At 50.3% G+C, this 57671-nt stretch carries 53 protein-coding genes and 3 pseudogenes (1 of these 56 running past the window's edge); 32 read left to right on the top strand and 24 right to left on the bottom strand.

Annotated elements, in window-relative coordinates:
• Positions 1-1439, top strand: the 3' portion of a protein-coding gene (locus Q0499_RS19330; protein ID WP_299203069.1) for a TrkH family potassium uptake protein. The gene continues 10 nt to the left of window position 1, outside the view; only the last 1439 of its 1449 coding nucleotides appear in the window; its start codon lies off the left edge, out of view; the stop codon is at positions 1437-1439.
• 88 nt (positions 1440-1527) lie between these two features.
• On the opposite strand, the gene Q0499_RS19325 is transcribed toward Q0499_RS19330, so the two are convergent.
• Positions 1528-2412 carry a lysophospholipid acyltransferase family protein gene (locus tag Q0499_RS19325; RefSeq protein WP_299203066.1) on the bottom strand — a complete coding sequence of 295 codons (885 nt, stop codon included), beginning with the start codon at positions 2410-2412 and terminating at the stop codon, positions 1528-1530.
• 99 nt (positions 2413-2511) lie between these two features.
• Between Q0499_RS19325 and Q0499_RS19320 the strand changes: the two genes are divergently transcribed.
• The 5 genes from Q0499_RS19320 (at position 2512) to Q0499_RS19300 (ending at position 7133) form a co-directional block, all read left to right on the top strand.
• Complete coding sequence (locus tag Q0499_RS19320) at positions 2512-2958, top strand: YtoQ family protein (protein WP_299203063.1); 447 nt, start codon at positions 2512-2514, stop codon at positions 2956-2958.
• A gap of 108 nt (positions 2959-3066) precedes the next feature.
• Positions 3067-4041: a glycine--tRNA ligase subunit alpha gene (gene glyQ / locus Q0499_RS19315; protein ID WP_299203060.1), complete on the top strand. Its 975-nt coding sequence runs from the start codon at positions 3067-3069 to the stop codon at positions 4039-4041.
• Complete coding sequence (gene glyS / locus Q0499_RS19310; protein ID WP_299203057.1) at positions 4041-6131, top strand: glycine--tRNA ligase subunit beta; 2091 nt, start codon at positions 4041-4043, stop codon at positions 6129-6131. The genes glyQ and glyS overlap by 1 nt, the downstream gene beginning before the upstream one ends.
• A 138-nt stretch (positions 6132-6269) precedes the next feature.
• The gene (gmhB, locus tag Q0499_RS19305; protein WP_299203054.1) at positions 6270-6830 is read left to right on the top strand and encodes a D-glycero-beta-D-manno-heptose 1,7-bisphosphate 7-phosphatase; all 561 of its coding nucleotides are present in this window, start codon (positions 6270-6272) and stop codon (positions 6828-6830) included.
• Positions 6831-6884: 54 nt separating this feature from the next.
• Positions 6885-7133 (top strand): hypothetical protein, encoded by a 249-nt coding sequence (locus tag Q0499_RS19300; RefSeq protein WP_299203051.1) that lies wholly within the window; start codon positions 6885-6887, stop codon positions 7131-7133.
• A 65-nt stretch (positions 7134-7198) separates the two neighbouring features.
• Here Q0499_RS19300 and Q0499_RS19295 read toward each other — a convergent pair whose 3' ends face one another.
• Positions 7199-8026 (bottom strand): helix-turn-helix transcriptional regulator, encoded by an 828-nt coding sequence (locus Q0499_RS19295; RefSeq protein WP_363317839.1) that lies wholly within the window; start codon positions 8024-8026, stop codon positions 7199-7201.
• A 205-nt stretch (positions 8027-8231) separates the two neighbouring features.
• Between Q0499_RS19295 and Q0499_RS19290 the strand changes: the two genes are divergently transcribed.
• The 4 genes and pseudogenes from Q0499_RS19290 to Q0499_RS19275 all read left to right on the top strand — a co-directional run bounded on the left by Q0499_RS19290 (position 8232) and on the right by Q0499_RS19275 (position 13415).
• The gene (locus Q0499_RS19290) at positions 8232-9704 is read left to right on the top strand and encodes an alanine/glycine:cation symporter family protein (RefSeq protein ID WP_299203048.1); all 1473 of its coding nucleotides are present in this window, start codon (positions 8232-8234) and stop codon (positions 9702-9704) included.
• 101 nt (positions 9705-9805) lie between these two features.
• Positions 9806-11224, top strand: a pseudogene (locus Q0499_RS19285) (aspartate ammonia-lyase).
• Positions 11221-12252, top strand: a complete 1032-nt coding sequence (ansA, locus tag Q0499_RS19280) for an asparaginase (protein WP_299203045.1) — start codon at positions 11221-11223, stop codon at positions 12250-12252. The pseudogene Q0499_RS19285 and the gene ansA overlap by 4 nt, the downstream one beginning before the upstream one ends.
• A gap of 191 nt (positions 12253-12443) precedes the next feature.
• On the top strand, positions 12444-13415 hold the full coding sequence (locus Q0499_RS19275) for a zinc transporter ZntB (protein ID WP_299203042.1): 972 nt from the start codon (positions 12444-12446) through the stop codon (positions 13413-13415).
• 41 nt (positions 13416-13456) lie between these two features.
• Here the strand turns inward: Q0499_RS19275 and Q0499_RS19270 are convergent, their stop codons facing one another.
• A complete protein-coding gene (locus tag Q0499_RS19270; RefSeq protein WP_299203039.1) occupies positions 13457-14545 on the bottom strand; it encodes a response regulator in 1089 nt (362 codons plus the stop codon).
• A 276-nt stretch (positions 14546-14821) separates the two neighbouring features.
• On the opposite strand from Q0499_RS19270, the gene Q0499_RS23710 reads away from it, so the two are divergent.
• Positions 14822-15001, top strand: coding sequence for a DUF3135 domain-containing protein (locus Q0499_RS23710; protein WP_363317840.1), 180 nt, complete (start codon positions 14822-14824; stop codon positions 14999-15001).
• A gap of 97 nt (positions 15002-15098) precedes the next feature.
• Here the strand turns inward: Q0499_RS23710 and Q0499_RS19265 are convergent, their stop codons facing one another.
• The 14 genes from Q0499_RS19265 to Q0499_RS19200 all read right to left on the bottom strand — a co-directional run bounded on the left by Q0499_RS19265 (position 15099) and on the right by Q0499_RS19200 (position 30504).
• Positions 15099-16250, bottom strand: coding sequence for a DUF3095 family protein (locus tag Q0499_RS19265; RefSeq protein ID WP_299203036.1), 1152 nt, complete (start codon positions 16248-16250; stop codon positions 15099-15101).
• Positions 16251-16380: 130 nt separating this feature from the next.
• Complete coding sequence (ilvA, locus tag Q0499_RS19260) at positions 16381-17679, bottom strand: threonine ammonia-lyase IlvA (RefSeq protein WP_299203033.1); 1299 nt, start codon at positions 17677-17679, stop codon at positions 16381-16383.
• Positions 17680-17938: 259 nt separating this feature from the next.
• The gene (locus Q0499_RS19255; RefSeq protein ID WP_299203030.1) at positions 17939-20203 is read right to left on the bottom strand and encodes a methyl-accepting chemotaxis protein; all 2265 of its coding nucleotides are present in this window, start codon (positions 20201-20203) and stop codon (positions 17939-17941) included.
• Positions 20204-20394: 191 nt separating this feature from the next.
• The gene (locus Q0499_RS19250; protein WP_299203027.1) at positions 20395-21195 is read right to left on the bottom strand and encodes an HAD-IIB family hydrolase; all 801 of its coding nucleotides are present in this window, start codon (positions 21193-21195) and stop codon (positions 20395-20397) included.
• On the bottom strand, positions 21192-21959 hold the full coding sequence (locus Q0499_RS19245) for a DeoR/GlpR family DNA-binding transcription regulator (RefSeq protein ID WP_299203025.1): 768 nt from the start codon (positions 21957-21959) through the stop codon (positions 21192-21194). The genes Q0499_RS19250 and Q0499_RS19245 overlap by 4 nt, the downstream gene beginning before the upstream one ends.
• Complete coding sequence (locus Q0499_RS19240; protein ID WP_299203022.1) at positions 21946-22680, bottom strand: glycerophosphodiester phosphodiesterase family protein; 735 nt, start codon at positions 22678-22680, stop codon at positions 21946-21948. Before Q0499_RS19240 ends, Q0499_RS19245 begins: the two co-directional genes overlap by 14 nt.
• A 9-nt stretch (positions 22681-22689) precedes the next feature.
• On the bottom strand, positions 22690-23757 hold the full coding sequence (locus Q0499_RS19235; RefSeq protein ID WP_299203019.1) for a sn-glycerol-3-phosphate import ATP-binding protein UgpC: 1068 nt from the start codon (positions 23755-23757) through the stop codon (positions 22690-22692).
• An 8-nt stretch (positions 23758-23765) separates the two neighbouring features.
• The gene (ugpE, locus tag Q0499_RS19230) at positions 23766-24614 is read right to left on the bottom strand and encodes a sn-glycerol-3-phosphate ABC transporter permease UgpE (protein WP_299203016.1); all 849 of its coding nucleotides are present in this window, start codon (positions 24612-24614) and stop codon (positions 23766-23768) included.
• Positions 24614-25501 carry a sn-glycerol-3-phosphate ABC transporter permease UgpA gene (gene ugpA, locus Q0499_RS19225; RefSeq protein WP_299203112.1) on the bottom strand — a complete coding sequence of 296 codons (888 nt, stop codon included), beginning with the start codon at positions 25499-25501 and terminating at the stop codon, positions 24614-24616. The genes ugpE and ugpA overlap by 1 nt, the downstream gene beginning before the upstream one ends.
• A gap of 91 nt (positions 25502-25592) precedes the next feature.
• A complete protein-coding gene (gene ugpB / locus Q0499_RS19220; RefSeq protein ID WP_299203013.1) occupies positions 25593-26891 on the bottom strand; it encodes a sn-glycerol-3-phosphate ABC transporter substrate-binding protein UgpB in 1299 nt (432 codons plus the stop codon).
• A 263-nt stretch (positions 26892-27154) separates the two neighbouring features.
• The gene (modC, locus tag Q0499_RS19215; protein WP_299203010.1) at positions 27155-28234 is read right to left on the bottom strand and encodes a molybdenum ABC transporter ATP-binding protein; all 1080 of its coding nucleotides are present in this window, start codon (positions 28232-28234) and stop codon (positions 27155-27157) included.
• Positions 28234-28908, bottom strand: coding sequence for a molybdate ABC transporter permease subunit (modB, locus tag Q0499_RS19210; RefSeq protein ID WP_299203007.1), 675 nt, complete (start codon positions 28906-28908; stop codon positions 28234-28236). Before modB ends, modC begins: the two co-directional genes overlap by 1 nt.
• Before the next feature lie 20 nt (positions 28909-28928).
• On the bottom strand, positions 28929-29684 hold the full coding sequence (gene modA, locus Q0499_RS19205; RefSeq protein WP_299203004.1) for a molybdate ABC transporter substrate-binding protein: 756 nt from the start codon (positions 29682-29684) through the stop codon (positions 28929-28931).
• A gap of 25 nt (positions 29685-29709) precedes the next feature.
• Positions 29710-30504: a TOBE domain-containing protein gene (locus Q0499_RS19200; RefSeq protein WP_299203001.1), complete on the bottom strand. Its 795-nt coding sequence runs from the start codon at positions 30502-30504 to the stop codon at positions 29710-29712.
• 538 nt (positions 30505-31042) lie between these two features.
• Here Q0499_RS19200 and Q0499_RS19195 point away from each other — a divergent pair.
• Both Q0499_RS19195 and Q0499_RS19190 read left to right on the top strand, forming a co-directional pair.
• Positions 31043-31609, top strand: coding sequence for an acetate uptake transporter (locus tag Q0499_RS19195; RefSeq protein ID WP_299202998.1), 567 nt, complete (start codon positions 31043-31045; stop codon positions 31607-31609).
• 12 nt (positions 31610-31621) lie between these two features.
• Entirely contained in the window at positions 31622-32188 is a 567-nt protein-coding gene (locus tag Q0499_RS19190) for a cache domain-containing protein (RefSeq protein ID WP_299202995.1), read from the top strand.
• A gap of 60 nt (positions 32189-32248) precedes the next feature.
• On the opposite strand, the gene Q0499_RS19185 is transcribed toward Q0499_RS19190, so the two are convergent.
• Positions 32249-32446, bottom strand: coding sequence for a hypothetical protein (locus Q0499_RS19185; RefSeq protein WP_299202991.1), 198 nt, complete (start codon positions 32444-32446; stop codon positions 32249-32251).
• A 609-nt stretch (positions 32447-33055) separates the two neighbouring features.
• Here Q0499_RS19185 and Q0499_RS19180 point away from each other — a divergent pair.
• The 6 genes from Q0499_RS19180 (at position 33056) to Q0499_RS19155 (ending at position 38097) form a co-directional block, all read left to right on the top strand.
• Entirely contained in the window at positions 33056-33454 is a 399-nt protein-coding gene (locus Q0499_RS19180; RefSeq protein WP_299202988.1) for an HPF/RaiA family ribosome-associated protein, read from the top strand.
• A complete protein-coding gene (locus Q0499_RS19175; protein ID WP_299202985.1) occupies positions 33454-34128 on the top strand; it encodes a Bax inhibitor-1/YccA family protein in 675 nt (224 codons plus the stop codon). Before Q0499_RS19180 ends, Q0499_RS19175 begins: the two co-directional genes overlap by 1 nt.
• A gap of 510 nt (positions 34129-34638) precedes the next feature.
• Positions 34639-34956, top strand: a complete 318-nt coding sequence (locus tag Q0499_RS19170; RefSeq protein ID WP_299202982.1) for a type II toxin-antitoxin system RelE/ParE family toxin — start codon at positions 34639-34641, stop codon at positions 34954-34956.
• The gene (nadS, locus tag Q0499_RS19165; RefSeq protein WP_299202979.1) at positions 34953-35243 is read left to right on the top strand and encodes a NadS family protein; all 291 of its coding nucleotides are present in this window, start codon (positions 34953-34955) and stop codon (positions 35241-35243) included. The genes Q0499_RS19170 and nadS overlap by 4 nt, the downstream gene beginning before the upstream one ends.
• 354 nt (positions 35244-35597) lie before the next feature.
• Positions 35598-37751, top strand: a complete 2154-nt coding sequence (locus Q0499_RS19160; protein ID WP_299202977.1) for a hypothetical protein — start codon at positions 35598-35600, stop codon at positions 37749-37751.
• A 112-nt stretch (positions 37752-37863) separates the two neighbouring features.
• Complete coding sequence (locus Q0499_RS19155) at positions 37864-38097, top strand: hypothetical protein (RefSeq protein ID WP_299202975.1); 234 nt, start codon at positions 37864-37866, stop codon at positions 38095-38097.
• 393 nt (positions 38098-38490) lie between these two features.
• Here the strand turns inward: Q0499_RS19155 and gyrB are convergent, their stop codons facing one another.
• Genes gyrB through dnaA form a run of 4 tightly spaced genes read right to left on the bottom strand, consistent with a single transcriptional unit; the run spans position 38491 to position 44763 of the window.
• Entirely contained in the window at positions 38491-40917 is a 2427-nt protein-coding gene (gene gyrB, locus Q0499_RS19150) for a DNA topoisomerase (ATP-hydrolyzing) subunit B (RefSeq protein ID WP_299202972.1), read from the bottom strand.
• Between the two features lie 28 nt (positions 40918-40945).
• Positions 40946-42025 (bottom strand): DNA replication/repair protein RecF, encoded by a 1080-nt coding sequence (gene recF / locus Q0499_RS19145; protein ID WP_299202969.1) that lies wholly within the window; start codon positions 42023-42025, stop codon positions 40946-40948.
• Positions 42026-42082: 57 nt separating this feature from the next.
• Positions 42083-43186: a DNA polymerase III subunit beta gene (gene dnaN, locus Q0499_RS19140; protein ID WP_299202966.1), complete on the bottom strand. Its 1104-nt coding sequence runs from the start codon at positions 43184-43186 to the stop codon at positions 42083-42085.
• Between the two features lie 29 nt (positions 43187-43215).
• The gene (gene dnaA / locus Q0499_RS19135) at positions 43216-44763 is read right to left on the bottom strand and encodes a chromosomal replication initiator protein DnaA (protein ID WP_299202963.1); all 1548 of its coding nucleotides are present in this window, start codon (positions 44761-44763) and stop codon (positions 43216-43218) included.
• A gap of 520 nt (positions 44764-45283) precedes the next feature.
• On the opposite strand from dnaA, the gene rpmH reads away from it, so the two are divergent.
• From rpmH to atpF, 13 genes and pseudogenes are all read left to right on the top strand, one after another.
• Positions 45284-45418 (top strand): 50S ribosomal protein L34, encoded by a 135-nt coding sequence (gene rpmH / locus Q0499_RS19130; RefSeq protein ID WP_091354204.1) that lies wholly within the window; start codon positions 45284-45286, stop codon positions 45416-45418.
• Positions 45419-45441: 23 nt separating this feature from the next.
• Complete coding sequence (gene rnpA, locus Q0499_RS19125) at positions 45442-45819, top strand: ribonuclease P protein component (RefSeq protein WP_299202960.1); 378 nt, start codon at positions 45442-45444, stop codon at positions 45817-45819.
• A 27-nt stretch (positions 45820-45846) separates the two neighbouring features.
• On the top strand, positions 45847-47520 hold the full coding sequence (gene yidC / locus Q0499_RS19120) for a membrane protein insertase YidC (protein ID WP_299202957.1): 1674 nt from the start codon (positions 45847-45849) through the stop codon (positions 47518-47520).
• A gap of 316 nt (positions 47521-47836) precedes the next feature.
• Positions 47837-49204: a tRNA uridine-5-carboxymethylaminomethyl(34) synthesis GTPase MnmE gene (gene mnmE, locus Q0499_RS19115; protein ID WP_299202954.1), complete on the top strand. Its 1368-nt coding sequence runs from the start codon at positions 47837-47839 to the stop codon at positions 49202-49204.
• Positions 49205-49240: 36 nt separating this feature from the next.
• On the top strand, positions 49241-49678 hold the full coding sequence (gene trxC, locus Q0499_RS19110) for a thioredoxin TrxC (protein ID WP_299202951.1): 438 nt from the start codon (positions 49241-49243) through the stop codon (positions 49676-49678).
• Between the two features lie 1009 nt (positions 49679-50687).
• Positions 50688-52577 carry a tRNA uridine-5-carboxymethylaminomethyl(34) synthesis enzyme MnmG gene (gene mnmG, locus Q0499_RS19105; protein WP_299202948.1) on the top strand — a complete coding sequence of 630 codons (1890 nt, stop codon included), beginning with the start codon at positions 50688-50690 and terminating at the stop codon, positions 52575-52577.
• A complete protein-coding gene (gene rsmG, locus Q0499_RS19100; RefSeq protein ID WP_299202945.1) occupies positions 52577-53203 on the top strand; it encodes a 16S rRNA (guanine(527)-N(7))-methyltransferase RsmG in 627 nt (208 codons plus the stop codon). The genes mnmG and rsmG overlap by 1 nt, the downstream gene beginning before the upstream one ends.
• A gap of 2 nt (positions 53204-53205) precedes the next feature.
• The gene (locus tag Q0499_RS19095) at positions 53206-54009 is read left to right on the top strand and encodes an AAA family ATPase (RefSeq protein WP_299202942.1); all 804 of its coding nucleotides are present in this window, start codon (positions 53206-53208) and stop codon (positions 54007-54009) included.
• Between the two features lie 3 nt (positions 54010-54012).
• The gene (locus Q0499_RS19090; RefSeq protein ID WP_299202939.1) at positions 54013-54897 is read left to right on the top strand and encodes a ParB/RepB/Spo0J family partition protein; all 885 of its coding nucleotides are present in this window, start codon (positions 54013-54015) and stop codon (positions 54895-54897) included.
• 155 nt (positions 54898-55052) lie between these two features.
• The gene (locus Q0499_RS19085; RefSeq protein ID WP_299202936.1) at positions 55053-55469 is read left to right on the top strand and encodes an ATP synthase subunit I; all 417 of its coding nucleotides are present in this window, start codon (positions 55053-55055) and stop codon (positions 55467-55469) included.
• A 16-nt stretch (positions 55470-55485) separates the two neighbouring features.
• Positions 55486-56322 carry a F0F1 ATP synthase subunit A gene (gene atpB, locus Q0499_RS19080; RefSeq protein WP_299202933.1) on the top strand — a complete coding sequence of 279 codons (837 nt, stop codon included), beginning with the start codon at positions 55486-55488 and terminating at the stop codon, positions 56320-56322.
• Between the two features lie 72 nt (positions 56323-56394).
• The gene (gene atpE / locus Q0499_RS19075) at positions 56395-56631 is read left to right on the top strand and encodes a F0F1 ATP synthase subunit C (RefSeq protein ID WP_215954036.1); all 237 of its coding nucleotides are present in this window, start codon (positions 56395-56397) and stop codon (positions 56629-56631) included.
• A 63-nt stretch (positions 56632-56694) separates the two neighbouring features.
• A pseudogene (gene atpF / locus Q0499_RS19070) lies at positions 56695-56913 on the top strand (F0F1 ATP synthase subunit B); the annotation flags it as partial.
• Here the strand turns inward: atpF and Q0499_RS19065 are convergent.
• A pseudogene (locus Q0499_RS19065) lies at positions 56899-57105 on the bottom strand (gamma-glutamyltransferase); the annotation flags it as partial. The pseudogenes atpF and Q0499_RS19065 overlap by 15 nt on opposite strands.
• Before the next feature lie 34 nt (positions 57106-57139).
• Positions 57140-57671, bottom strand: a 532-nt coding sequence (locus Q0499_RS19060; protein ID WP_299202926.1) for a DUF2800 domain-containing protein, incomplete at its 5' end; no start/stop codon positions are given.

Here is a 57671-nt window from a genome sequence, read left to right as displayed (position 1 = left end):
AGGTAATTCTCCGAATCCTCGGCCTGTTGCTGATGATATTCAGCATCACCATGCTGCCGCCACTGGCAATCTCCTATGGATACCATGACGGTACCCACATGGCATTTACCTCAGGCTTTATCATCACCCTGCTAACAGGCTTTCTCATCTGGGCGCCGGTGTACAGAGTCAGGGAAGATCTGAGAACCCGCGACGGATTTTTGATTACCGTTCTTTTCTGGGCTGTACTGGGGCTGTTCGGTTCGATCCCGTTTATGTTATCAGACGACCCGGGGCTGTCATTTGTTGATGCAGTATTTGAATCACTATCCGGCCTGACAACGACCGGTGCCACAGTAATGACCGGCATTGACGCACTACCCGAATCAATCCTGTTCTACCGGCAACAACTGCAATGGCTCGGTGGCATGGGTATTATCGTGTTGGCGGTCGCCATCCTACCTATGCTAGGCATCGGCGGCATGCAGTTATACCGCGCCGAAACACCCGGACCAGTGAAGGATAGCAAGCTTACACCCCGTATCACCGAGACCGCGAAAGCGCTCTGGTACATCTACCTGTCTCTCACGATTGCCTGTGCACTCGGCTACTGGCTGGCAGGCATGACTCTTTTTGATGCGGTAGGGCACAGCTTCTCGACCGTGGCGATCGGAGGATTCTCAACCCATGATGCCAGTATTGGCTACTTCGACAGCCCGCTCATAGAAGCGATCTGTATCTTCTTTATGGTGATCTCTGCCGTTAATTTCGGCCTGCACTTTTTCGCCTGGCGTCAGCGTACCTTAAACCATTACTTTCAGGACCCGGAGTTTAAGTTCTACCTGACAATCCTCTTCAGCATCTCCTGTCTATCCGCTGTCGTGCTGATTGTGACCGATACCTATGGCCCGGGAGAGTCGATCCGTAAGGCGATATTTGAGGTCGTATCTATCGCAACCACCACCGGATTTGCCACAGCTGATTTCGCCCAGTGGCCGGTTATGTTGCCATTTCTACTATTCGTTGCCGCATTTGCCGGCGGCTGTGCTGGCTCAACCGGCGGCGGCATGAAGGTGATCCGCGTTCTGCTGATCCTTAAACAGGGCCACAGGGAGATCAAACGACTGATCCACCCCAACGCCGTCATCCCGGTCAAACTCGGTAAAGAACCGATCTCTGACCGTATTCTTGAAGCCGTCTGGGGGTTCTTCTCTGTCTATCTGATCGTATTCGTTATTATGCTGATCATCCTATTGGGAACCGGGCTTGACCAGGTCACCGCATGGTCGGCCGTTGGCGCCACACTCAACAACCTTGGCCCAGGCCTTGGCGCCGTTGAAGTCCACTACGGCGATCTTAACAGCACGGCTAAATGGGTGCTAACGTTTGCCATGTTGCTCGGTCGCTTAGAGGTTTTCACTCTACTAGTGCTATTTACACCGGCATTCTGGAAGCGCTAGAACAACAGATAAATGCAGCTACATGAAATAATAAACGGGGCCATTGCAGGCCCCGTTTTCATTATATGAACGGATATTCAAGAAACCATCAATACATTCGACCACCATCGGGACGGTGCTGAAACCGCTTATACTCCCATTGGTATTGTTCCGGCACCTGCCGGACACAGCGCTCCACTTCCGCATTCATCGCCGCTGCAGACACCACCAGATCCTTATCATTTATCTGCCCGGACGCTCTATGGAAAAAAACTTCGAACCCCTCGGCGTTAGGTAAACGTTGCGCATAGGCAGACACAACGACAGCTCCAGTTTGTGCCGCCAACTGTGGCAGCAGCTTCATCGAATACGCCTCCTGATTGAAAAACGGTGCAAACACGCCACTCCCTTTATCCGCCTCCTGGTCCGGAAGTATACCCAACACCTCACCCGCCTTTAATGCCTTCAATGCCATGCGCACCCCCTTAACACTGGCAGGGGCTAGTTTCGAGCCTTCACGCTCACGCTTTTTCTTAATCAGCCGATCCATCAACTCAATTTTAGGAGGGCGGTACATAGACGTTAACGGATATGCCTGGCTGATATAAAGCCCCAGCATCTCCCAGTTACCCAGGTGCGGAGCGATCACAATCACCCCCTTGCCTTCGGCCAGGGCTTCCTTCATAACCGACTCGTTATGCACCCCCTTTATTTTTTTCAGGGCACGACGCGCATCCCATATCCATGCCATCCCCATCTCACCGGCAAGCTTTCCCGTTTCTTCGAGGCTGGTTTTTACCAGATCATCTCTCGCCGCATCACTCATTTCCGGAAAACAGAAATCAATATTCATCCGGGTGATTTCATAGCTCTTACCCCGTTTTTTACAGGCGCGGCGACCAATTGCGGCTCCAAGCTTTTGCGCCAGAGAGAGTGGGAGAACAGCAAGCAGGTACAACACTGCAACAGATAGCCAGCCTTTAAGATGTTTCACGTGGAACCTTTTTATATTACGGAATGATAACAACGCTAAAAAACTGAGGAGATTATATAATGCAGGCTCTATTAATGACTAACACAAGGCACAATAGAAATGAAATATACCGTATATCTGTCAGGCGAAATTCATACTGAGTGGCGAGATAAAATCAAAAACGCCATCGAAACAAATAGCCTTCCAATAGATATCCTAACCCCCAATACAGACCATGACAGCAGCGACGAGTGCGGAGTCAATATATTAGGGGCAGAGGAGAACCCTTTCTGGAAAGACCACAAGGCAGCGAAAATAAACAGCATTAGACACATGACAGCCCTAAGCAGAGCAGATATCGTTGTTGTTCGCTTTGGTGATAAATACAAACAATGGAACGCTGCATTTGATGCAGGCATTGCAACCGCCCTCGGTAAATCGCTGATTGTTGAGCACTCAAAAGAACTCACTCACCCACTGAAAGAAGTAGATGCTGCAGCCATGGCCACTGCAGAAAACACCGAACAGGTGATCGAAATTTTAGAATACCTGTGCAAAGACTATTAAACACCGGTAAAAGGAACTGAAAAAACCAGCCTTATCGGCCATCCAGACGCTCTACCTACCAGGATTTCGTGTATAATTTCGCTCTATTTTTGTACAAACAGATTCTAAATGGTGATCTCAGTGACAGATAAAGCGAGACCGGATGCAAGCACCTTTCAAGGGCTGATCCTGGCACTGCAAGAGTATTGGTCAGAGCAGGGCTGTGTAATAGTGCAACCACTGGATATGGAAGTCGGCGCAGGCACCTTCCACCCAGCAACTTTTCTGCGCGCTATCGGTCCCGAAAGCTGGAGCTCAGCATACGTGCAACCAAGCCGCCGCCCAACTGATGGCCGCTATGGTGAAAACCCAAACCGACTGCAACACTACTACCAGTTCCAGGTAGTCATGAAACCTTCGCCTGAGAACTTTCAGGAGCTCTACCTGGGTTCGCTGCAACGCATGGGACTGGACCTCAACGTTCACGATGTTCGTTTCGTAGAGGACAACTGGGAATCGCCAACGCTGGGCGCATGGGGATTGGGCTGGGAAGTCTGGCTTAACGGCATGGAAGTAACACAGTTCACTTACTTCCAGCAGGCTGGCGGCATTGAATGCTACCCAGTCACCGGAGAGATCACTTACGGCCTGGAGCGTATCGCCATGTACCTGCAGGACGTAGAGAGCGTCTATGATCTGGTATGGACCTACAACCGGGATGGCTCTCCTGTCACTTACGGTGACGTGTACCATCAGAATGAAGTTGAGCAATCGACGTATAACTTCGAACACGCTGACGTGCCACAGTTATTCAAAAACTTCGACCATCACGAAGCTGAGTGCAATAAGCTGCTGGCACTGAGCACACCACTGCCACTGCCTGCGTATGAGCAGGTTCTGAAAGCTTCTCATACATTCAACCTGCTGGATGCACGCCACGCAATTTCCGTCACTGAGCGTCAGCGCTTCATTCTACGCGTACGTACACTGGCCCGCGAAGTTGCGCAAGGATACTTCAACACCCGTAAAGGACTCGGCTTCCCATTAGCAGAAGAGAGCATCCGCAACGAAGTATTAGCCGCCTGCGAAGAGGAGAGCAAGTAATGACTGATTCAGTTAACCGTCAGGATTTTCTCTTCGAACTGGGCACAGAAGAGCTGCCACCCAAGGCCCTGAAATCCCTTTCCGCCGCATTGGAAAAGGAAGTCGTCAGCAGCATTAAAGAGCTGTTTGGCAAGCAAGCCGAAACTCTTTTTGCCGACACCACCATCAACTCATATGCTGCACCACGACGTTTGGCACTACTGATCAGCAACCTGGCTGACGAAGTCCCCAGCAGCACTTTTATGATGCAGGGACCTCCGGCACGCATCGCGTTTGACGATCAGGGCAACCCGTCTAAAGCGTTGGAAGGCTTCGCACGCAAGTGCGGCACCTCAGTTGAAAACCTGCAAGAGATCGATGGTAAGATGAGTTTCAGCCAGTCTCTGCCGGCTAAAGCAATCGCTAATGAACTGCCTGCCATCATTGAAAACGCACTCAGCAAACTGCCCATTCCTAAGCGGATGCGCTGGGGCGCTTCCCGTACCGAGTTTGTTCGTCCGGTGAAGTGGCTGGTCATGCTGATGGGCGATCAGGTGATCGAGTGTGAGATTCTGGGACTGAAAGCAGACCGCAACACCCGGGGTCATCGCTTTCACTATAACAACGAGATCAGCCTCAATCAGGCAAACGAATACCTGGAAAACCTCGAAAGCGTTGGCTGGGTAATCGCCCACTTTGAAGAGCGCCGGGAGAAAATCCGCGCCCAGGTTGAGTCAGAAGGAGCGGCCATTAACGGTATCGCTCAGATTGACGAAGACCTTCTCGACGAAGTAACGGCGCTTAACGAATGGCCTGTCGCCCTGACCGGACGGTTCGATGACCGCTTCCTGGACGTGCCTCCCCAGGCACTGATCTCTTCAATGAAAGAGCACCAGAAATACTTCCACGTCACTGACAGCAACGGCCAGCTGATGCCATTCTTTATCACCATCGCCAACATCGAATCGACCGATCCGGCGCAGGTGATTGCCGGAAACGAAAAGGTCATCCGCCCCCGTCTGGCCGATGCGGCGTTCTTCTTTGAAACCGACAAGAAGCGCACCCTTGAGTCCCGCATCGAAGATCTGAAATCGATTGTCTTCCAGCAAGAGCTTGGCACCCTGCATGATAAAGCGGTGCGTGTTGCCGTGCTGGCGAAACATATCGCGGCTCAACTGGGACAGGATCAGGACAAAGCAGAGCGTGCAGCGATGCTCGCCAAAACCGATCTGATGACTGACATGGTATATGAATTCACCGATCTTCAGGGGTTGATGGGTTATCACTACGCCCTGAATGACGGCGAAGACGAAGGCGTAGCCCTGGCACAGAACGAGCAATACATGCCACGTTTTGCCGGCGATGAACTGCCGCAAAGCGAGCCGGGCATTGCTGTGGCACTGGCGGATCGTCTGGATACTCTTACAGGTCTGTTCGGCATTAACCAGCCACCAACCGGCTCAAAAGATCCGTTTGCACTGCGTCGCGCCTCCCTCGGTGTGCTGCGTATTATTGTTGAGCGCCAGCTAAATCTTGACCTCGAAGATCTGATTCAGGTTGCAGCTAACAACTACACAGACCTGCCTGCGAAGGATGGTCTGGTGGCGCGTATTACTGACTTTATGCTGGACCGCTTCCGTGCCTGGTATGATGACGAAGGTATCGCTACCGAAGTTTATCTTGCTGTTCACGCACTGCGCCCAACCCGTCCACTGGAGTTCAACCAGCGCGTACAGGCCGTCAGTCACTTCCGCACACTGGAAGAAGCAGGCGCCCTGGCAGCCGCGAACAAACGGGTGTCCAACATTCTGAGTAAGCAGGAGAGCGACATCTCTTCCAGCGTGTCTGAAGCTCTGTTGCAGGAGGATGCTGAAAAAGCGCTGGCTAAAGCGGTTGCTGAAAAAGCGATTCAGCTGCAGCCTCTGTTCGCTAAGGGCGACTTTAAAGCGGTACTGGAGCAACTTGCTGAACTACGCCCGGTCGTCGATAAATTCTTTGACGAAGTGATGGTGATGGCGGACGATGAAGCGATCCGCAACAACCGTCTTGCGCTGCTCAAACAACTGCGCAATCTGTTCCTCGGCGTAGCGGATATCTCAGCGCTCAGTTAAGATTGTCCTTTTGACGCACACGACAGTGCTTAACAAAATGCCGGTGAATAACCGGCATTTTTGTATCTGCTCTATATCATCTAAGCTATTATCCTACACGATGACAATCAACCCAGGCTTCATACGCCGGAAAGCACAATGATGAAATTAGTAATTCTCGATCGGGACGGAGTGATCAACTACGACTCCGATGACTACATTAAAACAGTCGATGAATGGCAGCCGCTGCCTGGCAGTCTTGAAGCGATTGCCCGACTGTCCAAAGCAGGTTTTGATGTATGCGTTGCCACTAATCAGTCCGGTCTCGCCAGAGGCTATTTCGATATCACAGCACTCAAACAGATGCATCACAAGATGTCTGAGCTGGCTAAAGAGCAGGGCGGACGCATTGATAAAATTGAATTCTGCCCACACTCACCGGATGATAACTGTTACTGCCGCAAACCCCAGCCCGGCCTTTATCAGCATATTTTAAGCTGCTATCCGGACATTGATCCTGGCAAAGTTTTTTCAGTAGGCGATTCTCTCCGTGATCTTGAAGCAGCCGTTGCCGCAGGCTGCCTTCCCATTCTGGTGAAAACCGGGAAGGGTGAGCGCACCATCAGCAAAGGCGGCCTACCGGAAAACACCATAATAGTAGATGACCTCGAAGCCGCAGCACTGCATATCATCTACCACCAAAACACCCGAACCGAGTAAAGGTTCCACGTGGAACATTGAAAGATGGTAACCAAACCCGATACAAAGACAGCGATGCAAACACTGATTTCAGATATCAGAAAAGCAGTTCCGTTCGACACACCGATGGAAAAATTGTGCGATGGTCCCTGTACAGGATGCTCAAAAAAATTGTTGGATTATCTGGATATGCAGCTGGAGGAGAAAGAGGCGGAACTAAATGCGGGGCTGATTCCGAACCTTGGTGAGCTAAACCGACTAAAGAAAAGCGCAATGAAAATCCATGCAACGCTGATCAAAAATGGGCTGATCAAGACAGACTGATAGAACCAGAGAGATAAACCCGGATTGGTAAAATCGCCGGCTTAGAAGAAACCGTGCCGCAAACTTCAAATATACAATGCCCGAAAATGCCAGTCATCACTGCCCATCTCGTTACTGATCATTGTTCTGATGGACGGCTCTATCTGATCGGAATCCTGTTCATATAATCCGCATAAAGATAACGCTCGCTGCTTATCTACTGACAAACCCAGATACTCATACACAACCCGGGCGCAGCAGGGCATCCGTTCGCCACTACCTGACACCCCCAGCTTCAAACCGCTCAATCGCGATACCCGATTTTTGAATGAGGGGAACAGAATAGTCTGGGTCATCTCATTGCCGGTGAGAGATTCATAATCCATCATAAAAATACGGTCGGTGAGAAAGCTGGCAATACCGAGATAAACGCCATGAAATACCTTGTCGCCGGGATGTTCTCGCAAACGTTCTGTGCGCTGATAACAGACCCTATCATCGCGCCGTTCGATACAGATCAGCGTTCTCAGGATCCGTCCGGGATAGGCCATCGATTGATAGTATTCGAAGTAATATCCCAGGTATTTGTCCAGCCCGGCAGCACCTCGTTGCAGCCGTTCCAGATGTTCTGATTCGAGGTGTTCAGGCTCTTCAATTGTCTGAGGACGGGGACGCACTTTGATCAGACGTTCAAACTGTTCATGGGGCATGAGAATCTCATGCTCTTCAACACCAAAGAAATCACAGAAGCGCAGCAGCGTATGGGCAGAGGGTTTATACCGCCCGCTAAGATAACGGTTGAACTGAGGCCGGTTAATATCGAGCCGTCGACACACTTCTGCTATCGATTTGTAATAGCTGCAGAGCAGCCTGAGATTGCTGGCAAAGTCCTGATGCATCAGATCCTGCTCCACTTAACGACGCCCGGGGAACTTCATTCTAAAGGGGAAGCTGTGCCGGATGCAAAGCAATTGATGGCGCACATTAGCGCAGTTAGTGCGCTATCTGACACCATTCTGCACTAAAGCATCAAATGTTCCGCTCCCCTGAATACTGATTAAATATTCATCTCAAACACAAAAATAATAGCGGCCCGGTGTCGCACATGGAGACTGTCTTATGTTGGAGTTACTCAACGATCTGCTCTGGGGAAAAGTGCTCATCGCTGTGCTAATCACCCTGGGCCTCTGGTTTACGATTGCATCACGGTTTGTGCAGTTCCGCTATTTTGGCCAGATGTTCAAAATTCTCGGTAGCAAGCAAGCATTCAAACATGAACAGCAGGGGCACTTGAGTTCATTTCAGGCACTCTTACTTTCCGTTGCCGGACGAGTGGGGGGCGGTAATATCGCCGGTGTTGCGGTTGCTATTACGTTGGGTGGACCGGGTGCCATTTTCTGGATGTGGGTTATCGGCCTGATGGGTATGGCGACCAGTTACTTCGAATGTACCCTGGCACAAACCTTTAAAAAAGCCGAGCCGGATGGCACCTATCGTGGTGGCCCCGCATACTACATCCGTCGTGGTCTGGGTAAACAATGGCAATGGCTGGCAGCGCTCTATTCGGTATTACTGCTGGTGACGTTCGGCTTCGGCTTCACAGCGATGCAGTCTTACTCAGTTGCCACTTCGTTTGAAGATGCCTTTGGCATTCCGACTTATTATACCGGAATAGCACTGGCGCTGATTGTCGGTCTGATCATCTTTGGCGGTGTAAAGCGCATTGCTAAAGTATCTGAAGTGCTGGTTCCGGTAATGGCGCTGGGCTACCTCGGCATCACTCTGGTGGTTCTGGGCCTGAACATCGAGCGTATTCCCGACGTCATCGTGCTGATTGTTAATAGCGCATTTGGCCTTAACCCGGCAATTGGTGGCGGCATCGGCGCGGCTATTCTGATGGGTGTTAAACGCGGACTATTTTCCAACGAAGCAGGGCTGGGCAGCGCTCCGAACGTGGCAGCGGTTGCCTACGTTCCACACCCGGCGAACCAGGGCATCGTGCAGGCGTTCTCAGTCTTTATCGACACCCTGATTCTGTGCTCCTGTACCGCGTTCATTATTCTGCTGAGCGGCATCTATGATCCTGCCACCATTGCCGAGCAGGGAGGCGTCGCGCTGACTCAGTCGGCTCTGGCCGATCACGTTGGCGAATGGGGCCGGATGTTCGTCAGTATTGCACTGCTGCTGTTTGGTTTCAGCACCATCCTTTACAACTATTATCTGGGCGAGAACAGCCTGAACTTCTTCAGCGAAGAGAACCAGAATCTGTTTAATGCCTTCCGCGTCGCGATTATCTGCCTCTGCTGCTGGGGTGCCATTATGGATCTCGGTACGGTATTCGCCTTTGCCGATGTCACCATGGGCTTGCTCGCACTGGCAAACCTGCTGGCTCTGGCGCTGCTATTTAAAACTGGCCTGCGGGTGATGCGTGACTATGAGCAGCAGCTAAAAGAGGGCATAGAAACACCGCTATTCGACATCTGCAAATTCAGCGATCTGAATATTGATCCGGCTGCCTGGGATCAATCAGTGGCGCCACAGAATACAACCGATGAGCGTAGCGCCGATCACACCGCGAAGGCTACCTCCTGATATTAATTAATCCCCGCTGCTGACTAAACTCAGCGGCGGATACTCACAACCTGAATGGCAACGGGCAGAGCTGCCCGGCCTCTTGGATGGAACACTGACAAATGAACACACGTCTTGAGCACGACCTGCTGGGCGATATGGAAATTCCTGCCGACGCCTGGTATGGCATCCAGACAAAACGCGCCGTTGATAACTTCGCTATCACCGGTGTTCCCATCAGCCATTTCCCACAACTAGTGCAGGCACTGGCGATGGTGAAAATGGCCGCGGCAAAAGCCAACACCGATCTGGGCAGTCTTGCGCCGGAAAAGTCACAAGCGATCATCGCCGCCTGCGAAGAGATTCGTGATGGACACCTGCATGACCAGTTTGTCGTCGACCTGATTCAGGGCGGGGCTGGCACCTCGACCAACATGAATGCCAACGAAGTCATTGCCAATCTGGCGCTGGAAAAACTGGGGCACGGGAAAGGGCAGTACCAGTTTCTGCACCCCAACGACGATGTTAACCGTTCCCAATCGACTAACGATGCTTATCCATCGGCAGCCTGCCTGGCGATTCAACTGGCAGCAGACCCGCTGGTCGAAACCATTAAAAGTCTGGTGGCAGCGTTAGCAGCTAAAGGGGTTGAGTTCGCCGATGTCGTCAAGATGGGCCGAACCCAGATGCAGGATGCGGTACCGATGACCCTGGGTCAGGAGTTTGAAGCGTTCGCAGTGACACTGAGTGAGGACATTGATCGTCTCGGTGAAGCCTGCACACTGCTGTGTGAGATCAATCTTGGCGGTACCGCTATCGGTACCGGTATCAATACCCATCCGCAGTATGCCGGACTGGCTGTCAGCTATCTGGCAGAGATTTCCGGCAAGCCGATGGTGCCGGCAACTAACCTGGTTGAAGCGACCTCTGACATGGGAGCCTTTGTGCTGTTCTCCGGTATTCTGCGACGCTTTGCGATCAAGTTGAGCAAGATATCCAACGATCTGCGGCTGCTCTCCAGTGGCCCACGTACCGGCTTTGGCTAGATCAAACTGCCACCGATGCAACCGGGCTCATCCATCATGCCCGGCAAGGTAAACCCGGTAATTCCTGAGGCGGTCAACCAGACAGCCTACCAGGTAATCGCCAGCGACCTGGCCGTGACTCTGGCAGCCGAAGCGGGGCAGTTGCAGCTGAACGCAATGGAGCCGCTGATTATCTACAACCTGCTGAACTCCATGAAGATGCTCGGATCGGCCTGCTCAATGCTGGAAGAGCGTTGCATCCGTGGAATTACAGCAGACCGGGAACGCTGTGCTGAACTGCTGGACCGGAGCATCGGCTGCATTACGGCACTGGTGCCCCACATCGGTTATAGCAACGCCTCACGGATCGCCCAGGTTGCCCTGAACAGTGGTAGCACTGTGCGGGAGCTGGTCCTCGCAGAGGGGCTGCTGAGCGAAGCTGAGCTGGAAAGGTTACTCAGCCCGGCATCCATGCTGGCACCTCAACCCATCAGTCTGGAGAAACGTAGCGGATGAAAAAGCACATCCTGATTCTGCACACCGGGGGCACCATCGGCATGTGTTCGTCGGCACAGGGATATGTGCCGGATGATGGCTTTAAAGCACTGCTCAGCACCCGGTTGCAGCTGCAGCAAAGCGCGGCCTCGACACACCCGTTGCCGGATTATGAGCTGATTGAGTTTGAACAGCTGATCGACAGCTCGAATCTGATGCCTGCGGACTGGAGTAAAATAGGCCAGATGCTAATAGAACGCTGGAACGACTATGATGGCTTTATCGTCCTCCATGGTACCGATACGATGGCGTATACTGCCTCAGCGCTCTCCTTTATCCTGCAAGGGATCGATAAGCCGGTGATCATTACCGGCTCTCAGATTCCACTGTCGGAGTTGCGCAACGATGCGCTGGATAACCTGGTGACCAGCCTGATTCTGGCGGGTAATTTTGCTATTCCGGAAGTCTGTATCTATTTTAACGGACGACTGCTGCGGGGCAACCGCAGCAGAAAGGTCAAAAGCTCCGAGCTGAATGCCTTTGATTCACCCAACTTTGCCTGGCTTGGGCAGGTGGGTATCCATATAGAACTCCAGTATGAGTTGCTGCTGAAACAGGGGACACCGCACTTCACGCTGCCGCAGTTCAACCCCGATGCGGTCGTCATGGCGCAGGTCTATCCGGGCATTTCCGCCAGGGTGATCGATGCACTGCTCGATTCAGATCAGGTTCGCGCATTGATTTTGCAATCCTACGGAGTCGGCAATCCGCCGGATAAAAACCAGGCGCTGATCGCTTCGCTGGAGCGGGCCAGTGATCGGGGGGTGGTCATTCTCAATACCACCCAGTGCTATCAGGGAAGTGTCTATCAGGGTGCCTATGCTACCGGGGAGACCTTAAACCGGATTGGCGTAATACCGGGATCAGACCTGACCCTGGAAGCCGCGTTCACCAAGTTACACTTCCTGATCGCCAACGGTTGCGATCCGTTCTACATCCGGGAAAATATCACCAGGCCGCTGTGTGGCGAATGCAGCCCGGTTCACTGATCCGCCTTCGCTGCGGTAATCGCTCATACCCCTATGGTTAATTTGTGCCTGAATCCAGGCACATCTCCCATTCAGTGTTGCCCGGTGATAACCGGCCCGATTTCACTTCACTTTGAACGCGCTTTTAGAGTGCTAAGCTGTTATAAATCGATCTAAACGATTTTGTTGTCATTGTCAGGTAGGGGCGGGATATGGGATGTTCAGGATTAGTGTACGGCTATCAGCTGGATGGTCATGGCGGCGGTCAGGTCGTCAGCGGAGATGATATCGAAAATGGCCTGCCAGATGATCAGCTGACCTGGCTTCATTTTGACTATACTGACCCCGAAAGCCGGCAGTGGATCAGTGAAAAAAGCCAGCTGAACGGAGTGGTCATTGATGCATTGCTAACCGAGGAAAGTCGCCCCCGATCCACCCAGGTAGGTGATGGACTGCTGGTTGCATTAAGAGGTGTCAACCTCAGCCCCGACTCCAACCCGGAAGACATGGTCGGCATCCGTATCTGGATTGATGAGAAACGGATTATCAGCACCCGCCGACGCAGAATGCTCTCGGCTAAAGATATGGTCGACGCGCTGGAGGCGGGCAACGGCCCAACCGACGCAGGAGACTTTCTGGCGAGGTTATCTGCGGCTCTGATGGTGCGGATGCAGGATACCATTAACGACACTGAAGATTACGTCGACTCAATCGAGGAGGAACTGGTCAGCTCCAGCAGTTATGACTTGAGGAACAAAATCTCTGCAGTACGCCGAATCGTCATCTCTCTGCGGCGCTATCTGGCACCTCAGCGCGATGCGATGTTGCAGATGCATCAGACCCGGGTGAGCTGGTTCAATGAAAATAGCAGGCAGGAGTTGCGGGAGGTTACCGATACCCTGATCCGCTATATTGAAGATCTGGACTCAGCGCGGGATCGGGCAGCGGTGGCTCAGGAAGAGCTGTCAAACCGTCTGGCAGAGCAGATGAATAACCGCATGTATCTGCTATCCATTGTCGCTGCGGTGTTCCTCCCGCTGGGCTTTCTGACGGGGCTTCTGGGGATCAATGTCGGTGGAATGCCGGGGGCAGAAAACCCCTGGGCTTTCTGGATTGTCAGCGGGTTTATGACCGCTACCGTGGTAATACAACTATGGCTGTTTAAGCGCAAAAACTGGTTCTGACGAACACATTAAAACCAGAATTTCAAACCGGGTCACCGGGCTTACCCCTGATGCTTCTCAGGAAAAAATTTATCTATTTTTTCCTGATATACGTCTTTATCTGCAGGTTTGATGATGAAGTCACGAGCGCCGGCTTTCAGACAGTTGGAAATAATTTCTTTGTCCCGGTGCCCGGTTAGCAGTATTACCGGAATGTCCGCCAACTGATTAAACTTCTGCATGTACGCCAGCACCTTCAAAGCACTCAGATCAGATATTTCATAATCCAATAAAACCAGATCGGGATTTTGACAGATCATCGCGGGCAACGCCTCTTTGGCACTTTTAAACATAATGAGGTTGTAGCCACAGTCAGAAATAATCTGTTGTACGGGCAAAACATTTTGCGCATTACTATCAATCAGGGCAATATTCTTCTTATCTTTTGCAGCTGCAGGAATATTCAACCGGCTGATCTCGTTATACTCCTCTTTTACAGTTTCAGCCCAGTCCGATATCTGTTTGAGCTTACGGTCACTTAACTGCCGGGTCTGTTCCGCTACCCGTTGATGATCAATAGTGATATTACGGCCAGATTGACCTGCAATCAGATCAGTCAACTCATTCAGTAGTGACGAAAAAGATTCCACTGTATCAGCCTGACACTCGACCCCTTTGTCGACGTTATTGTAAATGAACCGATCGAGGACTTTCTTATGCTCAAGCAGTTCTTCGCCAATATAGGCTAAAGCCATTCGCTGCTCTGCATGAACTACCGCATCATCTGCCTGTTTAAGCACCAGCGCTAAGCGGTGCATATCGTATGACGGCTTTACAATAAAATAGTTATCTACGGTCTGATTTAAACAAAGTTCACTCGCCTTACCAATATCTTTGCTAAGACACAAAACAATCCTGTAATGCGGACTATGCTCAAGCGAAAAATCAATCACCAGTTTGCTATAAGACTCCACCCCTTGTAGCAGATCCTGATAGGCGATCAGGATAATTTTACGGTCATCCCTCGCAAAGGCATCACCGAACTCATCAGGATCGGTAACGACCTTATAACCTTTTCTCCGTAAAAAATGTTCCGCATCATCATGAAGATGACCGCCATCATTCAGAACCAACACCACCGATTTTGCCATAATAACTGACATCCTCTGTTAAGAATCCATTAGGTACAGACAACACTCCTCACCAAAATATAGACCAGATCCAGCACTAACAGGGCACTTAATTATCATCCCGTGGTGATCTTTGGGACTGCACATAACCGTTGCTGCAAGTTACTGCCAGACGGTAATAACCCTATGATGGAGTAGGTTGTGTATGAACTACCAATATAAACCTTTGAATTTTGATCATCTGGCAACGCTGACTGAACGTAAACCGTAGGTACTGAACGTTATTTACGCTGCAAGATTGACCAGATAGTGAGCTGCGCAAGACCAGAAAACAGACGTCATTTACGACAATTACAATGTCGTATCGACGCCATCAGATACCGGGCTAAAACACCTATTGCTGCCTGCATAAAAATCTCGCAAATGATGCATGATGAGCTTTGGTGTTTAAGGCAGGCATTGAATAATAACAATTAATTGAAAGCCGAACAGAATGAGTCGATTGAATCACGTCCGCGGTAAAACCTTTACAGGCAGAGGTGTCTGTTTACCCCCCGAAAGGGACTTAAAATAGCTAAGCCTCCAGCGGGCTAAGGAGTGTCTGTTTGAGTTTTTTTGCTGCCAGAGCATAACCACCATCACTACCATCAATAAAGTGCAGGTGGCCACCATCATCCATGCTTTCAACATAGCAGGTCATCTGCGCAGCATCTGATACGTGGATGCCGAAATTAATCTTTCCCGCCCGTTGCTCTGTTTGCAGATAACCTTCAATTGCCTGATATTCTGAATGGGAGCAGTCGAGCACCATGCGCAGGGTATCATCGTACTTTTTAAAATCGCAGTGCAGGGGGATTTTATCGAAGTAGTTCTGCACTCCGGGAATAAACCTGAAGCACTTAAGATTAAACAACGGGGCGGTTAACAGCAGCTCATAGAGCGTGCGAAAAAAGGTGCTGTCCCAGCGGATATCGCTGACGTTTAACTGCCGTTTAAGGTTATGTAGAAAAGAGTGGTAACGGGCGTCCGTCATCCTGACTGGATTCGCCGCCGCAAATGAACCACCCAGAATCTGCTCCAGGTTTCTGATCACCTTTACCAGAACAGTATCATCCACTTCATTATGTGGCTGAATTAACACCGAGAGCGTGACACCTTTACCTGAAGGTATCGGCTGCCAGCGACAGGTCAGCCCGGTAAAAATATCGGTTTTGCTCAACACCCGGCGAGGCTCACATCGAAACTCCGGGCGGGTTTTCACCAGGTTCTCAGCCAGTGTCGACCCACCTCCCTTTAACATTGCCTGGATAATGTTATCTCCGGGCAGATACTTGGCGATCTGCAGATCTTTACCCATCTGACGCAGCGTTTTTATCGGCACTAACCCTGCATGCAACTCCAGACCAAAACTCTCTCTGGCGTGATAGCAGAGCGACTGCAATACATCCAGCGTCGCCTCTCGCATACTGGCTGTCACCAACACCACCGCGCCATCGCCACCAAAAATAAACGGCAGGTTTGGCGCGACCCAATGCAGATGAGCGGTAATAGCGGCCGCCCCGATAAAGTTAACGTCACGATAGTTGCCCGCCTCAATCGCCTGAGTCGAGCCACGTACATCAACGACCGAGACATACCAGTCATCCGGCACCGGTCGGTAGAATCGCTCATCAATAATCTGAGAGATATCCGTGAAGCCCGTCAACTGCTGATAGAAACTATCCATCGGCTCTGCCCATTCAATTTATCAATAAACCGTCTACTCATATTCAGACAGCAAGGCCGAACTGGCAAGCTCTATACCTACCACTTTGTTGATCAAAGCAGGATGCTCAATCCCCGCCTTAAACCCAGCCTTAAACCATAAAGCGGAACAGGTCCTGGCGGTCATTGAGATATTCAAAACGGATCTGCTTCGCCGTCATCCGCTCAAGTAACGGCTGAAGATCCTCTTTGCGAGCCAGCTCAATTCCGATCAGGGCAGGGCCACGGTCACAATTATTCTTCTTCGAATATTCAAAGCGGGAGATATCATCATTCGGCCCCAGAACCTCAACCAGAAACTCACGCAGGGCACCGGCCCGTTGGGGAAAGTTAACGATAAAATAATGCTTCAACCCCTCAAACAGCATCGCGCGCTCTTTAATCTCTTCGGTACGCAGAATATCGTTGTTGCCCCCACTGACAATACAGACGACGGTTTTCCCACGGATCTCATCCCTGAAATTATCCAGTGCCGCTATCGATAACGCGCCGGCGGGTTCAACCACAATCGCCTCCTGGTTATAGAGCTGCATCATGGTGGAGCAAACCTTGCCTTCGGGCACGGTGACTACCGTTTCAAGATTCTGCTTACAGATCTCAAAGGTCCGTTCGCCAACCCGTTTAACCGCAGCACCATCGACGAAGTTGTCGATCTGAGTCAATGTCTCATTACTCCCCGCGGCTAATGAGCGGCTCATCGACGCGGCGCCCTCAGGCTCAACACCGATCAGCCGGGTAAGGGGAGAGCGCGCTTTGAAATAGGCTGACAATCCGGAGGCCAGCCCGCCACCGCCAACAGGCATCAGCAGCATATCCACCTGACAGCCGCTTGACGCCAGTTGATTAAGAATCTCCACACCCACCGATGCCTGACCCTCAATCACTTTCGGGTCATCAAATGGGTGCACGAAGGTTGCCTGTTCGGCGGTGCAGAAGGTCATCGCCTGGTGATAGGCATCATCATAGGCATCGCCGACTAAACGGATATCGACCCGGTCTTTACCGTATTTTCTGACCTGCTCAACTTTTTGCGCCGGCGTCGGCGCGGGCATAAAAATGGTCGCCTTTAACCCCAGCAGGGCGCAGGCATAAGCCACCCCCTGAGCATGGTTGCCGGCACTGGCACACACAATTCCCTGGGCCTGTTGTTGCGGGGTGAGGCTGATAATTTTGTTGTACGCACCGCGGATCTTATAGGAGCGCACCAGTTGCTGATCTTCCCGTTTAAGATAGATCTCGGCGCCATACCGCTCACTGAGATTATCACTGCGGATCAGCGGGGTTCGGGTGACGACCGTTTGCAGCCGTTCTGATGCTGCAAGAATATCTTCAAGGGCAGGGTAGTAATCACGGGGTGTTGTCGTTGACTGGGCAGACACTGCGTTATTCATGATGGATCTTCGTACCTCAATATCAGTTGATTTTTCGGTGACCTGACCCTCCTAAGCAGCGCGTTTTCAGATATAAAAAAACCCGCCGGGAGGGCGGGTTTTTTATGTTTTGCTAAGACATGCGTTAACCCACCAGTTCCTCGGAAATGATGGTAATAATGCTATTGCTGTCGAATGCGAATCTGTTCATGGCTCGATAATGGTCTATTTAAACCGTCGCGTCAATCAGGACAGGTTAACTAAGCCTTCAAATACTCTCTTACTTAAACTGGGCTATGGCGGCTTCCATCCCTTTAACAATGGTTTCAGAAAGCTGACATACCTCGTGATACAGATCTTCTGCCTGTTGTTTTTTGCCCGCATGTTTGGCCTCAACAATCATGCCGATCAGCTTGTGCATCCGCTCATGAGGCCCTTCCAACTGTTTCAGCACAGGGTATTCACCACAGACGTGCGCTCCTTCTCCATAGTACCAGCGACCGAAATCACACTCTTTATGGGACACTGCCTGCGCCGCAGTCAGGGCACCACTACCATCAAGAAAACTACGTAACCGCATTTTCCAGGCCTGATGCGCACTTCGGGCAACCGCCAGCTCAATGGCCGGATCTTTGTGCACTTTAAAGCGGCGGATCACCGCCATCAGCGCATTCAGTTCGGAGCCGATCTGAGATGAGGTTGTCATAATATGGTTAGCGCCGGTTGCCACATCAGTAGCACCATCAGCAATATCAACAACACTCTGGTTGATCGACTCAGCAACCTGACTCTGTTCCTCTGCAGCACTGGCGATCAGCATGACCGAATCATTAATCAGTGCCATCGCATCACGGATACTTTGCAACGCTTCACCAGACTCTGTCGCTATCGAAACCGTATCCTTCGCCTGCTGCTGGCTTTCCTCAATAACCGTAACGGTATGCGTGGTTCCTGTTTGCAGTTGAGTGATCATCTCATTGATCTCGGCCGCAGAGTTCTGAGTTCTGGCAGCCAGGGAGCGCACTTCATCGGCCACCACAGCAAAACCACGGCCCTGATCACCCGCCCGTGCCGCTTCGATAGCCGCGTTCAGGGCCAGCAGATTGGTCTGTCCGGCAATCCCCTGAATAACATCCAGAATGGTATGAATTTTGGTGCTCTGATTATCAACCTGACTGACCAGCTTCACTGTTTCAGCAACATTAGCCGCCAACAGATTGATCGTGGCAATAGACTGAGTGACGGTTTTATAACCATGCTCTGAACGCTCCTGGGAGGACTGCGTCAGTGAGGATGCATTCTCCGCATTGCCGGCAACGTCATGGGCGGTTGCTGTCATTTCGTTGACCGCGGTAGCCACCTCTTCGGTTCTGGCCTGCTGATTCTTCGCCACTCTCATGGTTTTCTCGGTCTCATCAAACAGCTCAGAACCCGAATTAGAGACATTGGAAACCGAGGTCATCAGCGTTTTTACCAGGGTTTCAATCTTAATGACAAAGTCATTAAACGCCCCGGCAATATCACTGAGCTCATTATTACCCTCCACCGTTAACCTGCGGGTCAGGTCGCCATCACCGGAAGCAATATTGTCCATCGCCACATGCATCTCATTCAGTGGTCTGGCAATACTGCGGGTGATCAATACCGCCACTAAAGCACCCAGCAGCAAGATCACCACACCGATAGCAATCGTATCGATCAGCGAATCATTGATCATTGCCAGGTAACTGCTTCGCTCCATAGCGATCTCAATCACACCGATAGCCTGTCCGGAAAAGTCGTTCATTTGATTCGCAAAAGCTGCAACATCTTCACCTTTCAAGGTAAAGTTACCCGCCTGGGGCTCACCAAACAGCGCCTGTGACAGCGCTGTCTGATCAAACAGCAGCGCCCCTTGATAGGTCGATCCATACGCGCTCAGATCACCATTTTTAATCACATACAGGCCGATATCCACACCGGTCTGCTGTTTAAAATCGTCAAAAAATGGTTGCCCAAGAGAGAAGCCAAACTCGACAGAACCCCAGTTTTTACCATCGATCACAACCGGGACCACACCCCGGATACCCAAACCTGCGACGCCTTGTTCAACACCACTGACAGCAGTATGGGTGCTATTTGTTTCAACCACGGTCTGGCGAAACCCTGACAGGTCATCACCATACTTTTCCGGTTTATGCACCCGTAGATAGGAGGTAGCGGGGGCCTGATGAAACTGAAACTGACGCAGCCCATATTCACTTTTCAATACAGTGAAGGCACTGTTCATTGATGCCTGAAGTGCTGTCCGATCATCATTTTTAATATGTTGTTGCACCTCGGGAAGGGAGGCGACAAAACGGGCTAAGGTCGTTGCCAGTCGCTGCTCTGCATCGATCTTTTGCAACACTTGCTGATACAAACCGGTTAACTCTCTTTTTTCAGCCGTTTGCACAAGACTATGCATATCTTTAAACATGACAGGCATAACAATACTGCAAACGAGAATGATAAGAAGAAAGAAACCACCAAGAATTCTTGAACGGATACGCAGCCGGGAAAACATATACTACCTCGGATTTAACAAGCATCTACTAATAAAGTAATTACTGATGTTAAGAGGCTGACCAGGCGACCACAAGAATCTACATCAATACAACGAATGCAAACCTCATTTAATATCACCAGAATGGGGCTATGAGAGGTGACAGGCTAAGATCAGGCCCGCCACCAGAGAGATCAGATCTGAAGATGGGATCAGGCGGTCTGTGTCTGTAATAGCAGATGAGCCAGTTCGGCGAAACCAAGCCCGCCGGGCTGACTAAGAATCGTATTGGGGTGATCGGTCATTTGCGCCAGGTAGGGCTGGATATTTGCTACGCCAAACGTGTGTCTGAAGAAACCAAACATCACCTCGTCATTGGGTGAGTCCCCCACATAGGCAACCTGTTCAACCATCTCAGTATCACTCAGCTGATACTTGTTCTGTAACAGTCTTCTGGCCATCGCCAGCTTACTATACTCACCAAACCAGGCGTTGATATGGATCGAACTGACCCGGGCATTGGCCCCCTGACTCTGGAAAAATGTCACCACCTGTGTGATCTGATCCGGGGTCAGACAGCCATCCTGGCGGTAGTCGAGTGCCACATCAGCAAGACGGTAAGCCTGGTCTTTAGCCAATTTAATCTCAGGTATAATGCACTTCAAATTAGAAGTGAGCGCTAACAAACGCTTTTGATAGGCATGCCGTTCGGCCTCTTCATGCCAGCTGTGCAACTGCAGCTGACCCTCGGAATTCAGCTGCATATGAAAGGCTCCATTTTCACCAATCACCGCATCGACTGGCCACAGACGCATAATCTGATCACACCAGCCGCCACAGCCTCCCGTCACCGGAATTACCCGGATGCCTGCATCCTGCAAGTCATAGAGTGCCTGTAGCGTCTGTGGCAAGAGTTTCCCCCCGGTGGTGATGGTGTCATCAACGTCGGTGAGCAGATAGCGAATGCCACTGGGCAGAAGTGAGACGTCCAAAGGCGGTACCATAGTGTTCATAGCTGTCCTGTTTCAATAATGTCGAGCTCGCTGTCCAGTAACAGCTGGCGGTGTAACGGGTCGGTCAGTTCATCGGTGATGATTTTGCTCAGGGCGGTAAACGGTACAACCTGAACCATCGCCCGACGCTTCCACTTGCTCTGGTCGGCCAGCAAAATAGCCTGACCGCAGTTTCGCAGAATGGCTCGGCTGACATCCGCTTCCAGCGGATCAAAATCCATCAACCCACGGCCCTCATCCAGCGCACCGGTACCGATGATGCCAAAATCAACACGGAAGTTATCCAGAAAGCGGGTAACATTCTCGCCCACCAGGTCACGGTCGTTATGGCGCAGCTGGCCGCCACTGACTAAGACCTCGATCTCCGGCTGTTCGCAGAGTATGCCAGCAACATTAAGGTTGTTGGTGACGATTCGCAGCCGTTTATGGTTGATCAACGCCCGGGCCGCATGGGACACGGAAGTGCCGATACCGAGCATGACCGAAGCACCATCCGGTATCCGCGCAGCCAGCGCCAACGCCATCTGCTGTTTAACCTCAGAATTGATCATCTCGCGGGAGTGAAACGAGATATTCTGATTCGCCGTCGGCAGACCCACGCCGCCATGCAGTCGGCGAACCAGCCCCAGATCACACATATGATTGATATCTTTACGGATCGTCTGACTGCTGACGCCAAACTGATCAGACAGACTATCCACCTCCAACTGATCAGATTCCTGCAGCAGGTTCAGAATAATGTTCTGACGCTCATTGAGTTTCATTGTATGTAATAAAGTCCTGCGGGTTATCGGTGATCACGCCATCAATTCCCCAGTGCCAGAGAGAAGCGACCTGTTGCGGATCATTGGCGGTCCAGCAATACAGCTGGAACCCCTGTTGTTTGATCTCGGCAACACAGTGCTGACTCAGATAGCGCCAGTTGCAGTGAATACTGAACAGATTGAGTTCGCGGGCCTGTGTCAGCCAGTCATCCGGTAGCTCATCACAGATTAGCCCCAGTGCAATCCGGGGCGCACTGCGGGCAACTTCAGCCAGCACCGGCAGTTCAAAACTGGAGATCAGCAGCCGTTCTTCAGGAAAACGTCCCTTCAGGGTATCAATCACCACTTGCGCAGTGAGTTGCGGGTCAAAGCTATGACTCTTAATCTCCAGATTTAAACCGGTACCCTGAGCCTTCAGCAGATCGAGAACATCAGTAAGTAACGGCACCGGCTCAGCCGGCCATTCAGGGTAGAGCGCCGCATTGTTGACCCCCTCAAGATCGGCCGGCAGCAGTGCCGATAACTTACCGCCATGATCACTGCAACGGTCCAGCGTGGCATCATGATGAACAACCGGCGTGTGATCTTTCAGCAGGGTAACATCCAGCTCCACCCAGCGGGCGCCGACAGCGGCCGCTTTGGCAAAACCGCCGAGGGTATTTTCCGGCGCCAGGCTGGGAACGCCGCGATGTCCCATAATCCGGGAAGGTTTAATCCGCATAGCGCACTCCTAGTTAATGCGTTGTTGTGACTTAGCGCAGAACAGATGCAGTTCATCGCAGTCGAAATAGAGCGGCAGAATAGCCTGATTATCAAGATTGCGGAACTCCCGGTTCAGGCGCACCACCAGCTCGTCACCCGAGCCGCCAATCCGTCCATACACCAGTGTATCAGCACCCAGCGGCTCTAACAGATCAATATGCAGCATCAGCTGATGAGCATAGTCCGGTTTGCGATGCATATGTTCCGGACGCAGCCCGACAACCACCGCTCCGTTAAAGTCCGGCGGGTTTGCCAGGGTGATCGTCTGGTCACCCAGCGTCAGGGCTCCCTCGTGCAACTGAGCCTGGATAAAGTTCATCGCCGGTGAACCGATAAACCCCGCCACAAACGGAGTCTGCGGGCGGTTATAGATATCCATCGGCGTGCCAATTTGCTCAGCAACGCCGCCATTCATCACCACCAACCGGTCCGCCAGGGTCATCGCCTCCACCTGATCATGGGTCACATAGACAGAGGTTATCCCCAGCTTACGCTGCAGCCGCTTGATCTCAATGCGCATCTGTACCCGCAGTTTAGCGTCCAGATTGGACAGTGGCTCATCAAACAGAAAAACCTTAGGGTTACGCACAATCGCCCGGCCCATCGCAACCCGCTGACGCTGCCCACCGGAGAGCTGTCCGGGTTTACGTTCCAGCAACGCGTCCAATTCAAGAATAGCCGCAGTCTGACGCACCAGCCGGTCGATCTCAGCTTTATCAACACCCCGGTTTTTCAGGCCATAGGCCATGTTGTTATAGACATTCATATGGGGATAAAGCGCATAGTTCTGAAACACCATAGCGATATCCCGTTCTGCAGGCTCCAGATCGTTCACCCTGCGCTGATCAATTTCCAACGTGCCCTCAGTGATCGCTTCCAATCCTGCGATCATCCGCAACAGAGTGGATTTACCACACCCGGAAGGCCCCACCATCACAATCAGCTCACCCTCGCGCACATCCAGATCAACACCGTGTATCGCCTGGTGACCGTTGGCATAGGTTTTCTTAAGATTTTTCAGATTCAAAGTTGCCATGGGATACCTTATTTTTCAGTCTCAACCAGACCTTTTACAAACAGCCGCTGCATCAGCACGACCACCAGCACCGGAGGGAGCATCGCCAGCACGGTGGCGGGCATAACCACATTCCAGGCGACCTCATCGTCACCCACCGCAAGCATCCGCTGAATGCTCATCACCACGGTGTAGTAGTTCTCATCATTGGTCACCAGCAGGGGCCAGAGATACTGATTCCAGCCATAGATAAACATAATCACGAACAGTGCCGCGATATTGGTGCGGGATAACGGCAGCAGAATATCAAAGAGAAAACGGATCGGACCGGCACCATCCACCCGCGCCGCTTCGAGCATCTCTTTGGGAATGGTGAGAAAAAACTGCCGGAACAAAAAAGTTGCCGTCGCACTGGCAATCAGCGGCAGGGTCAGACCGGTGTAACTATCCAGCAACCCCAGACTGGCCACCACTTCAAAGGTCGGAATAATCCGCACCTCCACCGGCAGCATCAGCGTCATAAAGATCATCCAGAAGCTGAACAGACGAAAGCGAAACTCAAAGAAGACGATGGCGTAGGCGGCCATCATCGAGATGACAATTTTACCGATGGCGATCCCCAGCGCCATAATCAGGCTGTTCAGTAGCAGGGTACTGACGCTGACACCCACCGCGTCGGCGGCGTCACCGAACAAAATCCGGCTGTAGTTTTCCCACATATACTCACCGGGCCAGAACGGCAGGGTACCGCTCATAATCATATCCGAGCTGTGGGTAGAGGCGACAAATGCGATCCACAGGGGCAGCGCAACCAGTGCGATGCCCAGCCAGATAACCAGATGGCTGAAGAGCGTCAGCCAGCGACGATTCTCAACCATCAGTACTGCACCTTACGTTCGATAAACTTAAACTGGATAATCGTCATCGCGCCAACGATAAACATCAGAATCACTGACTGAGCCGCTGATGAACCCAGATCGAGGCCGATAAAACCATCATCAAACACCTTATATACCAGGGTTCGGGTAGAGCTGCCGGGGCCGCCCTGAGTCACCGCATGGATGATGCCGAAGGTATCAAAGAAGGCGTAGACGATATTAACCACCAGCAGGAAGAAACTGGTGGGCGAAAGCAGCGGAAAGATAATATCCCGGAAGCGCTTCATAGGACCGGCGCCATCAATGGCCGCCGCCTCAATCAGTGAGCGGGGGATCGACTGCAGACCCGCGAGAAAAAACAGAAAGTTATAGCTGATCTGCTTCCAGGCAGCGGCAATAATCACCAGCAACATCGCCTGATGACCATTCAGGGAGTGGTTCCAGCGAATCTGTACCAGCTCCAGCAGATAGGTCATCACGCCGATAGTGGGGTGAAACATAAACATCCACAGCACCCCGGCAACCGCCGGAGCGACAGCATAAGGCCATACCAGCAAGGTTTTATACAGTGCAGCGCCGCGGATTACCCGGTCAGCCATGACTGCCAGCAGCAGGGCAGAACACATCGACAACAGGGTTACGCCAATGCCAAAGATAAAGGTGGTGGCAAAACTGGAGTAGTACGCTTCGCTGTGCAACAGCTCATTGAAGTTATCAAACCAGACAAACTCGGAAGATAAACCAAACGCGTCTTCAATGAGAAAAGACTGTTTAACCGCCTGCAGCGCAGGCCAGACGAAAAATACCAGCGTTATCGCCAATTGCGGCGCCAGTAACAGCCAGGGCAGCAGGCGATGATTATAGGTTGAGATACGGGACATCTGTATTCCAGATCGAGCTAAACAGAAAATGGGACTCAGTCGCTAAGTAAAAAAGGGCCGGACGTAGTTTCCGGCCCATCAACACTCACCCGAGGGTTTAGCTGTTGCTACGTTCAAACTTACGCAGCAGCTCGTTACCACGCTTAACCGCATTGTCCAGCGCATCTTTTGCCGTTGCTTTACCCGCCCAGACGTTTTCCAGCTCTTCGTTGATAATGTCGCGTATCTGCACGAAGTTACCCAGACGCAACCCCTTAGAATTAGCCGTCGGAGTGCCGGACGTCATCTGTTGAATCGCCACATCAGTACCCGGATTTTCAGCATAGAAACCCTGTTTTTTGGTCAGCTCAGCCGCCGCATGGGTGATCGGCAGATAACCGGTGAACTGGTGCCAGTCAGCCTGAATTTCAGGGGAGGAGAGGAAGGTATAGAACTTCGCCACGCCTTTATACTCTTCCTGCGTATGGCCTTTCAGTGTCCACAGGGTCGCACCACCGATAATGGTGTTCTTCGGTGTGCTGATCGCTTCTTTCCAGTACGGTAGCTCAGACACACCAAACTCAAATCCCTGAATGCTGGACTTCACCCCGGCATAAGAGGCAGAAGAGTTCATATACATGGCACACTCACCGGTATAGAACTTAGGCGCGCTGTCCGAACGGCGACCGCCATAACTGAAAATACCCTCTTTCTGCCACTCAGCCAGCTGCGTGATATGTTTCACATGCAGCGGACTGTTGAACGCCAACTCGGTATCCAGACCGGAGAAACCGTTGTTCCTGGTTGCAAAAGGGATGTCATGACGGGCGCTGAAGTTTTCCAGCTGCACCCAGGACTGCCAGCCGGTGGTAAAACCACACTTGTATCCCGCATCCAGCAACTTCTTGCCTACGCTACCCATCTCTTCCCAGGTTTTTGGTGGTTCAACACCCGCCTTGGCCAACGCATCTTTGTTGTAATACAGCACCGGAGTAGAGCTGTTGAATGGCATAGAGAGCATCTTGCCATCGTTGGTGGAGTAATAACCGGTCACCGCTGCCAGATAGTCAGACGAGTTAAATGGCTCCTGGGTATCGGCCATCAACTCATAGGTCGGGTAAACCGCGCCTTTAGCAGACATCATAGTGGCAGTGCCCACTTCAAACACCTGCACAATCGCCGGCTGTTTCTTCGCCCGGAAAGCCGCAATGGCAGCCGTCATGGTCTCGGTGTAGTTACCTTTAAAGACCGGCTTTACCACATAGTCACTCTGACTGGCGTTAAACTTCTCAGCGATCTCATTCACTTTCTCGCCCAGGCGACCGCCCATGGCGTGCCACCACTCAACCTCTGTTGAGGCCTGCACATGTGCAGCCAGAAGAGAAAGCGCCAATGCACCTACTGTTTTACGAAACATAATCCACTCCGTTTATGCGTTTCAAGAATTTACGTCATAGGGTCAGATGACCGGATAGGGAGTATTTAATCAGCTGAATATTTCAAATGAATAGCGATGATGTTTCATATGAATGACATTTCTATTTCAAATGAAAGCTTTGCTTGTGCAGCAGGAGAGGTGGTTAATTAAAACTTATAGCGGCGGACTCAGGTCTCTCAACCTGAGTCCTTTATGTCGGAAAAGCGGACCGGGGTGATGTAGTTCTGCCTGACGTTGTTCGGCTACTCAACAATCGCCGTGGACTTAATCTGCGCCCAAACCGGGTCGCCCTCAGTGACACCCAGGGTATGCAGAGAACGCTGGGTTAGACGACTCAGGATAAAATTATCCCCTATTTTCAAGCGCACCAGCGCGATACCGGGATGATCGCCATCACTGATCTGATCAACCTCGGCCTGCAGTACGTTGGCGATACTGCTGTTATGGTCTGCTGTCAGTGCCAGGCTGACATCCCGGGCCATCACCTGAAAACGCACCGTCTGCCCGGGGGTAAAATTAAGATCTCTAAGCCAGATATCGCCGCCATCAAAGCTGGCCCGCGCCAGATGCCACTCGGGCTGAATCTCGGTAATCCGTGCCTCAATAATCACGCTACCCGCATCACTGGCTTGCTCCGGCAGTTCAACATTAGCAAAAGTTTCATTCAGGGTGCCGAATGATTGCAGCCGTCCCTGATTCAGCATCACCACATGATCTGCCAGACGGGCCACCTCATTGGGCGCATGAGTGACATAGATAACCGGCATCTCCAGCTCTTCATGGAGTTTTTCCAGAAAGGGCAGAATCTCCCGTTTACGCGCCAGATCGAGTGCCGCCAGCGGCTCATCCATCAACAGCAGACGGGGATTAACCGCCAGTGCCCGGGCGATAGCAACCCGTTGTTTCTCTCCCCCGGAAAGCCGGTCGGGTTTTCGATCCAACAGATGGCCAATCCCCAGCAGATCAATAATCTTATCCAGTGAAAAACCATCATGCCGGTGCGGCTGACGTTTAAAACCATAGTTGAGGTTGGCTTTAACGCTCATATGGGGAAACAAGTTAGCGTCCTGAAAGACATAACCGATCGGCCGCTGATGGGTGGGAATAAAGATCTGCTCATCCTGCCAGATTTCACCCTTGACGCTGAGCTTACCCTCAGCCCGTTCCAGGCCCGCAATACAGCGCAGCAGGGTGGATTTACCCGACCCGGAAGGACCAAACAGTGCCGTAACCCCCTGAGAGGGCAGCTGCAGATCCACATCCAGCGCAAAGCCGTCATAACTGAGCTTAAATTGAGCATGAATATCAGCGCATAGAGACATCAGACTTTTCTTCTATTGGGGTTAAAGGTGTAGAGCAGCAACAGAATCAGAAACGAAAATATCAACATCGTGATCGCCAGCGAGTGGGCCTGACCATACTCAAGTGCTTCCACATAGTCATAAATCTGCACTGACACCACGCGGGAAACACCGGGAATATTACCGCCCACCATTAATACCACGCCAAACTCGCCTACGGTGTGGGCAAACCCGAGTATGCTGCCGGTGAGAAAGCCGGGCAGGGCTAATGGCATTGCCACACTGAAAAACCGGTCTAACGGACTGGCGCGCAGGGTTGCCGCCGCTTCCAGGTAGTTCTCGCCAATGTTTTCAAACGCCAGCTGTATCGGCTGCACCACAAAGGGCAGGGAATAAAACACTGAGGCCACCACCAGTCCGGCAAAGGTAAAGGGTAGGGTGCCGATGCCCAGCGCTTGTGTTATCTGGCCGACGAAGCCTTGCGGCCCCATCGCCAGTAACAGATAAAAACCTAACACCGAGGGCGGCAGCACAATCGGCAGAGCCACCAATGCTTCAAAAAAAGATTTCAGACGGCTGCGGGTATGCGCCAGCCACCAGGCAATCGGTGTACTGACCAGCAGGAGCAGCAGGGTCACAATGCTGGCCAGCTTAACCGTTAATAATATTGCCGCCCAATTTCCATCACTGAACATCGGTGAGACTCCCGAGCTGTTTAGAGTTTATAGCCGTAGGATTTGATAATAACCGCAGCACGTCCGGACTTGAGATAGTCAAGTAACTCAGTGGCCGCAACATTATCTTTACCCTTGTTTAACAACACCGCATCCTGACGAATCGGCGCATACAGATCAGCAGGGACAATCCAGCCGGACCCAGCACTGAGCTTGCCCTCTTTCATCACCTGTGACAGTGCGACAAAACCCAGCTGCGCATTCCCGGAATACACAAACTGATAGGTCTGGGCAATATTCTCACCCTGCACCAGTTTGGCTGAAACGCTGTCGTAAAGCCCGAGTTTCTGTAGTGTTTCCACCGCCGCGGCCCCATAGGGTGCCAGTTTAGGATTCGCCAGCGAGAGATGCTTAAAGCGGTCTGAGCTGAGAATATCAGGACTGTCTGCAGCGACAAAGCCCTCCTCAGCAGACCACAATATCAGTGAACCCTGGGCGTAGGTAAAACGACTGCCCGGTACGCTCCAGCCCTGTTCCTCAAGCTTCTGAGGCTTGGCCGCGTCGGCAGAGAGAAACACTTCAAAGGGGGCTCCGTTCTGAATCTGAGCAAAAAACTTGCCCGATGACGCAAACGTAAGCACCACCCTGTGGCCGGTCTGTTGCTCAAATTCCGCGGCGATCTCCTTCATCGGTGCGGTGAAATTGGCCGCTGTGGCCACCTGTACGGTCTCAGCCTGGGCAGCTGCAAAGCCAAAAAACAATGCACAACCGGTTATCAAACGTAACATCTGTTTCATCATTAAAATCCTTTTACTCAATCGGTTAACAGGCTACGGCCAGGATGACGTTGGACGATTTAATCAGCGCGGTAACCTCACTGTCGATTTTCAGCCCCATATCGGTGACACTCTCGTTGGTAACAATCGCGGTCAGGGTCTTCCCCCCGGGCAGCTCAATAATCACCTCCGCGTTAACCGCCCCCTCATGACAGCGAACCACTTTACCGGTGAGCTTATTGCGAGAACTGGTTTTGAGGTTGTTATTGCTGGTCAGAATCACCCATGATGATTTGATCATGGCATAGGCATCGTCGCCCACCTTCAGCTCCAGATGTTCAACGCTATCGCAGGTGATGTTGGAGACAATTTCATCCCCACCACCGATGTCGAGCACCACCTCGGCGTTCACCTCGCCGGTTTTAATACGTTTGATTTTGCCTAAAAACTGATTCCGTGCGCTGGTTTTCATATCGTATCTCCTGATGATTTTGTAATAGGACTCAAAATCTTCCATCACACGGTTGAGTTGACTCAAAACCCGCTCCCGCTCTTTATCAAGACGCCGGTATGCAGACACCAGCCGACGACCATTGACGGTCAGCACTGCACCGCCGCCATTGCGTCCACCCACCCGTCGTTCAACCAGCGGGGCTTCAGCAAGGTTGTTAATCGCTTCAACAGCGTCCCATGCGGTTTTGTAACTCATCCCCATAAGGTTTGCTGCTGCAGTAATCGAGCCACAGGCGTCAATCTGCTCCAACAACTCCAGATGGTCGTATTTACGACCACGCCCCATCAGCGGGCCTTTATCCTGTTTCTGCTCGACCGGTTTCTTCATTTTGATCTCCTCAACCACAGGCTATTGAAAATAGTGTGATATAGAATGACTCCTAAAATAAGCGCTATAACGTACCACTATATAGCGATAGGCATGACCGAGTAAAACTAAGACCTCTGCAGGCTTATAGCCCGTCAACCACGCTTAATCAGCCGTACCTGATCACTTGCCATCCGATCACTCGCAATCAGATCACTCAACCGTTATTAGGTACAACTACATAGCGTAAAGCATAAGATATGCCATTCACTAACTCATTGTAAATAAAGGATTGTCTGTTTTTTATGTTGTCGTGTTTACGACAAAACAACAGAGAGAAACGCAGACAAACAGAACTCGCTGTGCTTTTTACGACACAACACCCACCCTGGCAGCCGGAAAAGTAGAGACTCTGTCGTCGCCATTGCCAACAGGAAACATGACAGATATCAATAGAATGCCGGATGCTAGCCATAGGTATCATTGTTCCCCCACAGATAGTCCATATGATGATCGAAAAATAACCATACAAAAGAAATGGATTAAGGGAGAAAAACAGATGCAACAACAGAAGCAGGGAAACCCCGCTGTCGTCGGGCTGGGGGGCTTCGGATTAACGACGATGGTGCTGCAGTTTCACAACGTGGGCTGGATGGGCATCGGCCCGGTCATCTGGCTGGGGCTGATCTTTGGCGGTCTGGCGCAGATGATCGCGGGGTTTCAGGAAAAATCCACAGGCAACAACTTTGGTTACTGCGCCTTTACCGCCTACGGCTCTTTCTGGATCTCACTGGCGTTGCTGCTGATCGGCAACCAGTTCAACATCTACGTCTCCAGCAAGACCGATATCGGCTGGTTTCTGGTGGCATGGACGCTGTTCACCGCGATTCTGTGGATCGGCGCAATGCGGATTCACGGGGCCATGGCCACCACCTTCACACTGCTGCTGATCGGCTTTATTCTGCTGGATCTGGCGCATTTCGGTTATCCACAACTCACCGTCGTAGCCGGGTATGAACTGATGCTCACTGCGCTGGCCGCCTGGTACATGATGGCGCACGTGATTTTCGCCGACGTATTTGGTCGCAACATCCTGCCAGTGGGCAACCCCTGGATCAAAGTCTGAGAGGAGATCATCATGCATTCTATTCGCAAACTTACCCGAGCAGCGCTGATAGCACTCACGCTGACAGTCACGACACTACTCACTCATAGCGCCGCAGTCGCCGACGAAAGTGCCGCCACGCCTGATGAAGTGGTCACCAAAGTTTGGGGCGCAGCCAAAGTGTTGCAAACCAAAGGGGCCTCCGCCATTCCTTCGCTCAACAATGCCGATGGCCCCTGGGTCTGGAAGGACAGTTATGTGTTTGCCTTTGATTGTCGGCTTGACCGGATGGTGGCGCATCCGATGCGCCCGGACCTGGTGGGTCGCCCGATCATGCAGGTCACCGACAATAACGGCAAATACATCTTTAAAGAGTTATGTGCTGCGGCCACGGCAAAAAATGGTGGCTGGGTTGAATATCAATGGACCAAACCGGGGGCGGGGCAGACATCGCGTAAGTTAAGTTACGCAGTGACCGCCGACCTGGCCTTCTCCACCGGCATTCAGGTTGCCGCCGGTGTCTACGATGAAACACTGTCACTAGAGCAGCTTAATAAGATGACCGCAGAGATGGCAGACCCGGGCAATTACAGCCACTAAGCCAGTTCAAACAGGAAAAAGCCCGCAAGTGCGGGCTTTTTGTCATCGACAGCAACGCTATCAGACTGAAATACACTCAGGGCAGGGCGCGGATGGCGAACACTGGTAAAGACCCGCTTCATTCAGCGGTGCCGCCGCATTACTGCGTGATCCCAGATAGAGCAACTTATCTTTTTCCGGCAGGGATGAGCAAGTCTCTTTATGCACTACAAACTCACCCGCTGCATTTGCACCCTTTTCAACATAGAACTTAGCCATTTCGATCTCTCCTATAATTATCTGTCTGTGGCAGAGCAATACTCTCTCTAGCACATCAATGACCGCGAAAGCCTGACTAAACAGCCCGACTAAATGCCCGACTCAAGAGTTCTACTCAAGCGCTCTACTCAAAAGCGCTGCTAAAAAGCTGAGCGGGGTTGTAGGGTATTCAACCTTTGTAAGGTAATTTTGTGCCCTACAGGACAAAACCGGGCCATTTGTCACCCACAGTCGCGGTCTACAGAAGACAGAGCAAAAACTATTCCGGGTTATAACGACAGGAGGATTTAAAGGCTCAATCAGCGAAAACGCTGCATTAAATACCGTAGGTTGGGATGAGGAACGAATCCCAACAAGATAGAAAGCAAATGCCTCAGGCTACGAAGTCAATTAATCTGAGCCTATTGATCCCCACTTATTCTTCATATAGTAACCGCTGCTCAACCTTCACAACGAAAGCAATGTAACCGCCTGAAGTTAAAACATTTCAGCTATAAGATCGGTTTTTTCGATCTATTTTTATATTTAATTCGAATTTTACTTGCTGTTTTCTCGTCCTAAGATAAAACCTCAACGCACAATATCCCTACCAGGATGCAGGAGAGCAAGATGAAAATTAATCTGAAGGTTCGCCATGTTTCTATAAAAAAAGGGCTGGAAGAGTATGTCCGCCGGCGGATGACGTTTGCGCTGGCATCAAGATATGACCAAACAAATCAAATTGATGTCACGCTTTCCGACATTAATGGCCCGCGAGGGGGAAAAGACAAGCGCTGCCAGGTACGCATCGTGATTGCAGGGCAGCGCGACATCGTCATAGACGATGTGCAGCAAAACTGGCAGGAGGCGATTGATAGCGCCGCCTGCCGGGCCAGCAGAACGCTCACACGACGCCTGGCACGCATACGCAGCAAGGGCATCCGTCCCAAAAACAGGCTGCTCAACGAATCGCAGCTGGGGACAGCAACAGAATACGACGAATATTTGTCTGTAGCAGGAGAACACTAATGGACAACCCTATCAGCTCAAGCCCGGCATATGCTGCGGGCTCCGACTCAACCCGTGTACAGAACCGGGTACTTAAAAACACCTATATGCTGTTGTCGATGACACTGCTGTTCAGTGGCGCGACTGCAGGCCTCTCCATGGCACTGAATCTGCCACATCCTGGCATCATTATTACCCTGGTTGGCTACTTTGGTTTGCTGTTCGCCACTTCCAAGTTTCGTAACAGCGGTGTAGGCATCGTCTGCGTATTTGCACTGACCGGATTTATGGGCCTGACCCTCGGGCCGATACTGAGTGCCTATATGAGCTTGCCAAACGGCGGACAGATCATCATGAACGCCATGGCGGCAACCGGGGTGATCTTCCTCGGCCTGTCAGCCTATGTTGTCACCACCAATAAAGACTTCAGCTTTATGGGCGGTTTTTTAACGGTCGGCATTCTGGTGGCGTTCCTGGCCGGTATCGGCGCGTTTTTCTTTGAAATAGCGGCGCTGTCTCTGGTGGTTTCAGCGATGTTTGTGCTGTTAATGTCGGGTCTCATCCTGTACGAAACCAGCAACATCATCCACGGCGGTGAAACCAACTACATCATGGCGACAACAACACTGTTTGTGTCGATATTCAATCTATTCACCAGTCTGCTTCATCTGATGGGATTCATGAATGATGAATAAAACCGCATAAAACAAGGGTGTCACCATGACAGGTGATACCCGTTTTTCAAACTGGACAGGGGAGGAGGCGGACGCACCTCCGACCCTCCCGAAGGCCCGGCACATCTGCAACAACCATCATTAACCACCGCATAACACAACCCGCCAAAAAACAGGAGCGCACCTCGCGCCCGGCAACAAAACCTGACTTAACTCCGGTGATACACCTTCAGTAAACTCACCACAGAGGACACCGAGGGCACAGAGATAAAGCGACAGGGGAGCTCCGCACGGCTGAAGCATCAAGAGTTAGAATTGTTAAGTTTGGATCAATGACTCTGACACTATTAATCTTGCCTCCTCTCTTGAGGCACATAGTGATATCTCATCCACCAAGAACTTCACTCACGTAACGATCAGGGATTAGATAAGATATATGACAGAACGCACCCTGCAGTCAGCAGTCAGCAGTCAGCAGTGTTGGTAATTATTATGGATGGAAGTACGCCAATGGCGTATCATGGAGGATAGATGATTATTGTAGAAACTCCTATATTCACAAAACTCATCAAAGAGATGCTGAGTGATGACGAATATAAATGCCTTCAGGAAGTGCTTATAACTCGTCCAGATTCTGGAGACCTGATAAAAGAATCAGGCGGGCTTCGCAAAATCCGTTGGAGTCAACAAGGCACAGGGAAAAGCGGTGGAGTACGTGTCATTTACTATTGGGCAGTCGACGATCATCATATCCGTATGCTGTATGTCTATCCCAAAGGCAAACAAGACAATTTGACGAAAGCACAAGTGGCACAATTGAAAGCCATAGTTGAAAGGTGGCAAGCATGAATGATGAAATGTTTAATGAGCTTTTAGATAGCGTCCAGCAGATGGATGAGATTGTAAAAGAGAGCAAAAAAGCATCTCGTACCTTTGATTTTCCTGACCCCGAGGTTAAGGCAATTCGTGAACGTTTGGGCGTTTCTCAGGAAAAGTTTGCAACGATTCTGGGCGTAAGCAAGCGTACTTTAGAAAATTGGGAGCAGGGGCGTCGGCACCCTACGGGAGCTGCCCGATCACTTTTACGGGTGGTCGAAGCCGATCCGGAACATGCCTTAAAAGCACTGAGCGCATAAAACAGATCGTGCTTAATCCCTGATTGAAGTTTTACATTAGCAGAAAAGCTCGTCACGTCACCGTCGGGTGACCATCGAATGGTCAGCACTATTCATCGTTATTCGATAAATAAATTTGCCACCTTTATGCGGATCTGAGCCTTTGATTTTCATATATGATCAAGTTGAAGTAGTGTTGACTTGCAAATAATACTGCCCTACTATTTCCTCTTATGCAGTCGGCTATTGAGTTTGATACTCACCGTTCCACTATTCCGCTCCCCTCTGATGCACGGGAGGTTTCAACTGCAATACCGAATTTTATTCGGTTTATCATTTTTGTGAAACCTAACTCCGTCAAATTTGGAGGACGATATGTGCAGGATAGATGCGCCTTTTGGCGACCATTCCCTTAATGAAAGTACAGACCCTGTTGAACGCTTTATCCAAGCGCTCGATGAACATAGTGTTGATGGCAATTTCCGTTCATTACTTACTGAACATTTTTCTAAAAACTGGAAGCAGGTATTTAGGGAGATTGAACCCCTTGAAGAAGCACTGAAATGTGCTCAGCAGCATAGTTCCGATTACAATAAGTTTTCTGAATTCCTGTCATCACCATCAGTGGCGTTTCGGCTGAGTTTAGAATTTACTCATAAAAAAGCAGAGTATCTTACTGGAAAATCTAATCGTGACTGCCCACTATTAGATTTTGCAATTGAGGTAGCAAGAAAGACCTTTCCTAAGTCTGCTTATAGTTTTTATAAATTAGTGTCGGAGAAAGCAATCAACGAAAAGTTTAACGACGTTTTTTTGTCTATTTTTTATGAAAACGACTACTGCTTATCAAGTGCCTTCTTTAATGATGAAGCTCTGACTTCTTTAGATTTTTCTGACAGGTCACGCTTTTTCCTAAATTACTTTAATAGCATTGCTGGAGATTATGACTCTCAGCCCCACTATCTCTTTTCGATACTGAATGAAGGGATTCTTTACAGTTCTAAAAAACCCAATTCAAATGAGCTTTTACGCGGAATTACTTTTTTAAAGTCTTGGCTTAAACATGATGCTCAAGCGGGTCGATTAGGTTATGAATGCAGAACATTGGTAGATATAGCAACTCTTGATTGGTACTACGGTTTTCAACGAGCAATCCAGTCCATTGGCAAAAACCAGTGTTTAGACAAAAACACTTTGTCATCTGCTGAAGAATGGTTGCAAAAAACATGGAAAGAGTTAAAAACCGAGTATTTTACTAACGCAAATTTAATCTCTGCTACAAATTTGGAGATTGAGTGCTGGGCAAAAGGCTTAGATGACTTCTTTATTAGTTTGTGCAATACCTGTTTTGATAACGACTCACCAGTCGAAGAGTGGCAATTACACTATGATAATTGTCTGATTCAGCTTTGTTCTAAGTTAAGCTCCTCACAAGTAGAGGCTTGGATAAAATGGACGATTAACGAAGATATTCAGTCAACTCTGCGGACTGAAAGAGCTAGCAATCTTTCGTACAGTAAGAAATGGTGTGAAAAGAAGCATAGTCCTACTTGGAAAAAAAAATTTCTTGAAGCGTTTCATAATGTCGATATAGAAAGCCAACTTCGTCTCTTAGATGCTAAGTATCCTTTTCATGGAGAAGGCGTATACCAAGAAGGTAAAAATTGGTGGAACGAACTCCTTAGAAATCTGATCAATAATGTCAACTTCCCTAATGAGTTAACCCCAAAATGGGCAATGGTCACAAGACATAAGCTTCTCGACGAGGAAAGAAAACCCTTCATTGATAAAAGTATCGGTATCCTCAGGGGGAATATCTCCAAAGGAATTAAGCCTGAACATGATCAAGAGCTAAAGCAGTTGTTATCAGAATTCGACCGCTTAGATGCACCAAAGTCTCTGCGTCATCGCTTAATGCTAATGCGCTCATCAAACAAGCCCTTTGCTGATGAATCCATTTCCCGATTTAGTTCACTTAATGAGGACCAGGCAGTTAACTGGTATTCGCCACTGGACATTCTAGCTACTGATTGGTTTTCATATCAAAAACAGCCCCAGAGGGGTGAATCCGCCACCGATTGGAGTAAAGCTAAGTCTGAATGTTATGAGTTTTTTTCACATAGGTTAGCTGAGTTTTGCCTCAGTCGACTTCGACTACGAAAAGGTGAAAAAACCAACAATGGAAAATACGATCCAGACCAAGTTATTGAAGCCTCACCGATTTGGCGACAAGGCTATTTGAAAGCCCTTGGTGAGCTGGGTTTTGATCTCAATGGCAAAGCCCACAAAACAGTATATTTCACGCAACAGCATGATCCGGATGAAAGTGTTCGTAAGATCGCTAAGGAATGCTACCGCCTGGTGCGACGTAACTCAAACAAAACACGCTCTATTGAAGATCTTAAACGTGCAATTATCGCTGCAGAGTGGTGGTTACTGATCTGTCAAAGGCGCGAGTTGAATGAGGATGTGAACTACGAAGAGGCTCTGAAAGTCAGACGCCGCTTACTTCGTAATCCACAACTTTAACACCCCATCTAAAAACTTGGTGTACTGGAGCCAGATGCTCCTACCCTGACGCCCTGCGTCCGCCATGTAAAAACTTCACGATCTGCTAGCCAGATCGTCAAGGAGTATACGTATGCACGCAAAAGAAACTAAAGTTGCAGTTAATTTATCTGTGACCTATTCATTAGTAACTATCATTCCTGTTGATATATTTGATCTAAATTGGCTGCTCACAAGCGTGAACTACTTCAGCGGGCAACTCGCCGACAGTGGAAAGGTAGCAGCTATTAAAAACACATTTAATTTAATCAGCTTACTTCTCTATGTTCTCTTAAATCATTTGGGAGCTATTCATGAAAAGGTATAGCTCTGATAAAGACTGGAATGTATATCTAAATTGCTTGGTTAAGTTCGGATGGGTCTACAAAAGATGTAGTAAGCATGGTCGATTGACCCATCCGAACGGTTCAAGGTCAATCACAGTTCCTTGTAGCCCTAGCGATCGTAATAGCTTAAAAAAATTTAGGGCACAAATTAAAAAGATGCACTGATTAAAAAGTAAAGTGGTGAAGCCCTTTTACCTAAGAGCTCCTCAAAAAAAACGCAAATAAATCGGCTAAGCCTACCAAACAATGGGCGATTTTTAGATTATGAAGGTTTTTATTCGATAATTAGTTTGCTCAAACCCAAGCAATATTCAGACATAAAAAAGCAGCCATTTCGGCTGCTTCTTCGTTTATATCACCCTAAATGACACCCATCAAATATCCAGATTGGACACATTCAGCGCATTGGTTTCAATAAATTCTCGGCGGGGCTCTACTTCATCGCCCATAAGGGTGGTGAATAGCAGGTCGGCGGCGATGGCGTCGTCGATGGTGACGCGCAACATACGGCGCTGTTCCGGGTCCATAGTGGTTTCCCACAGCTGTTCCGGGTTCATCTCACCCAGTCCCTTATAGCGCTGGATGTAGTAGCCCCGCTTGGACTGCTCCATCAGCCAGTTAAGACCGGCAGTGAACTCAGTCGTCGCAAAGACACGCTCACCGCGCTTGAAGTAGGCAGTCTCTTCCAACAGGCCGTCCAGGGTTTCACCCAGGCTGGTCAGGGAGGCGTAGTCTCTCGATTCAAAGAATGACTGGTCGAAGGTGTAGTGGTGGCTGACGCCGTGCTGGATCACTTTAACACTGGGCAGGAAGATGCCCTGGTGCTCCATATCTTCAGCGGCGGATGAGGTGTAAACATCACCGCCATCCAGAGTATCACCCAGACCGTCACACACCCGGTCGATCCACTCGGCTACGGTCTGCTCATCTTTTAGCAGTTCAGGTGTCAGACGTGAGGTATACACCATCTGCCGCAGAATCGGCTCAGGATAAAGACGGCACAGACGGGCCAGCATCTTATCCACCGCACGATAACGGTTAACGATCTCTTCAAGGCCGGTACCGCTGATCGGTGGGGCATCGGCATTCACATGCATCGATGCGCCTTCCAGGGCGCCCTGAAGCAGGTAGTTTTCCAGCGCATCATCATCTTTCAGATACTGTTCCTGCTTACCTTTTTTGATCTTGTAGAGCGGTGGCTGGGCAATAAACACATGACCGCGCTCGATGATCTCCGGCATCTGCCGGAAGAAGAAGGTCAGCAGCAGGGTACGGATGTGCGATCCATCCACGTCGGCATCGGTCATGATGATGATGGAGTGGTAACGCAGCTTATCGGCGTTAAACTCTTCACGGCCGATACCGGTACCCAGTGCAGTGATCAGGGTGCCCACCTCAGCAGAGGCCAGCATCTTGTCAAAACGGGCTTTCTCGACGTTGAGGATCTTACCCTTCAGCGGCAGAATCGCCTGTGACTTACGGTTGCGACCCTGCTTGGCAGAACCGCCCGCAGAATCACCCTCCACCAGGTAGATTTCAGAGAGGGCCGGGTCTTTCTCCTGGCAGTCGGCCAGTTTGCCGGGCAGGCCAGCAATATCCAGTGCGCCTTTGCGTCGGGTCATCTCGCGGGCCTTACGCGCCGCTTCACGGGCACGGGCGGCATCGATCATCTTCATGACCACCGCTTTTGCGTCCTGCGGGTTTTCCTGCAGGTAGTCGTTCAGCTGTTCATACATCGCCTGCTCAACCGCGGTTTTCACCTCAGAGGAGACCAGTTTGTCTTTGGTCTGGGAGGAGAATTTAGGGTCGGGCACTTTCACAGAGACGATAGCGGTCAGACCTTCACGGCAGTCATCACCGGTGGTGCTGCCCTTGCCATTCTTGTTGAGCTTTTCGGCTTCAATATAGTTGTTCAGCGCCCGGGTGAGGGCGGTACGGAAGCCCGACAGGTGGGTACCCCCATCACGCTGGGGAATGTTGTTGGTGAAGGCGTGGATACTTTCCTGATAGCTGTCGTTCCACTGCATCGCCACTTCAACGCCAACGCCGTTTTCATGCATCACGTTGATGTGAAACATCTTGTTCGCCGGGGTTTTGTTGGTGTTGAGGTAATCAACAAAGGAACTCAGACCACCTTCGTAAGCAAACAGCTCCTCTTCGCCGCTACGCTCATCCTTCAGGCGGATCGCCACACCGGAGTTGAGGAAGGAGAGTTCGCGCAGACGTTTCGCCAGAATATCAAATTTAAACTCGAGCTGGTTGTGGAAGGTCTCTTCAGAGGGCCAGAAGCGCACTGATGTACCGGAGGTTTCGGTCTGACCCACCACTTTCAGCGGCTCATCAGGGACACCGTGGCGGTAGGTCTGTTCAAATACTTCACCTTTACGGCGGATCGTCAGTTTCAGCTCAGCCGAGAGGGCGTTTACCACGGAAACACCCACGCCGTGCAGACCACCGGAGACTTTATAGGAGTTATCATCAAACTTACCACCGGCATGCAGCACGGTCATGATAACTTCAGCGGCGGATACGCCTTCCTCTTCGTGCATATCGGTGGGGATGCCCCGGCCATTGTCCGATACGGTGACACTGTTATCCCCATGGATAACCACTTTGATCTCGCTGCAGTGTCCAGCCAGAGCTTCATCGATCGAGTTATCCACAATCTCGAAAACCATATGATGCAGACCAGTACCGTCGTCGGTATCGCCTATATACATTCCCGGGCGCTTACGAACCGCATCAAGTCCCTTAAGGACTTTAATACTGGAAGAATCGTATTCGTGATTTTCGCCGCTCATTCAGATCTCCTGGCTGTCTTACTGAGTGCTAAACGCACCCTTCTTGTATGTTGAAAAAACGCAGCTCGGCCTTATCGGACCAGTAACCGGTCAGCGCATCCCTGTCTACACAGGTGATAAAGCACTGGCTGGCCGTTTTTTCTAAATAGTTACAGAACAGTTGGCTATGGTTCTGATCCAGCTCTGACGGAAGGTCATCAATCAGATAGATGCAGGCCCGACTGTTCAACTTGTAAAATAAAACGCCCTGCGCCAGCTTAAGGGCGCTCACGACCACTTTCTTCTGCCCCCTGGAGAGACGTTCTGAAGCGGTGTGACCTTCAACCTTAAGCCGCAGGTCAGCCCGTTGAGGACCGGCACTGGTATAACCCTGGCGCAGATCGCGCTCAAAGTTTTCATCCAGCACCTGATCAAGGCCGCGTTTTTTATCCCATCCGGGACTAAAACTGAGATCGATGCTGATGCCCTCAAGCAGATCAGCAAGAATCATATCAAATTCGGGTTTTAATGCTTCAATATACAGTTCGCGATGCGTATTTAACTGTTCAGCATAGGTAATATATTCCCGGTCCCAGACCGCCCGAATACGTTGCTCGATTTTACCATATTTCAGCAGAGAATTTCTTTGTTTTAATACCCGTCTGAAACCACGCCAAAGCCTTATAAATTCGGGATTTGAATGAAATGCACCCCAGTCTAAAAACTGCCGTCGGATGGCCGGACTTCCCTCCAGAATCATGAAGGTTTCTGAGTTGATCACCTGGATGGGTAACAGCTCGGCCAGGGTGGTGATATCGATGTTATTTCCGGCGTAGCGGATGCGACAATCACTCTCCAGATTGCGCTCAACCCCTAATGGCTGGGTCACTCCGCTGCCCATCGCATCCAGCTGCGCAAACACCGTACAACGCTGCGCGCCGGTCTGTATCAGATGGTTGAGTTTATTGGTGCGGAACGAGCGGCACAGTCCCAGCAGATGGATCGCTTCAAGCACACTGCTTTTACCACTGCCGTTAGCGCCGTGGATGATGTTGATACCGGGAGAGGGTGACAGGGTCAGGTCGCTGATATTGCGAACCGCACGGATATTAAGTTGGGTTATCGGCATATCGGCATGTATAGAGGCGGGAGCGTTAAGAAGGGGGCCTGTGGCCCCCTGACAGGATTACATCCGCATCGGCATAACAACGTAGAGGGAGTTGGCGTCATCCAGCCCCTCGATCAGCGCACTGCTGTTAGAGTCGGCCAGGGTGAAGCGAACCACCTCAGAGCTGACAATCGACAGCACATCCAGCAGATAGTTAACGTTGAAGCCGATCTCCAGAGTATCGCCTTCATAATCCACTGCAACGGTTTCTTCCGCTTCTTCCTGCTCGGGGTTGTTGGCCATGACCTGCAGATAACCGTTAGTCAGCGACAGGCGCACACCACGGTATTTTTCGTTCGACAGAATCGCTATGCGGCTGAATACCTGGCGCAGTTCCTGCCGGGTGCCAAGCATAAACTTATCGCCACCCTGGGGAATAACCCGCTGATAATCAGGGAACTTGCCGTCAACCAACTTCGAGGTAAAGGTGAAGTCACCGGCATGGGCGCGAATGTGGTTGGCACCGACCACCAGTTTCACCTCGTCATCACCGCTCTGTAACAGACGGGCCAGCTCAAGGATACCTTTACGGGGCACGATAAACTGATGGTTGGTCGGACCGTTGGTGTCCACCTCAGCAACACTGGTTGCCAGACGGTGACCATCGGTAGACACAGCACGCAGGCTGTTTTCGGTGATCTCCAGCAGCATACCGTTGAGGTAATAACGAACATCCTGCTGCGCCATAGAGAAACCGGTCTGGTCGATCAGATGGCGTAACTGGCTCTGCAGTACATCCAGCTCAAAGGATTCCGGACTATCTTCAACATTGGGGAACTCAGCCGCTGGCAGGGTAGAGAGGGTGAAACGGCTGCGACCCGCTTTGATCACCATCTTCTGACCGGTAAGGGTCAGTTCGATCTGGGCAGAGTCTGGCAGGGATTTACAGATATCCATCAGCTTGCGTGCCGGAACGGTGATTGAGCCCGCTTCAGCCGGTTCATCCAGCTGCACCCGGCCAACCAGTTCAACTTCCAGATCGGTACCGGTCATCGACAGTTGATCGCCTTCGGCAACCAACAGGATATTGGAAAGCACTGGCAGAGTCTGACGACGTTCCACAACACCCGCAACCAACTGCAGGGGTTTAATTAGCGCTTCTCGCGAAATAACAAATTTCATCTTTTTGCTACCCTTAATTGATCAGCCTGTTACGCGGTCAGATGACGCAACAGATTCTGATAATCCTCTCTTATATCCGTATCGGTCTCACGCAGCGAAGCTACTTTACGACAACCATGCAGTACCGTGGTGTGATCCCGTCCGCCAAAAGCATCGCCAATCTCAGGCAAACTGTGATTGGTCAGCTCTTTAGACAGCGTCATAGCAACCTGTCGTGGCCGGGCTACAGAACGGCTGCGTCGTTTCGAAAGCAGGTCCGATACTTTTATCTTATAGTAATCGGCTACAACCCGCTGAATGTTATCAATACTAACCTGTTTATCCTGCAATGCCAGCAGGTCTTTCAGTGATTCTTTAATAAAAGGTGTGGTGATTGCATTTCCGGTGAAATGGGCATTGGCGATCACCCGTTTCAGTGCACCTTCAAGCTCCCGGACATTGGAACGAATTTTCTGTGCCAGGAAGAATGCCGCATCATCCGGCAGCCGCACCTGCGCCTCCTGAGCCTTCTTCATCAGGATTGCTACCCGGGTTTCCAGCTCCGGTGGTTCAATCGCCACGGTCAGACCCCAGCCAAAGCGGGATTTCAGTCGCTCTTCAACACCGTTGATCTCTTTCGGATAGCGGTCACTGGTGAGGATCATCTGCTGACCGCCCTCCAGCAGGGCGTTGAAGGTGTGGAAAAACTCCTCCTGGGAACGCTCTTTACCGGCAAAAAACTGGATATCATCGATCAGCAGCGCATCAACCGAGCGGTAATAGCGCTTAAAGTCATTAATGGCATTCAGTTGCAGCGCCTTCACCATATCGGCGACAAAGCGTTCGGAGTGCAGATAGACGATCTTGGCTTTCGGGTTGCGCTGTAGCATCTCCATGCCCACCGCATGCATCAGGTGGGTTTTACCCAGACCAACACCACCGTAGATAAACAGTGGGTTATAAGAACCGCCCGGGTTATCGGCCACCTGCTGTGCTGCTGCGAGCGCCAGCTGGTTGGACTTACCTTCAACAAAAGAGTTAAAGGTAAACGACTGGTTCAGATTGGACTGGTGCCGCACGCTGCCTTCAACATCAACGTTGCGCGAAGAGGAGGATAGGGCAGAGGACGGGACAATGATTTCCCGATGATTGATCGGCTGAAAGCTGCTGTCATCAATCGCCAGCTGATAGGGGGCGTTTTCTTCAATCGGCTGCGGCTTATCCACCGGCGCAGCACTATGGCTGTTGCGCGCAGATGAGAAAGACTCATTATCATCAAAACGGCTGGCGGGACGCCGGGGAGCGGTCGGCGGTGGCGCAGGTCGCACCGGTCTCTGCGAGAAACCATTCGCACGACCGGCAATATCAATACTCACCTTGGCGGCGATATCACCGCTGACCGTATTGACGATCTCACGGATCCGATTGAGGTATTTATCGCACACCCAGTCTTTAACAAAACGGTTAGGCGCCAGCAATACCAGCCCGGTATCAGACTCATCTGACACTTTGAGTGGCCTGATCCAGGTATTGTATTGTTGTGAGGGGAACTCATCCTGAAGATTCTGAAGACACTGTTCCCACAACTCAGCCGACATAGCTAATCCTTAAACATCCTCTGTTTTCACTGCTGGTGAGTGATCGAGAACAAGACCGTAAACGTAAAAAATATCAGCAGATAATACCCTTTAACCGCCCGCTTATCCACAGTTTGAAGCAAACTGTTACTAATTCTTTTCTGCATGTATTTCAATCAATTAGCAAAGAATCCACGGATAACGCGGGAAACAGAGCACAGCACAAAAAACTATCCATACGTTAAAAACAGTTAATATCCAGACCTATCAACAAGCTATATTATTGTTTTTAATATACAAAGCAGAGTTAGTAACAAATAATTGTGCATATCTGAATAAATTCATAAAGAGGCACTAAAACCCCGCCTCTATATAAGAAGGAATCTCGCAGCAATGGCACTGATGGTGCTTTTTTAGATTTCTTTGCAGGAATTGTTTGCAAAGCGAAAACGTTTTCTCTACAATTTCGCGTCTGTTTTTGACCGTGGGATTCAGCCAACCTTACTGATACCACCACACTGTATGTTAGTAGGACTGACCAATGAAAAGAACATTTCAACCAAGTAACCTGAAGCGTAAGCGTACTCACGGATTCCGTGCACGTATGGCAACTAAAAATGGCCGTGCGGTAATTAACCGTCGTCGCGCTAAAGGCCGTAAGCGTCTGTCAGCATAATTTTTGCCTGTCAGGCTCTCTGAATGAATGAATTCAGCTATCCCCGCCAGTTAAGACTTTTAACCGGCGGGGATTTTAAACAGGTATTCAGCCGAGCCAGCCTCAAGGTTTCAGATAAGCATCTGTTGATCCTTGCCCGTCCAAACGATCTTGATCATCCCCGTGTCGGCTTTGTTTTCTCCAAAAAAAATATCCGTTTAGCTGTTAATCGTAACCGCGTTCGGCGTATCATTCGCGAGTCTTTCCGTCTTAATCAGCATACGCTGCCTAATGTCGATATCGTAATTCTGGCCAGACAAGGTCTGGGAGATATTGAAAACAGCGAAGTTCAGGCCCTTATCGCTAAGAGCTGGAACCGACTGATTGGCCGAGCCAAGGCAAAATCTGACAAATCAAATTAAAACTTATAACTGAATGGTCCAGAAACCATGGATGTACAGCGCATTATATTGATCGCAGCACTGGCAATTATCTCTTATATGCTAGTGCTTCAATGGAACCAGGACTACGGTGTTCAACCGGTAGCGGTTACCCAGGCCGAGTCTGTTTCAGCTTACCAGTCCAGCACCGATACCGTTGCTCAGGAAGGTAATGATCTGCCTCAAGTCACCACTGATGCTCCTGTTAATACCGACCTGCCCGAAGCTAAAGCAGCCGTTACTTCAGCACAGCAGCAACTGGTTTCAGTTAAGACCGACGTTCTTGAACTGCTGATCGATACTAAAGGTGGCGATATTATCGAACTGACGCTGCCGAAACACAAAGCAGCGCTGAATGATGATCAACCTTTCGTGTTGCTGGAACAGAACGGTAATCGTACCTATGTTTCCCAGAGTGGCCTGATCGGTACAGATGGACTCGACGCCAAAACCGGCGGTCGCCCGGAATACACTACAACGAAAAACAGTTATCAGCTGGAAGGCGACACGCTGACCGTTGATCTGGTGCATAACGGTGAAGACGGCGTGGTGGTAACTAAACGTTACGTCTTTACTAAAGGCAACTACGTTATTGAACAGGAATTTCTGGTTAATAACGGTTCTGCCAAAGCATGGCAGGCTAAACTGTTTGGTCAGATCAAACGTGATGGCTCAAAAGATCCATCGCAAACCACCAGTATGGGAATGCAGGCTTTTCTGGGTGCAGTATTTTCAACTGTCGATAAAAACTACGAAAAATTATCCTTCGATGATATGCAGAAGGAGAATTTTAAGAAGGTCAGCCCTGATGGCTGGGTAGCGATGTCTCAGCACTATTTCCTCAGTGCATGGATTCCAGCGGCTGGTGCTGAATACAGTTATAGCAGCCGGGTAAGCAACGGTAACTATATTGCCGGCTTTGTTTCTCCCGAATTCGTTGTAGCACCTGGCGAAACCAAGACCGTTAGTGCAAATTTTTATGCCGGACCAAAAGATACCGACCTGCTGGAACAGGCAGCACCTAACCTGGAGCTGACTGTTGATTACGGTATTCTCTGGTTCATCGCGTCACCTCTGGCCTGGTTGCTAAAAGCCATTCATGGTTATGTAGGCAACTGGGGTGTGGCTATCATCTTTGTCACCGTCATCGTAAAAGCACTGCTGTTCCAGGTGAATGCTAAAGCGTTTAAATCGATGGCCAAAATGCGTAAATTTGGCCCTGAGATGACCCGTCTGAAAGAGCTGTATGGTGATGACCGTCAGAAGATGTCACAGGCGATGATGGAGCTGTACAAAAAAGAGAAGATCAACCCGCTGGGTGGCTGTCTTCCTATTGTTGCGCAGATGCCAATATTCATCGCCCTTTACTGGACGCTGATGGAATCCGTTGAACTGCGTCATGCACCTTTTGCACTGTGGATTAATGACTTGTCAGTGATGGACCCCTACTTCATGCTGCCGATCCTGATGGGTGCAACGATGTTTATTCAGCAGCTGCTGAACCCTACGCCTCCCGATCCGATGCAGGCGAAGATTATGAAGATGCTGCCAATCGTCTTCACCTTCTTCTTCCTCTGGTTCCCGGCGGGTCTGGTACTGTACTGGCTGGTGAACAACGTACTATCGATTGCACAGCAGTACCTGATTAACAAACAGATTGAGGGTGAAGGGACTAGTAAGTAAGTCTTCACCAACGAACAAAAAAGGCCTCTGATGAGGCCTTTTTTTCGCTTCGCTTAATTAAGTAGCCAGAACGGAAACTCCGTTTCCTGCTAGTAGTTAGACGCGACTACGTCGCTTGCTAGAAAAAACTTAAGAGCCTCTCAACGTTTTAGGCAATAGCACGATTGCAGGCTTTTTCTAACGATTAGCGAACACGCAGTGCCGTTCTGGCTACTTAAGCGAAGCTGCGTCTGAGTTGTGATAAAATCCCATCTTTCTCAAAGCATATAATAAAGCGCTTATAACAAAGCACTTATATAACGTTTCCGAGGCTTCAATGACGCTGATAAACCAGGACACCATCGCCGCACAAGCCACGCCGCCAGGACGCGGAGGCGTGGGTATTGTTCGGGTCTCAGGAAAGCTGGCTGCAACTATCGCAGAACAGGTGGTGGGGTTTGTGCCAAAACCCCGCTATGCCCACTACGGTCCCTTCTTTGATGCCGATAACAGTCAACTGGATCAGGGTTTAGCGCTCTATTTTCCCGGCCCTAACTCCTTTACCGGTGAAGATGTACTGGAACTTCAGGGCCACGGTGGCCCGATCATTATGGACTTTATCCTGCGGCGGGTGGTGGAGTGTGGTGCACGGCTGGCCAATCCAGGTGAGTTCTCAGAACGTGCGTTTCTCAACGACAAACTGGATCTGACTCAGGCAGAAGCGATTGCTGATCTGATCGATTCCAGTTCAGAGCAAGCCGCCCGCTGTGCTCTGAAATCACTGCAGGGGGCATTTTCAGATCGCGTACATCAGCTGGTTGAAGCACTGACCCAACTACGTATCTATGTCGAAGCCGCTATCGACTTTCCGGAGGAGGAGATCGACTTTCTCGCCGACGGAAAAGTCGCCGGTGATCTGCAACAGATCATCGATAAACTGGCCGAGGTTAAGCAGGAAGCCCGGCAGGGTAGTCTGATCCGCGAAGGGATGAACGTGGTGATCGCCGGACGCCCTAATGCAGGGAAATCCAGTCTGCTGAACGCCCTGGCAGGTAAAGAATCAGCCATTGTCACCGACATCGCCGGCACCACCCGGGATGTGCTGCGCGAGCATATCCATATCGACGGTATGCCCCTGCATATTATTGATACTGCCGGTCTGCGCGATGCCCCGGATGAAGTAGAACGGATCGGTATCAGCCGCGCCTGGGATGAGATTCAAAAAGCCGACCGGGTGCTGCTGATGGTGGATGGCACCACCACCGCCACCGATGACCCGGAACAGATCTGGCCTGAGTTTGTCAGCCGCCTGGAAGACAAAAGTAAGATTACGGTTATTCGTAATAAGTGTGATCTGACCTCTGAACAGCCGGTAATAGGTGAACATGATGGCCACACACTGATCTCTTTATCGGCCAAAGCCGATGTCGGTATTGATAACCTGCGCCAACATTTGAAAGACTGTATGGGCTATGCTAATACGACCGAGGGTGGTTTTCTCGCCCGCCGCAGACATATCGATGCCCTTAATCGGAGTGAAAGCCTGTTATTAACCGGACAGGAACAGCTTATCTACGGCGGTGCCGGAGAGTTGCTGGCTGAAGATCTTCGTCTGGCGCAACAGCACCTGAGTGAGATTACCGGTGAATTCAGTTCAGATGATCTGCTGGGACGCATCTTCAGTTCATTCTGCATTGGTAAATAGAAAAAACTCTACCTTAAGAATAAGTAAGGACTCACTATGACTTCAAATATCAGCTGTCCTCATTGCTCAGCAACCAATAAAGTACCCACAACGCGACTTGCTGACGGCCCTAAATGTGGCAAGTGCAAGCAGCGACTGTTCCAGGGTAAACCCGTGGATCTGACGTCCGCCAACTATCTGAGCATGATCAGTCGCAATGATATACCGGTTCTGGTTGACTGCTGGGCAAGCTGGTGTGGGCCCTGTAAGCAGTTCGCCCCGGTATTCGAACAGGCAGCAGGACAGTTTGAACCGAAACTTCGTCTGGCTAAACTCGACACTGAAGGGCAACAGGCGATTGCCGCACAATTGCAGATCCGCTCAATACCCACTCTGATTCTGTTTAAGCAGGGCAAAGAGGCCGCCCGTATCAGTGGTGCACTGCCGCTGGGCCAACTTAAGCAGTGGCTGAACCAAAACGGGGTTGATCTCTGATCACCCCTGATCGTCTGCAACCGCTTATATTTACCCCCCCATTTTTTCACATCCCCCCGCGAACAATTAGATCTGTTGATTGAAGAGTTACTCACATAGTTTTATCCCCAACCCCTCTGCGCTCTGTATACAGCACTCCTCTAAAAGTTATAAACAATCATGAAAAATCTGCATGTGAATTAATATTCATTATTTTTAATGAGTTAAGTGTCAATCATATTTGAAGGATAGAACTTACTAACAGCTAGCAGTGGATAAGCATTGGATTAGCAGCGAATAAACTGTGCAGACCCGGTGCTTATCTTATCCATGTTGAAAATTTGATCATTGAATAAAAATACAGCGGGGTAATGCTCAGCAGCCGATATCGCGCTTAATTACGCAAGAAATGCATGATTAAACTATTGATACTATTGGATATTGTTAAAGAATTCCCCGTTGCACCCCCTTGGTTAAACCGGTGAGCGTACTCATACCAGGCTCAGGTTCTTCAGAGAGGTTATTCAATACACCGGTGTATATGTAGCAGCTCTATTATTCGCAGGAGAGATGTTCAGGATAATTATGTCCGCTATCTCAATCTATCCCCTAAACCCTGTGAGTAAACTGTATAACTGCATGGGAACAACAGGTTAACAACACTGTGTGTAACAGTGCCTGTGCATAAACGGCCTGGTTATACACAGCTCTGTGACACCCTGTTAAGAGGTTACTCGCAGTTATACTACAGGGTTTTCTCTCTTATAAGCTATTGAAATTAAAAGCAATATAGTGGTTATCAACTGAAAGAGCTCTGCTTAATAATAAGAATAAAAATAAAGAACATATCTTAAGAACATATTTAACTTATATATAAAAGATTAAGAAAAGAGGAACAGATTAAAAGGTGTACAAAGTTTAACCATTTCTATATTGACCCCTTAGGTTTATACTTAGCGCCTTTTTCTGAGCCATTGCCTTCAGGCAGACATATTCAGGCTCTTCCAAATTAAATAATGAGGTTAAGTGAGTGGACTATCCTGACCACTTTGATGTGATTGTAATTGGTGGTGGCCATGCCGGGACTGAAGCTGCGTTAGCGGCAGCCCGTACAGGTGTTAAAACTCTGCTGTTAACTCATAACATAGAAACCCTGGGTCAGATGTCGTGCAATCCGGCGATCGGGGGTATTGGTAAAAGTCATCTGGTTAAAGAGATCGATGCGCTGGGTGGCGCAATGGCAGTTGCGACCGATAAAGGGGGTATTCAGTTTCGAACCCTGAACTCACGCAAAGGCCCGGCTGTGCGTGCAACACGGGCACAGGCGGATCGTATACTCTATAAAGCCGCCATCCGGAATATCCTGGAAAACCAGCCGAACCTGCAACTTTTTCAGCAAGCAGTGGATGATCTGATTGTCGAAGGTGAGTCGGTCAAAGGTGTGGTTACCCAGTCAGGGTTGCGTTTCTTTGCCAACAATATCGTCCTGACGGTGGGTACCTTCCTCGGTGGTAAGATCCATATCGGTCTGGATAACTATGCGGGGGGTCGTGCGGGGGATCCGCCATCGATCGCTCTGGCGGACCGCTTGCGGGAACTGCCGTTACGGGTCGACCGTTTAAAAACCGGTACACCGCCGCGTATTGATGCCCGTAGTGTTGATTTCAGCCTGATGCAGGAACAGCCTGGGGATACGCCAACACCGGTGATGTCATTTATGGGCTCACTGGCGGATCATCCCCGTCAGATCAGCTGTTATATTACCCATACCAACGAGCGCACCCATGATATCCTGCGCTCCGGACTGGATCGGTCACCGATGTATACCGGTGTTATTGATGGAGTAGGGCCGCGTTACTGCCCATCGGTAGAAGATAAAATTGTCCGTTTTGCTGACAAAACCAGCCATCAGGTGTTTGTTGAGCCGGAAGGCCTGACCACCCATGAGCTGTATCCCAACGGTATTTCAACCAGTCTGCCATTTGATATTCAACTGGCTGCGGTGCGCTCTATCCGTGGCTTTGAAAATGCTTTTATCACCCGTCCCGGTTATGCGATTGAGTACGATTTTTTCAATCCGCAAGATCTTAAACATACGCTGGAAACCAAAGTGATCAACGGGCTTTATTTTGCCGGTCAGATCAACGGTACCACCGGTTATGAAGAGGCCGGTGCTCAGGGGTTGCTGGCGGGAGTTAACGCTGCGCTGCGGGCACAGGAGAAGGATCAGTGGTATCCGCGCCGGGATGAAGCCTATCTGGGTGTTCTGGTAGACGATCTGATCACCCTGGGAACCTCAGAGCCTTATCGTATGTTTACCAGCCGGGCCGAATACCGTTTGATTTTGCGGGAAGATAACGCCGATCTGCGATTAACCGAGAAGGGCCGTGAACTGGGCCTGGTGAGTGATGAACGCTGGCAGCGTTTCTGCGATAAGCGGGAAGCGATTGAGCTGGAAAATCAGCGCCTGAAAGAAACCTGGATTCAACCGGGCACCCCTGAAGCTGAGCTGCTTAACGCACAACTGCAACAGCCGATTAGTCGCGAATATAATTTGCAGGATCTGGTGAAACGTCCGGAACTGAATTATGCCGCGGTAGCCGGACTGAAAGGTGTGCCGGTGAGTGACCCACGGGTCGCGGAACAGGTTGAGATTCAGATTAAGTACGCCGGTTATATTGACCGGCAGAAAGAGGATATCGATAAGGTTCGTCGCCAGGAAGATACCCTGTTGCCGATCGATTATGACTATGCCTCGGTGGGTGGTTTATCCAATGAACTGACGGCCAAGCTTGAACAGATCAGACCTGAGAGTATTGCTCAGGCGGCGCGCATACAGGGGATGACCCCAGCTGCTATCTCGTTGTTACTGATCCACCTGAAGAAGAAACAGATGACCCAGAAGAAGGCTCAGGCCTGATGCAGCAGTACCGGACTCTACTTGAACAACAGTGCCAGCAGATCGACCTGAATCTTAGTGATGAACAGTATGATCAGCTGCTGAAATACCATGCGCTGCTGGTTAAATGGAATAAGACCTTTAACCTGACAGCGGTGCGTTCTGCGGAAGAGATGATCAGTCGTCATCTGATCGATAGCCTGAGCGTGCTGCCCTACATCGATGTGGAACGGCTGATCGATGTTGGCAGTGGGCCGGGTTTACCGGGGGTTCCCCTGGCGATCTGTCGACCCGATCTGCCGATCACGCTGCTGGACAGTAATATAAAAAAAAGCCGGTTTCAGTTTCAGGCGAAAGCTGAGCTGGGACTGGACAATGTTGACGTGATTCACGAGCGGGTTGAGAAATATACTCCGGAAATCCCCTTTGATGGGGTTATATCAAGGGCATTTGCCTCATTACAGGATATGATTCACTGGACTTCGCACCTGTGCTCGGACAAGGGTATTTTTCTTGCAATGAAAGGGATGTATCCTGTTGAAGAGATTGAGTTATTACCTGAGTCCATTAATCTGCTTCAGAGTATCCGGCTAACGGTGCCGGGCACTGATGGCGAGCGGCATCTGCTGATGTTAGGGAGAACTTGAACGTGACTAAAATATTAACCATCACCAACCAGAAAGGTGGCGTGGGCAAAACCACCACCTGCGTTAATCTGGCTGCGTCTCTGGCGGTCACCAAGAAACGGGTGCTGATGATTGATATGGACCCTCAGGGTAACGCCACCATGGGCAGCGGCATCGATAAACACAACCTGAAAAACTCAGTGTATGAGGTGCTGATCGGTGAAGCGACCCTGGAAGAGTCGATTATCAGAAATGCCCCGGCGGGTTACGATATTGTTGGTTCTAACGGTGATCTGACCGCTGCTGAAGTTGAGTTGTTACAGTTGCCGCGGCGTGAATTTCGCATGAAAATGGCGTTGGAAAAGGTTCAGGATAATTATGATTTTATCCTCATCGACAATCCGCCCTCGCTAAACCTGCTGACGGTCAATGCACTGGCGGCATCCAGCGGTGTTATTATTCCGATGCAGTGCGAATACTATGCGCTTGAAGGGATCAGCTCGCTGATTGGCACGATCAATAAGATCAACAAACGTCTTAATCCCTCGTTGAAGATCGAAGGGATTTTACGCACCATGTTCGACCCCCGCATGAGCCTGACCAAAGATGTGTCTGACCATCTGGTAGAATATTTCGGGGATCAGGTGTATCGCACCGTTATCCCGCGTAACGTCCGTCTGGCAGAGGCTCCGAGTCATGGGTTGCCGGCATTGATGTATGATAAAAACTCCCGGGGATCGGTGGCCTATCTGGCATTGGCGGGCGAGCTGATTCGAAAATCGGCGCAAAATGATAAACGGGCAGATAAACAGGAACAGGAAGGCTGATCGATGGCGGTTAAAAAGCGTGGTTTAGGACGAGGGCTTGATGCTCTGTTATCAACCAGTACTAAATTTGCAGATGATGCTGTATCAGAAGCGAAATCACAGGGTGACGGCTACCGGCTGATGCCACTCGATCAGATTCAGCGTGGTAAGTATCAGCCCCGTCGTGATCTCGAGCCGCAGGCGCTGGAAGACCTGGCTAACTCCATCCGAGCCCAGGGGGTGATGCAGCCTATCGTTGTCCGTCCAGTGGCTGAAAACCTGTATGAGATTATTGCCGGTGAACGCCGCTGGCGCGCCAGTCAGATGGCGGGTCTGGACGAGATCCCTACGGTTATCCGTGATGTGCCCGATGAAGCGGCGATTGCGATGGCGCTGATTGAAAATATTCAGCGGGAAAACCTCAATCCGATGGAGGAAGCGATCGCGCTGGATCGTCTCAAAATGGAGTTTGAGCTAACCCAGCAGGAAGTGGCTGATGCGGTAGGTAAATCCCGCTCCTCGGTAACCAATCTGTTACGGCTGATGCATCTTAGCGATGAAGTGAAGAAAATGCTGGAGTATGGTGATATTGAGATGGGTCATGCCCGTGCATTACTCTCATTAGACACCGGGGCACAGTTAAAAGCCGCTCAGGATGTGGCAGGGCGCGGGCTTTCTGTTCGTCAAACCGAAGAACTGGTAAGAAAGTTACGAGAATCAGAAGCGCAAGTAACGCCTCCGCGGGAAGCAAAACCTACCAACCCTCAACTAGAGCAGCTGGCGACAGAGCTGTCACATCGCTTTGCCGCAAAAGTTGCGATCAATCAGAATCCTAAAGGTAAGGGCAAAATTACCATAAATTATGAAACGCCCGATGCTTTAGCGGCCATCTTGGGCCACTTAAGGTAATAAAGTATCAACTAATATCAATCCTTTTAATACATTAGTGTAAAACCCTTATTGACAGGTTGAGTCTGAAGCCTTAACCCCATATAATCTGCTCGCTGATCAAGATGACCTATGCGAAATTCGGCATTTAAAGAGCTAAGCAGTCGAACGTATCTGTGAAACAAGCAAAAAAAAGTGTACCTGGAACGAAGTTTACTAAGTGGACGCGTGCCAAGGTTAAGATAATTTTTCAGATACAGATGGCGGTAACATTAGTCATCACTTTAGCGACACTGTTACACAGTGTTGTTGCGGCATACTCGGCTCTGATTGGTGGCATTTTATATTTGCTACCAAATGTTTTTTTTGCGTGGCGAGTCTTAGGGCGCCAGAGTGAAACCCCACGGGGTATTCTGGCGGATATGTATATTGGTGAAATATGGAAAATGGTGATATCGATCCTCTGCTTTGCAGCGGTCTTTATCCTGGTTCAACCACTGAGCCCATTTCCCTTATTTCTTACTTTTATTTTGTTGCAGATACTCAATTGGTATCTGCAAATGAAAGTAGATGACCGATTCCTAAAACTTTGAAACGAGAGAACTGAGAATGGCGAGTAGCGGTGACACATTAACATCCTCAGAGTATATATCCCATCACTTGACGAATCTGACCTTCGGTTACCATGAGGCTACCGATAGCTGGCGTTTTGTTGATACCTCAAACGGTATCATGCCAGGTGATTTTGGATTCTGGGCAATTCACGTGGATACAATGCTCTGGTCTATTGGACTGGGTTTATTATTTGTCTGGTTGTTTAAGAAAGTTGCGACTGCAGCAACTTCTGGCGTACCAGGTAGCACACAAAACTTTGTTGAATCGATCGTTGAATTCGTTGACGACAACGTAAACAGTATTTTTCATTATAAAAATGCGTTGATAGCCCCTCTGGCATTAACCATCTTCATCTGGGTTTTCCTGATGAACCTGATGGATCTGGTGCCAGTTGACTGGGTGCCTTATGTCGCGCAGGCAATGGGTGTTGGCTACATGAAGATAGTGCCAACGACCGATCCAAACGCAACGCTGGGTATGGCTTTCAGTGTATTCTTCCTGATCGTTTACTACAGTATTAAGCAAAAGGGTGTTGGTGGATTCTTAGCTGAATTGTCTTTCATGCCTCTGGGTAAATGGTTCTTACCATTTAACCTGTTCCTTGAGATTGTGGGCTTGCTGGCGAAACCGATCTCTCTGGCACTGCGTTTGTTCGGTAACATGTATGCAGGTGAAATGATTTTCATCCTGATTGCCTTGCTGCCATTCTGGGCACAATGGGCGTTGTCTGTGCCTTGGGCTCTCTTCCATATTTTAGTTATCACTCTGCAAGCCTTTATATTCATGGTATTGACAATTGTCTACCTGGCTATGGCTCACGATGATCACTAAGTGGTGTGCGGGTTTAACTTTTTTTAACTTTAACTTTAACTTTAACTTTGAAACTTTAATGGAGAAAAACTGATGGAAATGGCTAATGCTGTAGTATTTCTAGCTGCTGCGATACTGATGGGCCTTGCTGCAATTGGTGCCGCTGTTGGTATCGGTAACTTGGGTGGTAAGTTCCTGGAGGGCGCTGCGCGTCAACCTGAACTGGTGCCTTTACTGCGCTCTAACTTCTTCATCGTAATGGGTCTGGTTGACGCTGTTCCTATGATCGGTGTTGGTCTGGGTATGTACCTGATGTTCGCTGTTGCGTAACTCTCGGATAGAAACTATCTACATCGAGTTACAACGTAATAATGAACAGCGAGGGGTAATGGCGTGAATATTAACTTAACCATCATCGGTCAGGCCATCTCATTCGCAATCTTTGTAATGATCTGCATGAAGTACGTATGGCCACCAATTACAGGTGCCCTGGCAGAGCGTAAAAAGAAGATTGCTGATGGTCTAGACGCTGCTGACCGCGCTCAACGTGATTTGGAATTAGCTCAGGAAAAAGCTATTGCCGATATGCGTAAGGGCAAGGAAGAAGCCGCCGCCGCCAATACCGGAGCTGTAGGGCTCGACCACCGCCAGCGTGGCGGCGACGGCGACGGCCGCATCAAAGGCGTTGCCGCCGTCGGGTTCGCCGCCGCCCATATTGGACAATGCTTGACTCAGTGCTGTGGGGTCCATCGGTACGCCTGCATTTTGAAAACCCGCAGGGAGGTTTGTTTGGCCGTCTGACATTTTTAATTGTCTCCTGTTGCCTGTTACTTTTTACTTAGTCGGCCACATGTCGTGCGAGCTGCGAGAGCGGATCGCTAACATCGGGCCGGTTATCCGTATCACGCGCTAACGTGGTTCCGGATGAAACCATGCTAACATGCGCTTCTGCGAATGTCTCATACTTCTTTTTAGGAATTGATTTTTCTATCTGCGCCGGCGTTTTTAGCGTGTGGTTCATAATGTCGGCCACTTTCACGCCGGACATTTTACGCAATGCTGCCTCGGCGGCTTCCTTGTCGTTGTACTGGCGCGACGCACGCTTAGGCACCAGCTTATAGCCTGGAATTTTAACGCCGCGCTCGGCTTCCAGGTGAGCGTGCACGCGCAATTCTTTTATGTAATCTTCGACCACGGGCTGCGCGACTTCCCAGATATTGATCCGCGGGTCGAGCGAACGTGCCACCCCTTCGACCACAACCATGGTGCGTTGCAACAGGATCAGTTCAGTCCGGGTTTCCATGCCAAAGCGTTCGGTGACCTCGAACAGGTAATTCAGCAGCCGTCCCATGGAAATATGGTCTGCATCC

Source organism: uncultured Amphritea sp., assembly GCF_937127095.1.
Lineage (GTDB): Bacteria > Pseudomonadota > Gammaproteobacteria > Pseudomonadales > Balneatricaceae > Amphritea.
Note: the sequence above shows the minus strand (reverse complement) of the source record. Positions and strands in the feature narration are given on the sequence as shown.

Coding starts and splice junctions, on each gene's coding strand:
- rnpA (WP_299202960.1), top strand. CDS start 45,442: ATGAATGAATTCAGCTATCCCCGCCAGTTAAGACTTTTAACCGGCGGG.
- Q0499_RS19170 (WP_299202982.1), top strand. CDS start 34,639: ATGATTATTGTAGAAACTCCTATATTCACAAAACTCATCAAAGAGATG.
- gmhB (WP_299203054.1), top strand. CDS start 6,270: ATGATGAAATTAGTAATTCTCGATCGGGACGGAGTGATCAACTACGAC.
- Q0499_RS19185 (WP_299202991.1), bottom strand. CDS start 32,446: ATGGCTAAGTTCTATGTTGAAAAGGGTGCAAATGCAGCGGGTGAGTTT.
- glyS (WP_299203057.1), top strand. CDS start 4,041: ATGACTGATTCAGTTAACCGTCAGGATTTTCTCTTCGAACTGGGCACA.
- modC (WP_299203010.1), bottom strand. CDS start 28,234: ATGTCTCTATGCGCTGATATTCATGCTCAATTTAAGCTCAGTTATGAC.
- Q0499_RS19270 (WP_299203039.1), bottom strand. CDS start 14,545: ATGGCAAAATCGGTGGTGTTGGTTCTGAATGATGGCGGTCATCTTCAT.
- atpB (WP_299202933.1), top strand. CDS start 55,486: ATGGCGAGTAGCGGTGACACATTAACATCCTCAGAGTATATATCCCAT.
- Q0499_RS19250 (WP_299203027.1), bottom strand. CDS start 21,195: ATGAACACTATGGTACCGCCTTTGGACGTCTCACTTCTGCCCAGTGGC.
- Q0499_RS19290 (WP_299203048.1), top strand. CDS start 8,232: ATGTTGGAGTTACTCAACGATCTGCTCTGGGGAAAAGTGCTCATCGCT.
- modB (WP_299203007.1), bottom strand. CDS start 28,908: ATGTTCAGTGATGGAAATTGGGCGGCAATATTATTAACGGTTAAGCTG.
- dnaA (WP_299202963.1), bottom strand. CDS start 44,763: ATGTCGGCTGAGTTGTGGGAACAGTGTCTTCAGAATCTTCAGGATGAG.
- ugpB (WP_299203013.1), bottom strand. CDS start 26,891: ATGTTTCGTAAAACAGTAGGTGCATTGGCGCTTTCTCTTCTGGCTGCA.
- ugpE (WP_299203016.1), bottom strand. CDS start 24,614: ATGGTTGAGAATCGTCGCTGGCTGACGCTCTTCAGCCATCTGGTTATC.
- Q0499_RS19235 (WP_299203019.1), bottom strand. CDS start 23,757: ATGGCAACTTTGAATCTGAAAAATCTTAAGAAAACCTATGCCAACGGT.
- Q0499_RS19175 (WP_299202985.1), top strand. CDS start 33,454: ATGGACAACCCTATCAGCTCAAGCCCGGCATATGCTGCGGGCTCCGAC.
- trxC (WP_299202951.1), top strand. CDS start 49,241: ATGACTTCAAATATCAGCTGTCCTCATTGCTCAGCAACCAATAAAGTA.
- Q0499_RS19320 (WP_299203063.1), top strand. CDS start 2,512: ATGAAATATACCGTATATCTGTCAGGCGAAATTCATACTGAGTGGCGA.
- glyQ (WP_299203060.1), top strand. CDS start 3,067: ATGGTGATCTCAGTGACAGATAAAGCGAGACCGGATGCAAGCACCTTT.
- ansA (WP_299203045.1), top strand. CDS start 11,221: ATGAAAAAGCACATCCTGATTCTGCACACCGGGGGCACCATCGGCATG.
- yidC (WP_299202957.1), top strand. CDS start 45,847: ATGGATGTACAGCGCATTATATTGATCGCAGCACTGGCAATTATCTCT.
- Q0499_RS19255 (WP_299203030.1), bottom strand. CDS start 20,203: ATGTTTTCCCGGCTGCGTATCCGTTCAAGAATTCTTGGTGGTTTCTTT.
- Q0499_RS19265 (WP_299203036.1), bottom strand. CDS start 16,250: ATGGATAGTTTCTATCAGCAGTTGACGGGCTTCACGGATATCTCTCAG.
- recF (WP_299202969.1), bottom strand. CDS start 42,025: ATGCCGATAACCCAACTTAATATCCGTGCGGTTCGCAATATCAGCGAC.
- atpE (WP_215954036.1), top strand. CDS start 56,395: ATGGAAATGGCTAATGCTGTAGTATTTCTAGCTGCTGCGATACTGATG.
- dnaN (WP_299202966.1), bottom strand. CDS start 43,186: ATGAAATTTGTTATTTCGCGAGAAGCGCTAATTAAACCCCTGCAGTTG.
- rsmG (WP_299202945.1), top strand. CDS start 52,577: ATGCAGCAGTACCGGACTCTACTTGAACAACAGTGCCAGCAGATCGAC.
- Q0499_RS19195 (WP_299202998.1), top strand. CDS start 31,043: ATGCAACAACAGAAGCAGGGAAACCCCGCTGTCGTCGGGCTGGGGGGC.
- Q0499_RS19245 (WP_299203025.1), bottom strand. CDS start 21,959: ATGAAACTCAATGAGCGTCAGAACATTATTCTGAACCTGCTGCAGGAA.
- Q0499_RS19200 (WP_299203001.1), bottom strand. CDS start 30,504: ATGAAGAAACCGGTCGAGCAGAAACAGGATAAAGGCCCGCTGATGGGG.
- Q0499_RS19300 (WP_299203051.1), top strand. CDS start 6,885: ATGCAAACACTGATTTCAGATATCAGAAAAGCAGTTCCGTTCGACACA.
- mnmE (WP_299202954.1), top strand. CDS start 47,837: ATGACGCTGATAAACCAGGACACCATCGCCGCACAAGCCACGCCGCCA.
- Q0499_RS19275 (WP_299203042.1), top strand. CDS start 12,444: ATGGGATGTTCAGGATTAGTGTACGGCTATCAGCTGGATGGTCATGGC.
- modA (WP_299203004.1), bottom strand. CDS start 29,684: ATGAAACAGATGTTACGTTTGATAACCGGTTGTGCATTGTTTTTTGGC.
- Q0499_RS19160 (WP_299202977.1), top strand. CDS start 35,598: ATGTGCAGGATAGATGCGCCTTTTGGCGACCATTCCCTTAATGAAAGT.
- gyrB (WP_299202972.1), bottom strand. CDS start 40,917: ATGAGCGGCGAAAATCACGAATACGATTCTTCCAGTATTAAAGTCCTT.
- Q0499_RS19240 (WP_299203022.1), bottom strand. CDS start 22,680: ATGCGGATTAAACCTTCCCGGATTATGGGACATCGCGGCGTTCCCAGC.
- Q0499_RS19190 (WP_299202995.1), top strand. CDS start 31,622: ATGCATTCTATTCGCAAACTTACCCGAGCAGCGCTGATAGCACTCACG.
- ilvA (WP_299203033.1), bottom strand. CDS start 17,679: ATGAATAACGCAGTGTCTGCCCAGTCAACGACAACACCCCGTGATTAC.
- Q0499_RS19180 (WP_299202988.1), top strand. CDS start 33,056: ATGAAAATTAATCTGAAGGTTCGCCATGTTTCTATAAAAAAAGGGCTG.
- nadS (WP_299202979.1), top strand. CDS start 34,953: ATGAATGATGAAATGTTTAATGAGCTTTTAGATAGCGTCCAGCAGATG.
- rpmH (WP_091354204.1), top strand. CDS start 45,284: ATGAAAAGAACATTTCAACCAAGTAACCTGAAGCGTAAGCGTACTCAC.
- Q0499_RS19090 (WP_299202939.1), top strand. CDS start 54,013: ATGGCGGTTAAAAAGCGTGGTTTAGGACGAGGGCTTGATGCTCTGTTA.
- Q0499_RS19155 (WP_299202975.1), top strand. CDS start 37,864: ATGCACGCAAAAGAAACTAAAGTTGCAGTTAATTTATCTGTGACCTAT.